This is a genomic window from Leisingera sp. M527 (assembly GCF_025141525.1).
GTDB lineage: Bacteria > Pseudomonadota > Alphaproteobacteria > Rhodobacterales > Rhodobacteraceae > Leisingera.
The window spans coordinates 740376-797106 of record NZ_CP081037.1; the positions used below are offsets into that span (position 1 = coordinate 740376).

Below are 56731 nucleotides of genomic sequence, written 5' to 3' on the forward strand. Positions count from 1 at the left end.
AGGAACGACCTGAGCGAGCGGTTCTATTCTGGCAAGACCCGCGCCTTGCATGGCACCCATATCACCACCGGCGAACGGATGTGGACCAGTTTCCCGCATCTGCGCCCCATGGCCACGATTACCGCAGATACCTTGGGCTGGTACGGGATCGACGATTTCGGCGGTTCGGTGCATGATGTGATCGGCACCCGCTGCGATCCTTACACCGGCAACCTTTTGGCCGGCAGCCAGTACCACCACTGCTGCCATTCCAATCTGACACGCGCATTGGCGGAACACCTCGGCCTTTCCCTGGCGGAGGCGGAACCGCATGTGCATGACGTGCTTAACGTTTTCATGTGCACCGGCTTTACCCGGGATACCGGCCAGTATTTCATGAAGGCCAGCCCGGTGCGGCCCGGTGACTATCTGGAATTCTTTGCCGAAATTGATCTTCTCGGCGCCCTCAGCGCCTGTCCCGGCGGCGATTGCTCGGCTGAGCATTCCAGCGATACCGCCGCCTGCCATCCGCTGCTGATCGAGATCTTTGCACCCGCGGCAGGCGCGCTGAAGGGCTGGCAAAGCCCGCCCCGCAATGGCTATGACCGCAGCCATGGCCGGTAGCGGTCAGAAAAGGAAAGCTGCAGTTTCACCGGAAGCGCCAATATTGGCGTGAATTCTGGAGGGATAGAGATTTTCTGGAATGCAGCGGCGTCACATGCGTTCAGCCTTAAGGGCACCATGAGGCAATGCAGGCAGAGAATGCATTCAAGGTGCCTCTTGGCCGCATTGGTCAAAAGTTCAGGCTGGCAATAAAAAGGGCAGTGGAAAACCGCTGCCCTTACCTTTTAATGAATTAACGCGATATCAGGAAAATGCGGCTTCCAACGCTATTTCCACCATGTCGCCAAAGCTGCGTTCCCGCTGATCGGACGGCAAGGCTTCGCCGGTGCCCAGATGGTCAGACACCGTCAGCACTGCCAGAGCCCGGCAGCCATGCCGGGCCGCAAGCGTGTAAAGCTCTGCGGCTTCCATCTCCACGCCGAGAATGCCATGACGCACCATCTGCTCATTCAGGTCGGGGCGTTCGTCATAAAACACATCTGACGAGTAGATGCCGCCGATATGTGTTGCGGCATCACGTTTCGCCGCAGCTTGCGCCGCCGCCTGCAGCAGGCGCCAATCAGCGCATGGGGCAAAGTTCAGCTCCCGGAAGATACCGCTGGAGGGGCTGTTCAGAGTGCTGGCAGTCATCGCCAGAATCACGTCGCGGACCTTGACCCTGTCCTGCATCCCGCCGCAGGAGCCGATGCGGATCAGCGTCTTGGCACCGAAATCGCGGATCAGCTCATTGGCATAGATCGACAGCGAGGGCATCCCCATGCCGCTGCCTTGAATGGTCACCGGATGCCCGCTCCAGCTGCCGGTGAATCCCAGCATCCCGCGCACCTCGTTGACCAGCTTGGCGTCTTTCAAAAATGTCTCTGCAGCCCATTTCGCCCGATAGGGGTCGCCGGGCATCAAAACAGTTTCCGCAATATCGTCTTTTGCGGCACCAATATGAATGGTCATGGTTTTGCTCCGCCGTCAGGTTCAGATTTCCAGGTCGGAAATATCCATGCCTGCGGTCAGCGCAGCATGCACCCAATGCGGTTTGCGGCCGCGGCCGGTCCAGGTTTCGTCATGGTTGCTGGGGTTGCGGTATTTTGGGGCCGCTTTGTTTTTCTTTACGCCTTGACGCGAGGCACCGGCGATTTCTTCCAAGGAGAAGCCGTATTTCGCAGCCGCTTCTTCAGCCGCTTTCAAAGCTTCCTGGCGTTCGCGCAGTTCTGCTGTGCGCAGCGCTTCTTCCACATCGCTTTGCAGCTGAAGAAGTTCTTTTCTGGTCATTGCCGAAAGATCGAAGGTCATTCTGCACTCCACATTAAATGACATACCGGAAGCCCCGGTATGTCACTCTTTATGGCGCAAATGCCAGACGCGTTTCAGCATCTTTTTGGAAATTCGCGGAAAATTGCCCAAGAACGGTCAATTCACTGCAATTTCCGGTGGCTTTGCCAAGTTCACAATGTCGCTCATAATTGAATTGAGCTCAAAATCTTTGGGGGTGTAAACGCGCGCCACGCCCATGGATTTCAGCCGTTCCGCATCGTCATCGGGGATAATCCCGCCGACAATCACCGGGATATGGCCAAGACCGGCCTCCTGCATCCGGCTCATCATTTCCTCGACCAGCGGCAGGTGGCTGCCCGACAGGATCGACAGGCCAACCACATGGGCGTCGTCTTTTTGCGCGGCTTCGACCAGCTCTGCCGGGGTCATGCGGATGCCGTCATAGGTGATGTCCATACCGCAATCGCGGGCGCGGAAGGCGATTTGCTCGGCGCCGTTGGAATGGCCGTCCAGCCCCGGCTTGCCGACCACGAATTTGATGCGGCGGCCCAGGACGTCGCTGACTGCATTCACCGCATCGCGCAGGTCATCCAGTCCTTCGGTCTTGTTGGAAACGGACGCCGACACGCCGGTCGGGCCGCGGTAGGTGCCGTGGACCTTGCGCATCTCCTCGGCCCATTCGCCGGTGGTGACGCCAGCCTTGGCGGCGGCGATGGACGGCTTCATAATATTGGCGCCGCTTTGCGCCGCAGCCCGCAGGGCGGCTAGTGCAGCTTCGACCGCCGCAGTGTCGCGTTCAGCGCGCCAGGCGTTCAGGCGGTTGATCTGTTCCTGCTCCACCGCCGGGTCCACAACCATGATGCCGCCGTCCTCGGTCTGCAGCGGCGAGGGTTCGCCCTCGGTCCATTTGTTGACGCCGACCACAACGGTCTCGTTCTTCTCAATCCGGTTCAGACGCTCGGCGTTGGAATCGACCAGGCGGCCCTTCATGTACTCAATGGAGGCCACGGCGCCGCCCATCGATTCCAGGTTGGCCAGCTCGGCCCGGGCGCCGTCCTTCAGCTCTTCGACCTTGGCATCCACCGCCGGGTTGCCATCGAACAGGTCGCCGTATTCCAGCAGGTCGGTCTCATAGGCCAGAATCTGCTGCATCCGCATCGACCACTGCTGGTCCCAGGGGCGGGGCAGGCCAAGCGCCTCGTTCCAGGCGGGCAGCTGCACCGCGCGGGCGCGGGCCTTTTTCGACAGGGTCACCGCCAGCATCTCGATCAGGATACGGTAGACGTTGTTTTCCGGCTGCTGTTCGGTCAGACCCAGCGAGTTGACCTGCACGCCGTAACGGAAGCGGCGGAATTTCGGATCGCCCACGCCGTAGCGGTCGCGGCAAATCTCATCCCACAGATCGACAAAGGCGCGCATCTTGCACATCTCGGTGACAAAGCGGATGCCCGCATTCACAAAGAAGGAAATCCGCCCGACCATCGCCGGGAAGTCCTCCGGCGCGATGCGCGGTTTCAGTTCGTCCAGCACCGCCTGGGCGGTCGCCAGCGCAAAGGCCAGCTCCTGCTCCGGCGTCGCACCGGCCTCCTGCAGGTGATAGGAACACACGTTCATCGGGTTCCACTTGGGCACGTTGGTATAGCAGTATTCGGCCACATCGGCGATCATTTTCAGGCTTGGCTTGGGCGGGCAGACATAGGTGCCGCGGCTCAGGTATTCCTTGATCAGATCGTTCTGCACCGTGCCTTGCAGTTTGGCGACATCCGCGCCCTGTTCCTCGGCCACCGCGATGTAAAGCGACAGCAGCCAGGGCGCCGTCGCATTGATGGTCATTGAGGTATTCATCTGCTCCAGCGGGATCTGATCGAACAGCGCCCGCATGTCGCCCAGATGACCGACCGGCACCCCGACCTTGCCCACTTCGCCGCGCGCCAGCACGTGGTCGCTGTCATACCCGGTCTGTGTCGGCAGGTCGAAGGCCACCGACAGGCCGGTCTGTCCCTTGGCCAGGTTGGCGCGGTACAGCGCGTTGGACGCCGATGCCGTGGAGTGGCCGGCATAGGTGCGGATCAGCCAGGGGCGGTCTTTTTGCATCTGCGGCATGTCGGGCCTCGCGAGTCAGTGTGATGGTAATTTTATTTCGTCACGTAGATGTAAACTGCAATTTTCGACCCGTGTCAATTCGCTGCGTTGCGGCATTGCCCTTAGCGGTACCACTTTTCCCAATTTCCCCAAAAGGTAGATTGCGGCAAAGCCGCCTCCCGCATAGGGTCCGCGGTATTTATATTTAATTTTCATTGAGGGTGTTATGGCTGAAACCAGCAGGCTGAGCGAATTTGACGGGTTGCGCGCCATTGCCTTGCTGTCTGTCGTTCTGTTCCACTACTTTCAGCGGTTTCCAGAATTCTACCCCTACGGAGACAGTCTTCTGCCCGTGGCGGGATACGGCTACCTTGGTGTTCACCTGTTCTTTGTCATTTCCGGTTTTGTCATTTCGGTCTCGCTCAGGTCCGGAAGCGGCTTGCACGTGTTTCTGCTCAAGCGCCTGCTGCGGCTGTGGCCGCCTCTGGCGGTCTGCGCGGTCATCACGTTTATGGCCATGCACCTCATCGACAGCGCATACAGCAACTTTGTGCAGACCGGATTCAGCGGCTTTGCGGCATCGCTAAGCTTTGTCCCCCCGGCCTTTTGGCGGTTCAATTTCGGCTTCGACGGCTACATTGACGGGGTGTACTGGACATTGACCTGTGAAGTGCTGTTTTACCTCTGGGCGGCGGTTTTGTTTGCAGTCTTCGGGCCCCGCCGGTTTGCCGAACGTGCAGCCCTGGTGCTTTTGGCCGGGCAATCTGCCTTGTTAGCGGCAGAAGTCGTTCTTCCGGACCTTGTGCCTTCACAGCTGAACATGCTGCTGCTCGTGGGCTACGCGCATTTATTTGCGGCCGGCGTCCTTTTTGCCCGGGTATACAGCCATGGCGCCTGCACCCGTACGCTTGCGCTGCTGGGGGCAAGTTTTGCGGTGGCGCTGGGCATGGCGCAGAACGCAGGAGAGGCCGCAATTCTGACGCTGATCTACCTGATCGTTGCCGCCTGCGCCTGGCGCCTGCCTGCGGCGCGGCTGCTGGGATGGCGCCCCTTGTCCTGGATCGGGCTGGTCAGTTATTCGGTTTATCTGCTGCACAACAATATCGGTATCACGCTGTTGTCCCTGTTACCCCCGGGCCTGCCCGGCGCGGTGTATTTTGCCAGCGCTGCGGGGGTGCTGGGCGGGATAGTGCTGCTTTCCTGGGGTGTCTTCACCTGGGTCGAGAAGCCCTCGCAATCTCTTGCCAGGCGATTGGGCGCGTGGTTCCGGGAGCCCAGACCGGCAGATCTGCCGGACGGCCTGCAACAGGAGTAATGCGCGATAGCATTGCGCCAGGTCCGGCGCGCGCCCTCAATTTCCCTTGTAACGCCCTGCGGCCTGCGCAACTGTCCTGATATGACGCAAACCGTGGAAATTCCGCTGTGGTTATTCATGCTGATCGTGGGCTTCGCCGCGGTGACTTTTGCCTCGCATTTTCTGTTTCCCTCGGTGCGCTGGTTTTTCCGGCGGCGTCTGGAGCGTGCCGTGGCGCGGCTGAACCAGCGGCTTGAACGCCCGATTGAGCCGTTCAAGCTGGCCCGGCGCCACGACATGATCCAGCGGCTGATCCATGATCCGCAGGTGGCCCAGGCGGCGGCGGATCACGCGGCCGCAGAAGGCATCCCCGAAAACGTGGCGTTTGAACAGGTGCGCCGCTATGCCCGCGAGATCGTGCCCGGATTTTCCGCTTTTGCCTATTTCGGCCTCGCCATCCGCGCGGCGCGGCTGTTGTCCAATGCGGTCTACAGGGTGCGGCTGGGCCATCAGGACGAGGCGGCGCTGCGCGCCATCGACCCGAATGCAACGGTGGTCTTTGTGATGAACCACCGTTCGAACATGGACTATGTGCTGGTCACTTATCTGGCGGCGGATCGCACGGCGCTGTCTTATGCGGTGGGGGAATGGGCGCGGGTCTGGCCGCTGTCACGCCTGATCCGGGCTATGGGCGCCTATTTCATCCGCCGCCGTTCGCGCAATGATCTCTACCGCAAGGTGCTGGCCTCCTATGTGCGGCTGGCAACCCGCGGCGGATCCACCCAGGCGATGTTCCCCGAAGGGGGCCTTAGCCTGGATGGTGCCATTGCTGCGCCCAAGCTGGGCCTGCTGAAGTATATTGCCGAAGGCTATGACCCGGAGGGGCGCGATGTGGTCTTTGTGCCGGTGGCGTTGAATTACGACCGGGTGCTGGAAGACAGGATCCTGACCTCTGCTGCCAAGGATGGCGACCGCAGGTTCCGGGCCCGGATCGGCCTGGTGGCGCTGCGGCTGCTGCGGCTGTTGTGGCTGTGGATGACCGGGCGTTACCACCGTTCGGGCTATGCCGGAGTGAACTTTGGCCGCCCCCTCAGCCTGGCCGCGTTTGGTGCCGGGCGGCAAGGGGACATGACCAAGCCGCTGGGTCGTGAGCTGATGGCACGGATCAGCGCCATTGTTCCGGTTCTGCCGGTGCCGCTGATTGCCGCCATTCTGCAGCAGCACGGCCCCCTCAGCCGTGCCGCCGTTGAGCATCAGCTGGCGGATCTGATTGCGGCGATGCCGCTGGCCCATATCCACATGCCGCGGGAAAACCTGGGCTATGCCGCGGACGCAGGGCTGCGGCAGCTGGTGCGGCGCGGTCTTGTCACAGAGGACAACGGGCGGTTCAGCCCGGTTGCGGCGCGGCGAGATCTGCTGGCCTTCTATGCCAATTCCATCCGCCACCTGTTGCCTCGAAACGGCTCGAACGCGGATGACGGCGATGGTTTTTCTGCACCCGCTAAGGACAATGCTGCATCTGCAGGGTCATAAAATTACCCATACTTGCCAAAAGAGGTTGCAATATTACCTTCTCAATCCTATCCCTCAGGTAACCGCTGCGATTCTGCACCGCGGCAATTGACAGGATGCAAAGGAGGCCATCATGGCATTGGATACCCAGACTGACGTCATGTCGTACGAGGCGCCCGAGAAAGATCTCTATGAGATGGGCGAAATGCCCCCGATGGGATATGTGCCCAAAAAGATGTACGCATGGGCGATCCGCAAGGAGCGCCACGGCGAGCCGAACACTGCGATGGAGCAGGAAGTGGTCGACGTGCCCGAGCTGGACAGCAACGAAGTGCTGGTTCTGGTGATGGCGGCGGGCGTCAACTACAATGGCGTCTGGGCCTCCCTCGGCACGCCGATCTCGCCCTTTGACGGCCACAAGGCGCCTTATCACATTGCCGGCTCCGATGCTGCCGGCATCGTTTGGGCCGTTGGTTCCAAAGTCACCCGCTGGAAAGTCGGCGACGAGGTGGTGATCCACTGCAACCAGGACGACGGCGACGACGAGGAATGCAACGGCGGCGATCCGATGTTCTCGACCAGCCAGCGGATCTGGGGCTATGAGACCCCGGATGGTTCGTTCGCTCAGTTCACCAACGTGCAGGCCCAGCAGCTGATGCCGCGCCCCAAGCATCTGACCTGGGAAGAAAGCGCCTGCTACACGCTGACGCTGGCCACCGCCTACCGGATGCTGTTCGGCCACGAGCCGCATGACCTGAAGCCGGGCCAGAACGTTCTGGTCTGGGGCGCTTCGGGCGGCCTGGGGTCCTATGCGATCCAGCTGATCAACACTGCCGGCGCCAACGCCATCGGTGTAATCTCGGATGAAAGCAAGCGCGACTTTGTCATGGGCCTGGGCGCCAAAGGCGTTCTGAACCGCAAGGACTTCAACTGCTGGGGGCAAATGCCCACCGTGAATACCCCTGAATACGCTGCCTGGTTCAAGGAAGCGCGTAAATTCGGCAAAGCGATCTGGGACATCACCGGCAAAGGCGTAAACGTCGACATGGTGTTCGAACATCCCGGCGAGAGCACTTTTCCAGTCTCTACTTTCGTCTGCAAAAAGGGCGGCATGGTTGTGATCTGCGCGGGCACCACCGGCTATAACCTGACCTTTGACGTGCGCTACATGTGGATGCATCAGAAACGTTTGCAGGGCTCGCATTTTGCCCATCTCAAGCAGGCCGCGTCTGCAAACAAACTGATGGTCGAGCGCCGCCTGGATCCCTGCATGTCCGAAGTCTTTACCTGGAACGATCTGCCGGAGGCGCATATGAAGATGCGGCGGAACGAGCATCTGCCCGGCAACATGTCGGTACTGGTTCAGGCGCCAAAGACCGGCCTGCGCACCCTTCAGGATGTGCTCGACGCCAAAGGCTGATTTGCCGGCGCGTCCAAGATGGACTGAAATCTCCCCGCGAATCACATCTGTGCTTCGCGGGTTTTTTTGTAATTTTATCTTTTTCAGGAAGTTAACCGCTGCGCTCTCCCTATTTCTGGGGAGGCGCGGTTCGGAGGCCGCGTAATTAAGTTGTTGGTGTTGCGCTCCCGGCGCAATTCCCGCGCAATCGGATGCCTGGCAGCAGTAAACTGCCCAAACCCTTGAGGTTGTCATTGACCGCACAAAGCCCCGCACTGCAAAAGAACAACAGTTGTCTGCAACGAACCCCGAGACAGCCTTGCTGGTTGTGAATAGCCGGATCGGGCAGGCTCTGGACTGAACTGGTATACGGCAATGGCACATAAGGCAGAGTTGGACCGCATTCTGGAGGCGCTTGACGCCACCAAGACCCTTGACGGGCTGCAATCGATAATTGACCAGGTGCGCGGCGTGTTCGGGGTTGATCATGCCATGTATCATTGGGTCGACAGCGCCGGTGACCACTACCATTTCGGCACCTATCCGCAGGCTTGGGTCGAGCGCTACCAGGAAATGGCTTATGTGCGGGTCGATCCGGTGGTGGCCGGCTGCTATCAGCGGTTCCACCCGGTTGACTGGAAGCGGCTGGACTGGTCGCCGAAACCGGCTCGCGAATTCCTGAAAGACGCGCTGGAGCATGGGGTCGGCAATCAGGGCTACTCCATTCCGATCCGCGGGCCGAACGGGCAATTTGCGGTGTTTACCGTCAGCCATAATTGCGACGACGAGACCTGGGAAAAGCTCACGGAACGCTGCAGCCGCGATATGATCCTGATGGCACATTATTTCAACCGGAAGGCGCTTGAGTTCGAGCCGAGCCGCAGCCCGGAGCAGGCTCAGCCGCTGTCGCCGCGTGAAGTGGACGCACTGACATTGCTGGCCATCGGTTACAGCCGTGCACAGGTGGCAAAAACCCTGTCAATCTCTGAGCACACGCTGCGTGTCTATATTGAAAGTGCCCGGTTCAAGCTTGGCGCAATCAATACGACGCACGCCATTGCCCGGGCCATGACACTCGGTTTTATTGTAGTTTAACGTCAGAGTGTGACGGCCATTGTAAATACACTCTGAAATTGCATTATGCAGGCGTAATCTGTCCCTACTGATCTACCAGAAGGGGACTAATCAATGCTTCGCTATATCTACGGCCATGATCTTCACAACCATGCAGACCTTGCACACTCTATGTTCCGCGACCGTGCGGATCAATTCCAGGCCCGGCTGGGCTGGGAGGTGCAGGTGGACTGCAAGGGTGAGGAGCGCGACCGCTACGACCAGCTGGATCCGCTCTATGTGATCTGGGAAATGCCGGATGGCAGCCATGGCGGCTCGATGCGGTTTCTTCCGACCACTGGCCCGGTGATGGTCAATGACGTCTTTCTTGACCTGGCCGGCGGGGTGCCGATCTGCAGCCCGCTGATCTGGGAATGCACCCGTTTCTGCCTGTCCCGCGACGCGGGCGGCAATGTGGCGGGGGCGCTGACCCTGGGCGGGGTTGAGATCATGCGCAATTTTTCCGTCGCGCATTTCGCCGGGGTCTTTGACCGGCGCATGGTGCGGATCTACCGCAGCCTCGGCTTCAGCCCGGACATCATCGGCACCCAGGGCGAAGGCCGTGAACGGATCTGCCTCGGCTTGTGGGAATACACGCCTGAGGTCTATCTGAACGTTGCCTCCAAGGCCGGGATTGCCCCCGATCTGTCGCAGCTCTGGTTCGATCGGTCCTTTGGCAGTGCCGGTGCGGCAGTGCCCATGGCTCTCACCGGCTGATTGAGTCGAAATCCGGGGCCGGATCCTCTGGCGGACCCGGTCCCGCGGCTGTAGGGTCGCGCAATGACAGCTCTGCCCGTACAGTTCTCCGACGACCAGGCCACCGCTTTTGACAGCGTGACCGAGCTCCTGCGCAAGGCAGGGGTGGATCTTGATGACGGGTTGCTGCACCCGCCCCGCGGCGACGCCGGGGTGATGGCAGTGATCGGCAAGGCAGGATCGGGCAAGACGCTGCTGCTGGCCGAATTGTACAAGGCGCTGGAGCAGGCCGGGGTCGAGGTTGTCTCGGGCGACTATGAAAGCCGCAAGAAGAGCGACGACCGCCGCACCCTGGCGATTCTGGCGCCAACCAACAAGGCTGCCAGCGTGCTGCGCCTGCGCGGCGTGCCGGCCACCACAATTCACCGCATTCTTTACACACCGGTCTATGACCCGGAATACGAACGCATCGCCGAATGGCTGGCGGGGCAGGGGGACAAGCCCGAGATTGAAGGGCTGACCGAGGAAGCCCTGGCCCGCGCGGCTGCGTTCTTTGAGAAAAATAAATCAATCCCCGGCGCCCTGGCCGCCGCGGGCCTGCGCGGTTCGGACTTCATCACCGGCTGGAAACGGCGTGAGGAGCCGCTGGACATCGGCTTTGTTGACGAAGCCTCGATGCTGGACGACCGCCAGTTCGAGGACCTGAAGGAGATTTTCCCCAATCTGGTGCTGTTTGGCGACCCGGCGCAGCTGGCCCCGGTCAATCAGTCAGGCTCAATGGTGTTTGATACCCTGCCGGAGCCGCAGCGCCTGATCCTGAACCGCATCCACCGGCAAGAGGCTGGCAATCCGATCCTGGATCTTGCCCACGCATTGGCCGACCCGGAGCTGCGGTTCGAGGATTTTGAGCGGATGATCGAAGACACCGCCCAGCGCGACGACCGTGTGGTTTGGGGCCAGCGGGTTGAGGTTGACCTGATGGCGCGCTCACCGGTGCTGGTTTGGCGCAACAATACAAGAATCCGGCTGATCAATGCCTTCCGGAATGTCCACGGCGCTCCGGAGGATGCGCTGATCGCCGGAGAGCCATTGATCTGCGACGGTATCGAACTGCCGATGAAACACCGCAAGAAACGCTTGGACCTGGAGGCACGCGGGCTGATCAAGGGCGCCCAGGTGATCTTTCTCGGCGCCGGCCGTAAACCCGGATTCTCCCGCTTGCATGTGATGGGGGCCGAGGATCCGCAGGTCTCTGCGGCCTCTATCGTGAAAATCGAAATGCCGGATGAGGAAGAGCCGTTCATTCCCTACGCCGCCCGCATGGGCGCCACTTTCCTGCATGGGGCGGCGGTGACCATACACAAGGCGCAAGGCTCGCAATGGGACACCACTCAGGTGTTTGCTCCGGATATCTATGCCGCCGCCCGCATGGGCCGGGTCGAAGCAGGCCAGCCGCTGTGGAAGCGCCTCGCCTATGTGGCGATCACCCGGGCGCAGGAGCGGCTGATCTGGGTGGTGCGCAACCGATTGGCCAAACCGTCGGGCCCATTGCAGGTGGATGACCTGAAGGCGGTGCCAGCCGCCGCGCTGACGCTGGAAACGCAGGAGAATACCCCGGCATGAGCAAATCCATCCTGATCACCGGCGCCAGCTCAGGCATCGGCCGCGCCGTGGCAGAATTGTTCCTCGCCGAAGGCTGGCAGGCTGGTCTGATTGCACGGCGGGCGGACAAGCTGCAGGAGGTGGCGCAGGGCCACTCAGGCGCCCATGTGCTGCCTGCCGATGTCACTGACCCGGCGGCTGTGGATCAGGCGGTGAACAGCTTTGCCATGGCGGCGGGGCGGCTGGATGTTCTGTTCAACAACGCAGGCATTTTCACCCCGTCCGGCACCATTGATGAAATCCCGTTGGAAGATTGGTTTGCCTCCGTCAATGTGAACCTCACCGGCATGTACCTGACGGCCCGTGCGGCCTTCCGCCAGATGCGGCAGCAATCGCCGCAGGGCGGCCGGATCATCAACAACGGCTCAATCGCCGCCCATGTGCCGCGGCCCCATTCGGCCCCTTATGCGGCCACCAAGGCAGCGATCACCGGCCTCACCAAAAGCCTGTCGCTGGATGGGCGCCCTTTTGATATTGCCTGCGGACAGATCGACATCGGCAACACCCGGACCCCGATGGTCGAAGACCTGAGCCAGCGTCATGCCGACGCCAACCCTGGTGCAGAACCGATGCATACATTTGCGGTGAAGGATGCCGCAAAGTCAGTGCTGCATATGGCGAATCTGCCGCTGGAGGCAAATGTTCAGTTCATGACGGTGATGGCGACCAAGATGCCCTATATCGGCCGCGGCTGAACTCTCCCGCCCGTCACCGGCGCATTAGATATGCACCGCTCCCGTTGGGCGTGGCGCTGCGCTGGCGCGCAGCGCGCCTCCGGCGGGAGTATTTTCGCAAAGGAGAAACAGGGGTTTCATCTTTCCCAAATACTCCGGGGTGAATTGGCCGCAAGGCCAAGAGGGGCAGCGCCCCTTTTACCGGTTCCGAAGCAGGCTGAAAGCGGCTGAGGCACCCCAGCCGGAGGCAATTGCAATGGCCAGTGCCATCAGGCCATAGAGAAACGGCTGCTCGCGGGACATCGAAAACAGGAACCGTTCCAGCCCCACTTTGCGCACATCGATTGTGGTCTCGTAACTGGAGACAACCTCGCCGCCGCGGGTCAGAAAGATGCGGGTCTGGTAGTCGCCCTCAGTCAGGTCCGCCGGCATCTCGATAGCGGTGCGGAACAGGGTCTGCTCATCCACTGCGACAGTGTTTTCCCGCAGCGAGTAGAGCCCGTTGTCCTCGCGGATACGCACCACCGCGTCAGCAAAGGATTGGGCGCCGCGGATGTGCATCGCCGCACCGACCGAACGGATAGCCCGTTCGATGGACACCCGGAAACGCAGATCTTCGGTATCCGTCAGAACCTGGTCAAACGGTGCGCTGGTGGCCACCGCATAAAACGCCGGGGCCGAGTCGACCAGCACGCTGTCCACATTGACCCAGATGCCCAGCTTCTTTTCCTTGCGGCGCACCATCACCGCCGGGGCAGGGCCGGACACTGTGACGATCACTTCCAGCGGATCCTCCGACGGGATCGGGGTTTCGCGTTTCACCGCGCCGAAGATCAGAATCTCCGAACCATCGAAAGTGGCGGTGATCGCCACCCGGTCCTGGCTGAGGCCCAGAACAACTTCTTCCTTGGCGGCCTGGGCCGCTGACTGCGGCAGCAGTGCCAGGGCGGCAGCTGTGAGGGCGGACATAAGCAGCTTGCGCATGATCAGTGGCCTCCCGCAGCGCCGAGCGAGTACAGCTCAGCCGGTTGCAGCAGCAGCTCAAGCCCCAGCTTGGCGCAGACGATGATCACCATCAGCGCCAGCAGGATCCGCAGCTGTTCGGCCTTGAGATAGACACCGATGCGGGTGCCGATCTGGGCGCCGATCACGCCGCCGACCAGCAGCAGCACTGCCAGAACGATGTCCACCGTATAGTTGGTGGTGGCATGCAGCATGGTAGTGAAAGCGGTGACCGTGATGATCTGGAACAGCGAGGTGCCGACAACCACTTTGGTCGGCATGCCAAGGATGTAGATCATCGCAGGCACCATGATGAAACCGCCGCCGACACCCATGATGGCGGCCAGAATACCGACGCAAATGCCGACCAGCACCGGCGGGATCACTGAAATGTACAGGCCCGAGGTGCGGAACCGCATCTTGAACGGCAGGGCATGCACCCAGCTGCGCTGGCGCCGTGCTGCAGGGGCCGCGCCGCCCGCTTTCTTGGATTTGCGGATGGCGTTCAGGCTTTCGATGAACATCAACCCGCCGACCACACCCAGGAAGACGACATAACAAAGCTTGACCAGCAGATCGACCTGGCCAAGCGCCTTGAGGTAGTTGAACACCACCACCCCAAGCGCCGCGCCCATCAGGCCGCCGGCCTGCAGCACAAGTCCCATCTTGATATCGACCGTGCGCCTTCGAAAATGCGCCAGCACGCCGGAAAAGGACGAGGCGACAATCTGGTTCGCTTCCGTAGCCACCGCCACGGCCGGCGGGATGCCGATGAAAAACAACAGCGGCGTCATCAGAAAGCCGCCGCCGACTCCGAACATGCCCGAGAGAACCCCGACCATTCCCCCGAGGCCCAGGAGAAGGAAGGCATTGACCGAGACCTCAGCTATGGGAAGGTATATCTGCATGGTCCTTGTTAAACCGCAGTTCGTTCAGAAATCAATGATCTATGCCGCTCTGCAGCGTGCAGGACTGATTTGACGCATCAAACTGGACTTATCGCTGGGTTTGCGGCACGTGGGCAGGCGGGACGCTCCCGCGCCCGCAGGGGATGGCTGCGCCAATCCCCTTGGTGGCCTTGGGCCGGGCACCGCACTGCGTGCGCTGCAACAGGGGGCTGCTGTGACGCCTCTGATGGGCAGAAAGGGAAACACCCGGCGCGGGGCCGGGTGTTTCAGCAGGGCAGACGCTGGGCTTAACGCTCTTTGACGTAAGGCTCGCCGCCAGCGCGGGGCGGGATTGCCTTGCCGACAAAACCTGCAAGAATCACCACCGTCAGCACGTAAGGCAGTGCGTCCATCGCCTGCACCGGAATGGTGATGCCGCCCAGTTCGATGTTCTGGAACCGCAGCGCGACAGCCTGCAAAAGGCCGAAGAGCAGGCAGGCGCCCATTGCGTGCCAGGGCCGCCACTTGGCAAAGATCAGCGCCGCCAGCGCGATGAACCCGCGGCCCGCTGTCATGTCCTTGACAAAGCCTGCCTGCAACGCGGTGGCCAGATAAGCACCGGCAATGCCGCACAACAGACCGCAGATCATCACTGCCGCGTAACGCAGGCCGACAACCGAGACGCCGGCAGTATCCACCGCCGCCGGGTTTTCCCCCACCGCACGCAAGCGCAGGCCAAAGCGGGTGCGGAACAGCACCCACCAAGTGGCAGGCACCGCCAGAAAGGCGATGTAGACCAGGATCGAATGGCCAGACAGCAGCTCGGAATAAACCGGCCCCAGTCCCGGCACGCCGGACAGGCTGTCGGCAAACGGCAAGGAGACCGGGCCAAACCGGCCGCCGCTGATCAGCGAAGGTGTGCGGCCGCCTTGCTGGAACCAGTCCTGCGCGATCAGCACGGTCATGCCTGCCGCGAGAAAGTTGATCGCCACGCCGGAAATCAGCTGATTGCCGCGGAAGGTGATCGACGCCACCCCATGCAGGCCCGCCAGCACCAGCGAAGATCCGATACCGGCGAGCAGCCCCAGCCAGACATTACCGGTGACGGCAGCGACAGCGGCGGAAAAGAAGGCTGCCATCAGCATCTTGCCTTCCAGGCCGATGTCAAAGATGCCCGCGCGTTCGGAAAAGAGGCCCGCGAGACAGGCCAGCAGCAGCGGCGTCGCCAGACGGACAGTGGAGTCCAGCAGTTGGATGATCGTCAGGAAATCCATCAGCTCCGCCCCTTCCGCACCGCCAGAAAGATCTTTTCAAGCGGCATCCGCACCATGTTGTCCAGCGCGCCGGTGAACAGGATCACCAAGGCCTGGATCACCACAATCAGCTCGCGCGGGATTGAGGTCCAGAGCGCCAGCTCGGCGCCGCCCTGGTACAGGAACCCGAACAGGATCGCCGCCAGGAATACGCCGAACGGATGGTTGCGGCCCATCAGTGCCACCGCAATGCCGATGAAACCGGCGCCTTCGGTGGCGTTCAGCACCAGCCGTTCTGCCTCGCCCATCACGTTGTTGACCGCCATCATGCCGGCCATCGCGCCGGAGATCAGCATCGCGATCATGACAGTCCGGACCGAGGAGATGCCGGCATAACGCGCACCGGGTTCCGATTTGCCAAGGGAGCGGATTTCATAGCCCAGCGGAGTGCGCCAGATCAGCAGCCAGATAAACAGGCAGGCGCCGACAGCAACCAGCAGGCTGACATTGGCCGGTGCCGATTTGGAAAAGCTGATGCCGACCGGGGCCAGCAGCTCATGTAATGAGGGCAGATGCACAGCTTCGGGAAACCGCGCGGTGGCCGGGTCCATCGAGCCTTGGGGGCGCAGCACGTTGACCAGCACATAGTTCAGCACCGCCGCGGCGATGAAGTTGAACATGATGGTGGTGATCACGATATGGCTGCCGCGTTTGGCCTGCAGGTAGGCAGGGATTGCGGCCCATGCGGCGCCGAAAATCCCGGCGCCCAAGGCGGCAAAAACCAGCGCCAGCGACCAATGCGGCCAGGGGATCAGCAGGCAGACCAGCGCCACGCCAAGCCCGCCCAGCATCGCCTGGCCCTCGCCGCCGATGTTGAACAGGCCCGCATGGGCAGCAACCGCCACGGCAAGGCCTGTGAACATGAAATTTGTGGCGTAATACAGTGTGTAGCCCCAGCCATAGGTCGAGCCTAGGGCGCCATCAACCATCAGCTTGACCGCGGCGACCGGGTCTTCGCCGATCCCGAGGATCACCAGGGCTGACAGGATCGCGGCCAGCAAAAGACTGATCAGCGGGATCAGGACCACATCGGCCCATTTCGGCATCTTTTCCATTTACGCGGCCTCCCCCGCGACACCGGCCATCAGCAGGCCCAGCTCTTTCTCGTCGGTCTGATCGGCGGGGCGTTCCCCCATGATCACGCCGTCGAACATCACCGCAACCCGGTCCGCCAGCGACAGGATTTCCTCCAGCTCAACCGAGACCAGCAGGATCGCCTTGCCTTGATCGCGCAGCTCGACGATCTGTTTGTGAATGAATTCGATGGCGCCGATATCGACGCCGCGGGTCGGCTGGCCGATCAGCAACAGCTCGGGGTTGCGCTCAATCTCACGCGCGACGACGATTTTCTGCTGGTTGCCGCCGGAAAAGCTTTTGGCGGCCAGCCAGGGATCCGGCGGGCGCACGTCGAACTTCTCCATCTTGGCTTCGGTATCCGCCCGCAGGGCGGCGTTATCCATCAGCAAACCGTTCCTGTAAGCCGGATCGCGGTGATAGCCAAAGGCCACGTTCTCCCAGGCGTGGAAGTCCATGATGAGGCCCTCGCGCTGGCGGTCCTCCGGCACATGACCGATATGGGCGTCCCGCCGCGCACGGGCATCCGCGCCCTGGCCTTGAAGAGGCAAGGGGCTGCCATGCAGTTTGATGCTGCCGTTGCCCGCGCGCATGCCGCCCAGAACCTCCAGCAGTTCCGACTGGCCATTGCCGGCCACGCCTGCAATGCCGACAATCTCGCCTGCGCGCACGGTCAGGTTAATCCCCTTGACGCGTTCAACGCCGGCCTCATCCACCACCCGCAGGTTTTCAATCTCCAGGATCGGGGCGCCAGGCCGGGCAGGCACCTTGTCCACCCTCAGCAGCACCTTGCGGCCGACCATCAGCTCCGCCAGATGTTCGGGGCTGGTCTCCGCCGTTTTGACGGTGGCGGTCATCTGGCCGCGCCGCATCACCGAAACGGTGTCGGTATACTCCATGATCTCGCGCAGCTTGTGAGTGATCAGGATGATGGTTTTGCCTTCGGCGCGCAGCCGGTCGAGGATTCGGAACAGCTGGTCGGCCTCGGAGGGCGTCAGCACGCCGGTCGGCTCGTCCAGGATCAGGATCTCGGCCTTGCGGTACAGTGCCTTGAGTATCTCAACCCGCTGCTGCATGCCGACGCCGATCTCGTCAATGCGGGCATCTGGGTCCACAAACAGCTCGTATTCCGCCTCCAGCGCCTTCAGCTCCTTGCGGGCGCGGCGCAGCGAGGGCATCAGCATGCCGCTGTCCTCGGCGCCCAGCACGATGTTTTCCAGCACGGTGAAGTTCTCCACCAGTTTGAAATGCTGGAACACCATGCCGATGCCGGCAGCAATCGCCGCCTGGCTGTCGGGGATCGCGGTGCGTTGCCCCTTGATCCAGACCTCGCCTTTGTCGGCCTTGTAGAATCCATAGAGGATCGACATCAGCGTTGATTTTCCCGCACCGTTTTCCCCGATGATCCCGTGAATGGTGCCGGGGGCGACGCTGATCGAGATGTCCTTGTTCGCCTGGACCGGGCCAAAAGCCTTGGAAATGCCTTTGAGTTCAATGGCGGGGGCGGTCAATCGGGCTCTCCCATGCCTGTAAATCCGATCAGCCGCACCACCTTGCCGTCTTCAAGATCAGCAAAATACTGGCCGCGCACCATGCGCTGGCCGTCCTTTTCGAAATCCACCGTGGCACGCACGTGGCCATGGTGTTCCGAGACGGCAACCACCTTGGCCGCGCCACCGGGCATCATCGCGCTGAACTGCGCGACATATTCCAGATAGGCATCACGGCCTTCGATTGGGGCAGGAGAGTTGGGATCGGAGTAGTAAAAACGAGGCCCGATGGCCGCGTCCGTTTTTGCAGCGCGGCCTTCAGGCGTTGGGTCGCCCCAGGCCGCAAACAGAGTGTGAAGTGAATCCGTCATGGCCTGGGGCTTTCTCTTTAGAAGCTCAGCGCGGGGCAGCTGTCATCCGACATGTAATCGTGCACCTTGATCTCGCCCGAGGCGATCTTGGCGGCAGCTTCATCCACGGCGGACTGCATCTCGGCAGAGACCAGGGAGGCGTTGTGCTCGTCCATGGCATAGCCGACACCGCCGTTGGCCAGGCCCATGACAGAGAAGCCGGTTTCCATGTCCGTGCCGTCGGTGAAGGCCTCAAACACGGCGTTGCCGACCTTTTTGGTCATCGAGGTCAGCACTTTGCCCGGATGCAGGTGGTTCTGGTTGCTGTCCACGCCGATCGACAGGATACCTTCGTCAGCTGCGGTCTGCAGCACGCCGACGCCAGTGCCGCCTGCCGCGGCATAGACCACGTCAGCACCCTGGCTGATCTGTGCCTTGGTCAGCTCGGATCCCTTCACCGGGTCGTTCCAGGCCGCCGGGGTGGTACCCGTCATGTTGGAGATCACGTTGGCGTCCGGATTGGCCGCCTTGACCCCTTCGGCATAGCCGCAGGCGAATTTGCGGATCAGCGGAATGTCCATGCCGCCGATAAAGCCGACAGTGTTCGATTTCGACGCCATCGCCGCCATCATGCCAACCAGATAGGAACCTTCGTGCTCGTTGAAAACAACCGAGCGCACGTTGTCGCCTTCGACCACCATGTCGATGATGGTGAATTTGGTGTCGGGATAATCCGCAGCCACCTGGCCCAGGGCATCGGCAAAGGCAAAGCCGACCATCACAATCGGGTTGGCGCCGGCCTCGGCAAAGCGGCGCAGCGCCTGCTCGCGCTGGGCTTCGGACTGCAGCTCGATCTCGCGGTAGTTTCCGCCGGTCTCATCGGCCCAGCGCTGGGCGCCGCCATGGGCCGCCTCGTTAAAGCTTTTGTCGAACTTTCCGCCCAGGTCGAAGATCAGCGCAGGCTCGGCCAGCGCGGCGCCTGCGGTCAGGGCCAGCGACGCGGCTGCGCCCATCAGCGATTTCATCAGGGTCATCAGGTTAACTCCCACTGTCATTATTGTTGGATGCAGCGGGGGTTTTCCGCTGCCCGGCCCCGTTCAGGCCTTAAAGGGTGCGGCAATTTAGCCTGCAGGTCGGGGAGGGGGTCAACCGCTTTTTGACCAAATGGTGCGGAATCCGCGCAACTGGCCTAAGGTAACGCTTTCCGCATCAGGATCGCGTCCGCTGCGGCGGCACCCTGGCGGGGGTAGTAGCCCTTCCGGCGGCCGCACTCCGCGAATCCGCCGGCCCGGTAAAGTGCCTGCGCTGGGGCATTGTCCTCGGCCACCTCAAGGAAGGCTTCGGCGGCACCGCGATCCCGGACGGCTGTTTCCCACTCGGCCATGCAGCGTCGCGCCAATCCCTGGCGCTGATGCGCAGGATCGGTGGCAATTGTCAGCAGTTCCGCCTCATCGGCAATTACCCGCACCAGGGCAAAACAGCGGGCATCGCCGGCGGCGAAAACCAGCGGGCTGTCCAGCAGGGAGGCGAACTCAGCAGCGCGCCACGGGCGGGACCGGGTAAAGGCCGCGGCATGGGTCGCGGCCATCTTCTTTGGTGTCAGCGGTTCACTCATCAATCAGCGCAGGCGGAACATCACTGGAAGGCGCCGCATCTGCAGCGCGCAGGTACAGCGGTGCAGGCGGCTCAGTCACGGTGCGGAACCGTGCAGTGGCAATGCGTGCAACAGCTTCGGCAATCCCCGCCGGGCTTGCCTCGGGCGCAAAGGTCAGCCCGGCACCGCGGGCGGCTTCCTCGGCCTCATGGCGCGGCATCAGACGCGGTGCCTCGCCGGGCAAGGCGGCATAGACCTGATCGCGCGGGGCGGGCACGGCGGGCAGGGTGCCCTCGGCGGCGCGGCCCTCAAACCCGTCGACGCCCACCGCCGGCACCTCCAGCCCCAGCGCAAGGCCGCGGGCGGCGGAAACGGCAATGCGGATGCCGGTGAAATTGCCGGGGCCGACACCAACACCAATCGCATCCAGATCCTGCCAGGTGGCGCCGCCTTCGGCCAGCACCTCCTCCAGCAGCAGCATCAGCCGCTCAGCCTGGCCGCGGGTCATTTCCTCAAGCCGGGAGGCCAGCACCTCGTCGCCGCGCAGCAAAGCGGCCGCACAATGCGCGGCCGATGTGTCAAATCCCAGAACCAGCGGTTCGGACGTCATGGTTTGTCCTTTCGCAGCCAGTCAGACAGCAACTGGGCGCACTTCGGTGACTTCCGGGATGTAATGGCGCAGCAGGTTCTCGATACCCATCTTCAGGGTCAGGGTCGAAGACGGGCAGCCGGCGCAGGCGCCCTGCATATGCAGATAGACCACACCGCGGTCAAAGCCGTGGAAGGTGATGTCGCCGCCGTCCTGAGCCACCGCCGGGCGCACGCGGCTGTCCAGCAGCTCCTTGATCTGGTTGACGATCTCTGCGTCTTCGCCGGAGTGTTCGGCATGGCCCGAGGCCGGATCGGCAGAGCCGTCCGCCATCACCGGCTGGCCGGATTGGAAATGCTCCATCACCGCGCCCAGGATGGCGGGCTTGATGTGGTCCCACTCAACGCTGTCCGCCTTGGTCACGGTCACAAAGTCATTGCCGAAAAACACACCGGTCACGCCGTCTACCGCAAAGATACGCGAGGCCAGCGGCGATTTGCCTGCGGCATCAGCACTGGGGAAATCAGCGGTGCCTGCTTCCAGAACGGTCTGGCCCGGCAGGAATTTCAGCGTCGCCGGGTTGGGCGTGGATTCAGTCTGAATGAACATGTCGGGTCTCCGTTAAGCGTGCCCCCGATATGCGCCCTGCGGCCCGTCAAGTCAAGATTTGGAACCATTCTAAATCGTTCGGGCTGCGGCGTGATCCAAAGCCTGTTCCAGCCGGTCGTCGCCCCAGAACAGTTCTGTGCCGCTGGTGAAGCTGGGCGCGCCGAAAATGCCTGCGGAGCTGGCCGTCTCGGTCTGTGCGCGCAGTGCCGATTTGATTTCAGGCGATTGCGCGCGGTCCAGCAGGTCCGCATCCAATCCAGCTTTATGCAAACAGTCCAGCAGAACGGGTTCAGCGGAGATATCGGCCCCATCGCCGAACTGGGCCAGATACACGGCCTGTGCAAAAGCTTCGGTCCGGTTCTGTTCCGATGCGGCCAGCGCCAGCCGTGCGGCCATCAGCCCGTTTTGCGGAAATGGATCGGGGCGGCAAAAAGGCAGACCGCGGGCTGCGCAGATCCGCTGCATGTCGCGCCACATATAGCGCCCTTTGGCCGGGTAGAGGTTGAACGGCGACGTGTCCCAGCCCTGGGCGGCAAAGATAGGACCCAGCAGAAACGGCTTCCAGATAACAGCAATGCCGCGCGCTTTGGCGGCGCTGCTGATCCTCATCGCGCTGAGATAGGAGTAGGTGGAGGCAAATTCGAACCAGAAAGTGACACTGCGTTCCATTGGCTTTACCCCCCCCCAAAAAAAACTGTCAGGTAATGGCTTCCAGCTTTTCTTTCGACAGATCGCCGGGCACGATGGTGATCGGCACCGGCAGGGCGCCGGATGTTTTGGTCAGCTGAGTGACCAGCGGTCCCGGTCCTTTACGCCCGGTGCCGGCACCCAGTACCAGCACGCCGATTTCCGCGTCGTCCTCAATGTACTTCAGAATTTCGGGCACCGGTTCGCCTTCGCGGATCACCAGATCGGGGTCGACGCCTTGGCGGTCGCGCATCCATTTGGCAAAGACCTCGAAATGGGCGTGGATCCGCTCGCGCGCCTCTTCCCGCATCACTTCGCCGACTCCGATCCAATGGTTGAACTCATCCGGCGGGATGACTGACAGGATGGTCACGCCCGCACCGGTATGCGCCGCCCGCATTGCGGCAAAGCGCATGGCGTTCAGGCATTCGCGGCTGTCATCCAGGACCACTAGGAATTTGCGCATCTTCGCTCTCTCGTTGTTCCGCAGCGGATCATGAACCAAGCGGGCGCATCAGGCAATAGAGCCACAACTGCCTGGCCGTTGCGTTCATCTGGCTCTAGGCATACCGCCAGTCAGGCTTGAGGGGGCGCTCCCGCTCCCGCAGGAGTTTCCGGCTGTGCCGGAACCCCCTTGGCGGCATTGGGCCGGGCGCCGCGCAGATGCGCGGCGCGGCACCGTGCGCAGGCACGGTGCAATACCCAAACGCATCGCGGGTTTTTGCAAAAAAGGCCGCAGGCGGGCGGGAGCCTTGGCCGGCAGCGCTGTGCGCGCAGAACGTTACTGCTGGCCGGACGCCCAGTCCCAGTACATATCGCGCACCCGTTTGGCCACAGGACCGGCCTGATACTGGCACGCGTCAAAGGCGGTGACTGGGGTGATCTTGCTCATATTGCCGGAGAGAAAGACCTCGTCGGCCTCTTCGAAGTCCTGATAGCCTAGCACGCACTCATGTACCTTGATACCGTCAGCGCGCATGTGGCCGATGTGGCGGGCGCGGGTGATGCCGGCCAGAAACGTGCCGTTTGGGATCGGAGTGAACACCTCGCCATCGCGCACCATGAAGACATTGCTGGTCGCGGTTTCCGCCACATTGCCCATCGCATCCAGCGCCAGCGCATTGGAGAACCCTTTGCTGCGTGCCTCCCGCAGCATCCGGGCGTTGTTGGGATACAGGCAGCCGGCCTTGGCATTCACCACCGCGTTTTCCAGGACGGGACGGCGGAAGCGGGTGCGTGTGAGCGTTGCCGCAGCAGCTTCCGGCGCCATCGGGATTTCCTCCAGACTGACCGCAAAGCAGGTGCTGTCCGCCTTGGGCGCGATCAGGGTTCCATCCCCGTCGGCCGCCCAGTACATGGGCCGGATATAGACCGCAGCACCAGCCGCAAACCCCTCCAACCCTTCGCGGACTACCTCCACCATCTGCTCTGCCGAAAGCGTAGGCGTCATCATCAGCGCCTGGGCCGAAGCATTGGTGCGGGCGCAGTGCAGGTCCAGATCCGGGGTCACCCCGTCAAAGAACCGGGCGCCGTCAAACACCGAAGACCCCAGCCACATCGCATGATCCGCGGCCCGCATCACCGCCAGGTTGCCGTCATGCCATTTGCCGTCAAAATAGGTCCGGATAGTGCTGCCCGCTGCCATTTCATTGCCCTCGCTTTACGTCGCGAAACCTAGGCAGAGTTGGTGCGGCCGTCCAGACGGGCTTGTGGTCCAGAGGGGTGGAAAAGCGGCCTTGAGATGCGCAAGTATCATGTTTTTCAGTGCTTTATGCGGCGGGCGTCGCGGATCTGACGTGACGTCTTGTAGGTCAGTATTGCTGCCCATTTGTTTCGCGCGCGAAACATTCGGACAGTAATGCTGACCTGATCAACTCTTGCGTGTGCTGCCGGCGGGCTCCTGCGCGCCGCAAGGCGCGCCCGGCCCAACCGGGCAAGCGCATCTTGATGCGCGCAGGCCCGGACGGGAGTGCCTGGCTCCGGTTTGCTACGCAGCCGGTTTCAGCCCTGTCTTGCCAAGAATGGCCCCAGCGTCCTGCTGCCATCGGGCTTTCAGCCCGGCATTCGGGGTGCGGCGCAAACCCATGGCCTTGAGCCCTTCGAACTTCTCCGATGCTTCCTGGCCAAAGCTTGCGGCGACCCGCGGCCACCAGTAATCTGCCAGCTCCTGCAGGGCATCAGTACCTTGCGCCTCCACCAGCACCATCAGGCCCTCTTCGGCCAGTTCAGCATGGTGTGCTTCGACGGGCAGAATAGCGCGGAAGGCTTCGGCCAGCGGCTGGTAGGAGACATGGGACAGCTCCTCCAGCTGCAGTGCCACCGCACGGCCCATCAAGAGGTTCATCATCACCGCATCCGCCCAGCCTTCCAGCGGGTAGTTGAAAACCGCCAGCCGCATGTCGTGCTTGGTCCGGCTCTGGCCGATATCCGCGCCGCGTTCCAGCCGGGCAGTCCAGGGGTGGTGGTCGGCATAACGCTCAATATCCGCGCCGAAGTCACCCATAATGCGCAGGACTTTTTCGGCGCTGTCGCTTTTCTCCAGCACGATCTTGGCGGCGGCGATGCGGGCCTTGATGCCCGGACCTTCGTTGATGATGTCGGCAAAGCCGGCAGCGCCCGCCAATTCGCTGTCAACAAAGGTTGCCATCATCTTCATCAGTTCGGCGCGGTAGCGCGGCGGCACGTTGGAAGGGTTGCTGAGCACGCCGCCCTGAGCCAAGTAGTTCTCAATACTCATGTCATCAGTCATGATCCGTTCTCCCTTGGGCAGGCGTTACTGGTCGTAATCGACCACGACGTTGTCAGTGACCGGATAGGCCTGGCAGGACAGCACATAGCCCTTCTCTACCTCGTAGTCCTCCAACGCATGGTTGGCGACCATCTCGACTTCACCCTCCAGCACCTTGCAGCGGCAGGTGGAGCAAACGCCGGCCTTGCAGGCATAGGGCGCATCCATTGCGTTCTCCAACGCTGCATCCAGCAGAGTCATGTCCTTGCCCATCTCGATGGTCTGGGTGGCGCCGTCCAAGGTGATCGCAGCCTTGGTCTGATTGGCGCTGCTGGCAGCATCACTTGCGGCGGCCTTGCGTTTGGCGCGGCCCGGCTGGGCAGAGGCGAACAGCTCAAACTTGATCTGGCTGTCGTCCAGACCGGCAGTGCGCAGCGCGGCGGCGATGCCCAGCATCATCGGTTCCGGGCCGCAGATGAAGGCGGTGCCGACCGATTTGATATCTATCCAACGCTCAAACAGCTGGGCGCATTTCTCCTCGGTCACCTGACCTGTGAACAGGTCGATTTCCTGCGCGTCCGATTCCAGCACATGGATCACGTTGAAGCGGCCCATGTAGAGGTTCTTGAGATCCTCCAGCTCCTCGCGGAACATGATCGTGTTCACGCCCTTGTTGGCGTAGACCAGTGTGAAGGAGGCGTTCGGCTCTGCCGCCAGCGTGGTCTTGAGGATCGACAGTACCGGGGTAATGCCGGAACCGCCGGCAAAGCCCAGGTAGTGCTTCTCGGCCGCCTCATTAAGCGGGGTGAAGAAACTGCCCATCGGCGCCATCGCCTGCAGGGTGTCGCCGGCCTTCAGGTCGGTGTTGGCCCAGGTCGAGAACGCCCCGCCGTCGACGCGCTTGATGCCGACCTGCAGGATGCCCTCATCGCGCCCGGCACAGATCGAGTAGCTGCGGCGCAACTCCTCTCCATCAAAGTTGCGACGGAAGGTCAGGTACTGGCCCTGGGTGAAATCGAATTCCCCAGCCGCGCCGCCCGCGGGCTTCAGGGTGACAACCACCGCATCGCGGATGGTTTTGCGGACGTCGGTGACTTCAAGGTCGTGAAAGCGCGCCATCAGGGTCTCCTCAGATGCACTTGAAATAATCAAAGGGTTCGAGGCAGTCCTGGCAGCGCCAGTGGGCCTTGCAGGGGGTCGAGCCGAACTGGCTGACCTTGGTGACTTCTGTACTGCCGCAGTTGGGGCATTTTTCCGGGCCGCCTGCGGCCTGGGGCGGGGCGATGCCGTAATCCTCCAGCTTGGCGCGGCCTTTCTCGGACAGCCAATCGGTGGTCCAGGCGGGGGAGATCTGGGTCTTCAGTCTCAGATCGGTAACACCGTGGCCGCGCAGGGCGGTTTCGATATCCAGGGCAATCACTGCAGTTGCCGGGCAGCCGGAGTAGGTCGGGGTGACGCTGATCACGAGGGTTTCCCCTTCCCAGGTCACACCGCGGATGATGCCCAGATCCACCAGCGAGATCACCGGGATTTCCGGATCCGGCACGGAGTCGAGCCACTCCCAGATCTGGTTGATGCTTGGCTGAGTTGTCACTTGGCTCATGCGGTTTATCCTTGCTATGCACCGCCCGGACGATAGGCCGGGCAGCCCCCGACCTCCCCCGCGGGAGGGGGCTTTACCCCCACCCGAGGCCGGGGGCCGCCCTCAGTTCTTTGGCCGTGGCCTTACCACTTGGCGCCGGGATAGGCGCGCTGCAGCCATTGCATTTGGGTCAGCAGATGGCCCAGGTGCTCGGTATGCATCGCACCGGTGCGGCCGCCCTTATGGGCAAAACGGCTTTCCGGAATGGTCAGTGTTGCGTCACCCAGGATGCGGGAGACCAGCGTGTCGTATTCCTCACGCAGGGAGGCCGGGTCGGGTGCGATGCCCGCTTTGACCATTTCCGCGTCCACGTCGTCGGACTGGAACATCTCACCCGCGTAGGGCCAGAGATAGTCCAGTGCTTCCTGCATGCGGCGGTGGCTTTCCTCAGTACCGTCGCCCAGGCCCACCACGGTATCGGCGGAACGTTCCAGGTGATAAGCCACTTCTTTCGAGGCCTTCTCGGCAATCGCGGCGACGCGTTCGTCCGAGGATTTCATCAGCCGGCCCAGCTGGATCGAATGCCAGGCATCGAACAGGAACTGGCGCATCAGCGTGCGGCCAAAGTCGCCGTTCGGCACTTCCACCAGCAGCACGTTGCGGAAATCCCAAGCATCGCGCAGGAAAGCCAGATCGTCGGCGGATTTGCCGTCTCCCTGTACCTCAGCCGCGAGGCCGAGCCACATCTGGGTCTGGCCGATCATGTCCAGCGCGGTGTTGGCCAGCGCGATGTCCTCTTCCAGCACCGGCGCATGGCCGCACCATTCGCTGACCCGGTGGCCGAGGATCAGGGTGTTGTCACCCATCCGCAGCAGAAACTGGGTGAATGCCTCATCTTTGTTAAGCGGGCGGGTCATTACATTGCCCCCACTTCTTCGGGGATGTCGAAGAAGGTCGGGTGGCGGTAGACCTTGCTCTCCGACGGCTCATAAAGCGGGCCCTTGTCGCTGGGAGACGACGCGGCGATGTGGTTGGCCTCAACCACCCAGATCGACACGCCTTCGTTGCGGCGGGTGTAAACATCGCGGGCGTTCTTGATCGCCATCTCGGCGTCCGGCGCGTGCAGGGAGCCGACGTGGCGGTGGCTCATCCCGTGCTGGCCGCGGATGAAGACTTCCCAGAGGGGCCATTCGTTTTTCATGTCTTAAATCCTCCTGGCTGAGGGGGCGCCGCCGCAGTGTTCGAAAACGGGCAGAGCGCCGGAATGCTTGGGGTTACTCGGCAGCGTGCTTTTGCGCGGCCTTCTTTTTGGCATGCGCCAACAGCCCGTCGCGGACCCATTCGCCGTCGTCCCAGGCCTTGTTGCGGGCGGCAAGGCGGTCCACGTTGCAGGGGCCGTTGCCTTTGATCACGTCAAAGAACTCGTTCCAGTCCGGGTCGGTGTAGTCATAATGGCCGCGTTCCTCGTTCCACTTCAGATCCGGGTCGGGAACGGTGAGGCCAAGGTATTCGGCCTGCGGCACGGTCTGGTCGACAAACTTCTGGCGCAGCTCGTCGTTGGTGTTCATCTTGATCTTCCAGGCCATCGACTGGGCGGAATGGACCGAGTCCTTGTCGGACGGGCCGAACATCATCAGCGACGGATACCACAGGCGGTTCAGCGCATCCTGGGCCATCTTCTTCTGCTCGGGCGTGCCCTCGGCCATCTTGCGGATGGCGTCATAGCCCTGGCGCTGGTGGAAGCTTTCTTCCTTGCACACCCGGATCATCGCACGCGAATAGGGGCCGAAGGAAGTCCGCTGCAGCGGCACCTGGTTCATGATAGCCGCACCGTCAACCAGCCAGCCCACCGCGCCGATGTCGGCCCAGTTCAACGTCGGATAGTTGAAGATCGACGAATACTTCATGCGCCCGTCGAGCAGCATCTCGGTCATCTCGTCGCGGGAGACTCCCAAGGTTTCCGCCGCGCAGTAAAGGTACAGACCGTGACCGGCCTCATCCTGCACCTTGGCAAGCAGGATCGCCTTGCGCTCCAGCGTCGGCGCGCGGGTGATCCAGTTGCCCTCTGGCAGCTGGCCGACGATTTCGGAATGGGCGTGCTGGCCGATCTGGCGGATCAGCGTCTTGCGGTAGCCTTCGGGCATCCAGTCTTTGGGCTCGATCTTCTCGCCCGCGTCGATGCGCGCCTGAAAGGCCGCCAGCTGTTCCGGATCGTCCTGGGTCGCTTCGGATTTGACCATCTGAGCATACATGTCTGGGACCTCCCTTGGGTTTGTTACACGCGTTCGAGGATCAGGGCGGTGCCCTGTCCGACGCCGACGCACATGGTGCAAAGCGCATAACGCCCGCCGGTGCGTTGCAATTGATAGGCGGCAGTCAGCACCAGCCGCGCGCCGGACATGCCAAGCGGGTGGCCCAGTGCAATTGCACCGCCGTTGGGATTAACATGGGGCGCGTCGTCCTGAAGGCCAAGTTCGCGCAGCGTGGCGAGGCCCTGGGAGGCAAACGCCTCGTTCAGTTCGATCACGTCCATCTGGTCGATGGTCAGGCCGGTGCGGGCCAGCACCTTGCGGGTCGCAGGCACCGGGCCGATGCCCATGATACGCGGCTCAACCCCGGCGGCGGCCATGCCGACGATGCGCGCCATCGGTTTCAACCCGTTTTTCGCGGCCGCGGCTTCATTTGCCATCAGGATCGCCGCAGCACCGTCATTGACGCCGGAGGCGTTGCCTGCGGTGACGGTCTTGTCCGGTCCGTTGACGCCCTTGAGGCCCGAGAGCTTTTCAGCCGAGGTGCCGGGGCGCGGGTGTTCGTCGGTGTCCACCACCAGGGCTTCACCCTTGCGCTGGGGGATCGTCACCGGGGTGATTTCGTCGTTGAAAAGGCCCGCCTCATGCGCTGCGGCCCAGCGGGCCTGGCTGCGGGCAGCAAAGGCGTCCTGATCGTCGCGGGAAATGCCATAGTCTGCGGCGACATTGTCGGCAGTCTGTGGCATGGAATCGGTGCCGTACATCTCGTGCATTTTCTTGTTCACGAAACGCCAGCCGATGGTGGTGTCATAAACCTCATTGGCGCGGGTGAAGGCGGAGGTTGCCTTGGGCATCACAAAGGGTGCGCGCGACATGCTCTCAACACCGCCGGCGATGGCCATGTCATAATCACCCGCCTTGATACCGCGCGATGCCATGCCGACCGCATCCATGCCGGAGGCGCAGAGGCGGTTGATGGTGGTGCCGGGCACGGTGGCAGGCAGGCCTGCCAGCAGGGCGGCCATACGGGCGACATTGCGGTTGCTTTCGCCGGCCTGGTTGGCGTCGCCCAGGATCACGTCATCCAAGGCGCCCCAGTCCGCATCCGGGTTGCGCGCCGCCAGGGCAGCAATCGGCAGGGCGGCAAGGTCATCGGTCCGCACCTGGCTCAGCGCGCCGCCGTAGCGGCCGATCGGGGTGCGGGTGGCATCGCAGATGAAAGCATCCATGGGTGTTCGCGTCTCCTGTGGCGGCGGCAGGGATAAGCCGACCGTTGGGTCGGTGATACGCCGGAAGATGATTCGCGGCAAGTTAAATGTAACGGAAAAATTCCAAGAGAAGAAATTGTGTAACGATTCTTGCTGATTTCAATCCTTCGCCGGGACATGCGCTGTGATCCGGTTTTAAAAATCAATGCAGAGCAGGACGTCGTTGGGTAGCGTCTGTCCTGAACCTGAAAATGGGTGAGGCCCGATTTCTCAAAGCCGTGGCTGAGATAAAAGGCGATGGCGCCTTTGTTTTCTGAGTTGGTGGCCAGCCACGGGGCGTCCCAGCCGTTGGTGCGGCACGCCTCTATCCCCGCAGCAAGCAGGGATTGTCCCAGGCCCTTACCCTGGTGCCGGGGCTGCACGTAGAGAGTGGAGATCTCAGTTTCTGAGCTGCTGCCGCCTGGGCAGGGGTTGCCGTGTGACACCCGGATATAGCCGTCTATTCCTTCCCTGTTTTCTGAAACCAGCAGCGTTTCTGCAGGTTGGTTCACAAGATCAAGAAAGTGTTCGCGGGTGAATTGGCCAAGCGCATAGTCCGCAAAGAAGTTGCTGATGCCTTGGCGTAGATATGTGCCAATCCACACTTCGATGGACAGGGCCGCAAGACAGGAGGCGTCTTCGCTCCGGGCGGTGCGGATGGTTCCGGGATCGGGTGTATCGGTCATGTTGTGTCTTGCCTTTGGAAAAACTGCGGGCGGAGAGTGCGCCGCGGGGGGCTTGGCTGTTGAGGTAATTCATCCTCGCCATTTTGCTTCACGTGTTCAATAATCCCGGAACTTAACGGGAGGTGCCGATGAACATTCTTTACATCATGTTCGACCAGTTGCGGTTCGATTATCTAAGCTGCGCTGGCCATCCGCATCTGCACACGCCCCACATTGATGGGCTGGCGGCCAGGGGCGTGCGCTTTACCCGCGCCTATGTGCAATCGCCCACCTGCGGCTCGTCCCGGATGTCGAGCTATACCGGGCGCTACCCTTCCAGCCATGGGGTGCAGTTCAACAGCTACCCCCTGCGGGTGGGGGAATGGACCATGGGCGACCATCTGCGCAAGGCGGGCATGGGCTGCCACCTGATCGGCAAGACGCATATGGTGGCGGACGCCGAAGGGATGCAGCGGCTGGGGCTGGCGCCGGACAGCGTGATCGGCGTGCGCCAGTCGGAATGCGGGTTTGACCCGTGGGTGCGGGATGACGGGCTGTGGGCAGAAGGGCCGGACGGGTTCTATGACCAAAAACGCAGCCCCTATAATGAGTACCTGAAGCAACAGGGCTACCCGGGTGATAACCCCTGGAACGACTTTGCCAACGCCGGGGTGGAAGGCAATGATGTCGCCTCCGGCTGGTTCATGATCAATGCGGACAAGCCCGCGAATATCGCCGAAGAAGACAGCGAAACGCCTTGGCTGACAACTCAGGCGATGGCGTTTATTGATCAGGCCAACGGCCCCTGGTGCGCTCACTTAAGCTATATCAAACCGCATTGGCCCTATATCGTGCCTGCGCCGTATCACAATATGTTCGGGCCAGAGCATGTGCTGCCGGTGGTGCGCTCGGACAGTGAACGCGCGGATGCCCACCCGGTGTTTGACGGCATGATGAACAACCGGATTGGTAAGACCTTCAGCCGGGACGAGGTGCGAAACAAGGTGATCCCCGCCTACATGGGGCTGATCAAACAGGCCGACGACCAGATGGGCCGCTTGTTTGCCTGGCTGCAAGATACCGGGCGGATGCAGGACACGATGATCGTGGTGACCTCGGACCATGGCGATTATCTGGGCGATCATTGGCTGGGCGAGAAGAACCTGTTCCATGACCCCTCCATCAAGGTGCCGCTGATCATCTATGACCCGCGCGCAAATGCGGATGCTGCACGTGGAACAACCTGCGATGAACTGGTGGAGGCGATCGACCTGTTGCCGACCTTCCTGGAGGCGGCGGGCGGCGATCCGGCGCCGCATATCCTGGAGGGGCGCTCGCTGATGCCGTTCCTGCGCGGTGAAACCCCGGCCTGGCGGGAGTATGCAATTGCCGAATTCGACTATTCCACCATGCCGCTGTGCGAAAAACTGGGGCTGGAGCCCAAGGACGCGCGGCTGTTCATGGTGACGGACAAGCGCTGGAAGTTTATGCATGCCGAAGGCGGGCTGCGGCCGATGCTGTTCGACTTGGAAAGCGACCCGGAGGAATTGGTGGACCTGGCCAAGGGAGATGCGCATCAGGAGATCATTGATCTGATGTATGACCGGCTGCTGGAATGGGGTCTCAGGATGTCGCAGCGGATCACCCTGTCGGATGGGCAGATCAAGGCGCGCCGTGGGAAATCAGGGCGCAAGGGCATTCTGCTGGGCGTCTATAAGGCGGATGAGGCGGCGCCGGAGCTGACAGAGAAATACCGCGGGCCGGTGCCGCAATAACTGCCCCGGACTTTTCTTCTTTGCACAAATACTCCGGGGGAGCCCGCAGGGCGGGGGCAGAGCCCCCATTGCGCGTTGCCATGCAAGGAGCGCAGGCATAAATTGGCCGCAAACGCATCAAAGGCGGCGCAATGGCAGGTCAGACAGAGCAGGTTCTGAACGCAATCCTTCAGGACATCGAGGCGGGCCGGCTGGTGCCCGGCGCGCCGCTGGAGGAGAGCGAGCTGGTGGAGCGTCACGGTGTCTCCCGCACGCCGGTGCGAGAAGCCTTTATCCAGCTGGAAGCCATTGGCTTGATCAAACGGCTGCCGCGCAAGGGCGCGGTGCTGTTCAAGCCGACGCTGGAGGAGTTTCTGGCAATTCTGGAAGTCCATGCCCGGCTGGAGGGCCAGGCGGCGGCGCTGGCAGCACGGCGGCTGTCTCCGGTCCAGGCCAGGGAGCTGGAGGCGGCGGTTGCGGCATGTGAAAAGCATGCAGCGGAAAAGGGCGACGGTGATCCGGCAGGCTATTACCAGCTGAACCTGCGGTTTCATGCCTGTGTGGCCGAAGGATCGGGCAACCCCTTTCTGGTCGAGATGATCAAAACCAATGCACGCAAGCTGATGGCGTATTACCGGGCGCGCTACCGTTACCCCGGCGCCATTGCCCAATCCGCCAAGGAACACCGGGAGATTTCTGTGCTGATCACTGCCCATGACCGTGAGGGAGCGGAGGCGGCGATGATATCCCATGTGCAGTTCGATCAGATCACGGTGATGGACCTGCTCGCCGCATTGGGCTGACATTTGAGTTGAACGGGACCTGGCGGTCCCGTGCCTCCGGCGGGGGTATTTTTAACCAGAAAGAAGCCGGCGGGTCAGGGTTGCCGGGCTTGCTCGAAGAGGCGGGCGAGGCTCGCTGCGAAGGCTTGCTGATCAGCCTGTCCGGCAAGGCTTTCCAGCGCACGGGCATGTGCCTCGGGGCCGAGGGTCTGCTGCATTTCTTCGGTCAGCGCTGTCATGAAGCTGCGGGACATTTCGGGGTGGTGCTGGGTGGTGAAGATGTGGCGTCCAAGGGTGAAGCCAGTGTTCATGCCATTCCATTCACTGAGCGGGGTTGCGTCTTGCGGCAGTGTGCTGACGCATTCGCAGTGGGAGCCGTAAAGCTTCACCACATCCGGTAACGGTGCGGCCCAGTCCGGGCGGTTCAGCAATTTGTTGCGGGTCAGCCCGTGCACCCAGCCGTCTGGGTTGAGATCCAGGCCGCCGCCAAGGGCCAGCGCGATGGCCTGATGGCCGAAGCAGGCGCCGAACAGCGGGAATTTCCGGGCATGGGCGTCGCGGATCAAGTCCTGCAGCTGTGCCACCCAGGGGGCACCGGAGCGGACCGAGGCCGGGCTGCCGGTGATCATTGCGCCGCCAAAAGCAAACAGGTCCTGCGGGAAATCTCCATCTTTCACGGCAAACACCGAAGTACGCCAGTCTGGACGGGCTATCCGGATCAGATCGGTGAATTTTTCCCCGTCCTTTGGGTGCCTTTGGGCAAATTCGCTTTCGTCGGTGTTGGTCACCAGAATGGCCAAATGCATGAGAGCGCTCGCAAGATTATCATTTACATATTTAAGGTCACTATTAATATACATTCGTAAGCAAGTTAGGGAAGCCCGCAATGACAGTTTGGACCCCCACCGATGACGGCTTTGCGGATCTGAGCAGCCATGACGTCTTTGCCGATGGTGCGCCGCACAACACCTTTGCGCGGCTGCGGCGCGAGGACCCGCTGCATTGGACCGAATATGCGGGCGGTGCAAACTTTTGGTCGGTCACCCGCTATGAAGACATCACGGTGATGAACAAGAACACCGAGGTGTTCTCCTCGGCCCGCGGGATCCGGATGGAGGATCAATCCTACGAGGAATACCTGGCGCGGCGCACCTTTCAGGAAACCGATCCGCCGGATCATTCCAAGGTGCGGATGAAATTGCTGAAGGCGTTCTCAAAAACCACCATGGCGCAGTATGAGCAGGATATCCGCGACCTTTGTGCGGAGATTCTGGATCAGGCGCTGGCCAAAGGGGAATTTGACGCAACCAAGGAAATCGCCCGTCAATTGCCGATGCGGATGCTGGGCCGGGTGGTGGGCCTGCCGGAAGAAGACCTGCCCTGGCTGGTCGAAAAGGGCGACGCGCTGATTGCCAATACCGATCCGGATTTCACCTCGCATGTGCTGGACAAGATGCAGACGGATGAGTTCCGGATGATGCCCTTCAACTCTCCCGCCGGGGCGGAGCTGTACGTCTATGCCAAAGAGCTGATGGAGGCAAAAGCGCGCAAGGGGGATACATCCGGTGTGCTGGATCTGATCCTGGAACCGGCCAAGGATGGTTCGGTCATTACTGAGACCGAGTTCCGCAATTTCTTCTGCCTGCTGGTTGCGGCGGGCAATGACACCACGCGGTATTCGATTGCCGCCGGGATCCAGGCGATGTGCCATCAGCCGGAGCTGCTGGCGCAGATGCAAGCGGGCGGCGCGGTATGGGAGACGGCGGCAGATGAGATCATCCGCTGGGCCACGCCCGCGCTGTACTTCCGCCGCACCGCGACGCGGGATGTGGAGATGCATGGCAAAACCATCCGCGAAGGCGACAAGGTGCTGTATTGGTTTGCTTCGGCGAACCGGGATGACGGGTATTTCGAAGATCCATTTCACGTGAATCTTCACCGCAGCCCGAACCGGCATCTGTCGTTCGGCCAGTTCGGTCCGCATGTCTGCCTCGGCATGTGGCTGGCGCGGCTGGAGGTGACGGTGCTGTTTCAGGAATTGGCCAAACGGATCACCCATATCGAGGCGGCGGGGCCGCACAAATTCCTGCGCTCGAACTTCGTTGGCGGCATCAAGGAGTTGCCGGTGCGGGTGGAGGCTGCCTGACAAATGGGCTGTCTCACAGGAAAGACTCTGCGAAAACCGTTAAATATGTTAAGTAATAAGATGCGGTGCTCGATGCCGACGACTGTTCAACTGGGAAGGGCTTGAGCCATGAAAACCCGCCTGCGCGCGATGTTCTGCGACCACCTCAGCATCATGCGGGGGAAATACCTGCCGAATTCCAAGATCGGCGATGACTCGACCCGGTTCTGCCGGTCGGTCTTTGGCACCCATTATGACAGGGACTTGCTGGATGCGCCGGGGGCGATGGTCAAACAGGGTCTGCCGGATATGGAGCTGAAGTGGCTGCATGACGACATCCGGGACAGTTGGCATGCCTCGACCAAAGTGGTGCTGGGGGATTTGTATGATGATGAGGGTCAGCCGCTGCCGCTGTGTCCGCGCTGGGCGCTGAAGCGGGCGGTTGCAGATTGGCAGAAGCGCGGGTTGAAACCGAAAGTCGGGATTGAGCTGGAGGCCTTTGCCTTGCAGGCGGATGACCGCGGGCGGCTGATGCCCTATGATGCGCCGGGCGGGGTGGTCTATGGCACCGGGCCGTTTGCCGATCCGCTGCGGTTCAACGACCGGATCTGGGCGATGGCTGATGATATGGGTTTTTCGCTCGACATGATCACTGCCGAATTCGACAGCCCGCAGTTTGAATACACACTGACATTTGATGATGCGGTGAAGGCGGTGGATGACATCGTGCTGTTCCGCCTGATGGCGCGGGAGGTGGCGCTGGAATACGGCATTATCCTGACCTTCATGCCGAAACCGGTGGCCGAGGCTGGCGGTTCGGGGATGCATATCAACTTCTCCTTTGCCGATGAGGCGGGCGGCAATGCGCTGTCTTCAGGGCCGCGGGGCGGGCCGGAGCATATGAATGATCTGGCGCGCGGCTGCCTGGCGGGGCTGTTGCATCACCACAAGGGGCTTGCGGGACTGATTGCGCCAACCGCCAACAGCTATATGCGGCTGCAGCCGGGATCGCTGTCGGGGTATTGGCAGAACTGGGGCGGCGATCATCGCAATGTGACCACGCGGATCAGTTCCGAAGGCGGCGCCAAGGCGCGGCTGGAGCACCGGATGGCGGATGCTTCGGCCAATCCCTATACTGCGGTGGCGGCGGTGCTTCATGCTGCACGGTTAGGGGTGGAGAACAGCCATCAGCTGCCGCCGATGGAAACTGGTGACGGATTTGACCGGACTGACGCACGCGACGGCACGGCGGCTGATCTGAAAGGGGCAGTGAGTGATCTGGAGAAGGACACCGTTCTGGCAGAAGCTGTCGGGCCGGAGCTGGTCGCCAACCACGTCTTCATGAAACGCAAAGAAGTGCGCAAGACCCGTGATCTGGAAGGCGACGGCATGCGTGATTTCTACGTGCATTTTATCTGATATTCGCAGCGGGATCCCTGCAAGGGACATGGAAACGGGCGCGGCTGCGGCAGCTGCGCCCGTTGCCGTATCCCGCAACCGCGCCGCGTCAGCGGCGCCGCCGAAGGCGCGGGCCCGAAGCATATGCTTCGAGCCCGCCATGGTATTTGGTGGCGCCCGGACCTGGCGGTCCGGGCGCGGAAGCGTCTGGCGCGGGTGTCAGCTCACCGCCGCCAGGCCTGCGTCCAGGGCGGAGAGGATGGTTGCGGCCTCAGCCTCGCTCAGCACCAGCGGCGGTGACAGGATGATGTTGGGGCCGGAGACCCGTACCATCGCGCCGGCCTCATAGGCCGCTTCCTGCAGCGTGCCGGTGGTTTTCTTGTCAGCCGGCGCCTTGGTGCTGCGGTCTGCCACCAGCTCAAGTGCGCTCATCAGCCCGTGGCCGCCGCGCACGTCGCCGATCAGCTCGTATTTCTGCTGCAGGTCCAGCAGCCCCTGATGGATCTGGGTGCCGCGGGCGGCGGCGTTTTCGGGCACGTTCAGGCGCAGGGTTTCTTCCAGGCAAGCCAGAGCGGCAGCCGCCCCGACGGGATGGCCGGAGTAGGTGTAGCCGTGGCCGATGGCGGCCTTGCCGGTGGTGTCCTTTTCGAAGGCTTCCGTCATGTGATCCGCGATCATCACGGCACCAAAGGGGAAGTAACCATTGGTGATCGCCTTGGCCGTTGCCATCATATCCGGTTGCACACCCCAGTGCCGCGAACCGGTCCAGGAACCAGTGCGGCCGAAGGCGGTGATCACCTCATCTGCGATCAGCAGAATACCGTTTTTGGAGCAGATCTCGCGCACGCCCGGCATAAAGCTGGCATGCGGAGGGATCACCCCGCCGGCGCCCAGGACCGGTTCCATTATGAAGGCTGCGATGGTGCCGGCGCCTTGGAAGGCAATCTCATCCTCCAGCGCCTGCAGGCAGAGCTGGGCGAGCCGTTCGGGGTCGGTCTCATTGAACGGATTGCGGTATGTATAGGGCGCGGGGATCTGGAAGCAGCCGGGCAGCAACGGCTCGTACTGGGTGCGGAAGTTGGCGTTTCCGTTCACCGAGGCGCCGCCCATGTGGGTGCCGTGGTACCCTTTTTTCAGGCTCAGGAACTTGGTGCGGCCCTCCTCGCCGCGGATCTTGTGGTATTGGCGCGCGAGCCGCAGGGCGGTTTCCACCGAGTCCGATCCGCCTGAGGTGAAGAAGGCGCGGGTGAGGCCATCGGGCGCGAAGAACTTGCGCAGCTCCTCGGCCAGCTGGATTACCTGGTCGTTGGTGGTGCCGCGGAAGGTGGAGTAATAGGGCAGCACATCCAGCTGCGCGGCAATCGCGTCCTTTACCGGCTGGCAGGAAAAGCCGAGGTTCACGTTCCACAGGCCCCCGACCGCGTCCACCACCTCATGCCCGTCGATATCGGTGATTTTCACCCCTTGGGCCGAGGTGATGATGGCAGGCGGGTTGGCCAGGCTGTCGCCGGGATGCGCCATCGGATGCCAGAGGGATTTGGCGTTGTGCTCTTTCAGGAAGTTGGAGTCTTTCATGGGGTCAGCTCCTGGATGCGGCCCGCGCCGGGGCCGGAGAGGGGGAAGTCAGGCGGCACCGTTTTGCGGATATTCCGCAGGCGGTGAGCCGCCGATGCGATGGGTAAGGGTGGCGCCAGCGCGGCGCAGGGCGGCGGGGATCAGGTCTTTCTGTTCAGTGGTCATGCGGGACACCGGCGCGGCCACGGCGAGCGCGCCGATCACCTGGCGGTCGGGGCCAAAGACCGGCACCGCGTGGGAATGCACATCCGCTTCGAACCCGCCAATGGACTGGGCCATTCCAGTGCTGCGGACATCTGCCAGCTGGGCGCGGATGTCCTGCGGATCGGTGATCGTCTCAGGTGTGTGGGCCTGCAACGGCTGTGCCAGTGCCGCGTCAGCAAAGCAGGGGTCGGCATAGGCCAGCACCGCCATGCCGGAACTGGTGCCATGAAAGGTCAGCACTTCGGCGTCCTCCATCATCACCTTGGTTGCGTGGCGCGGGGAATAGGCATGCGACAGCGAATTCAGCTGGCTTCCCTGCAACAGCGACAGGTGGGTGGTTTCGCCGGTCTCGTCGCTCAGATCGCGCAGCACACGGCGCGAGACCGAAAGTATCGGAACCGCCGCCTCGCGCAGGGCGGCCAGGCGCAGAACCTGGGGGCCAAGCCGGTACATACGGTCGCCGTCGGTCTGTTCGACAAAACCTGATTCCTGCAGCTCGCTCATCAGCCGAAAGACGGTGGCCTTGTTCATACCGGACAGGCGAGTGAGGTCGCTGAGCCCGATCCCGGTCCGGCCGTGATTGAAATATGTCAGTAATGACAAGGCTTTGGATACCGTTCCCATGGGCCTGTCCGTTCTCCCTGTTTGGTCTTGGCGGGTGGTGCCTTTGGAAAAAGACGCACCTTTGATGCAATTTTGTTGACAGATAAGCGGGCTGCCTGTCAATCTAAATTCAAACCAACGGTTCAAATAACGAACCATCGGCGAAAGCCGGGAAGGAAACTGGGAGGAAAACGATGAAACTCAAGACCCTCATGAAAGGTGCAGTCGCAGCGGCGGCACTGGGGCTGGGCGCAGTTGCCGCGCAGGCCGAATATCCGGAGAAGCCGGTGAACTTTATCGTGCCGTGGCCGCCGGGTGATCTGGAGGATGTGCTGACGCGGATGATCGCCGAGGATTTCCAGAACGAATACGGCGTTGCGGCTGCTGTGGTGAACAAACCGGGCGGCGGCGGCGGGCCGTTCCCCGGTGCCATTGAAGTCGCCAATGCACCGAGCGATGGTTATACTGTCGGCTCCTTCGTGATCGGCGTACCGGTGATGGGCCATCAGATCGACATCCCGCCGCTGACGCCTGAGAAATTCGACCCATTGGGGATCTTCCTGACTTATCCCTTTGTGATCGCCACATCTGGCGATGCGCCCTACAGCACGATGGAAGAGCTGGCCGCCTATGCCAAGGAAAACGATGTGGCGCTGGGCCATTTCGGCGATGTGCTGACCCCGACCCAAGTGACCAAGGCTTACGCCAAGAACGCCGGGTTTGAGTGGGGATCGGATGCGGCTTTCGATGCGCTGGACTGCAACACGCTGGCCTCGGGCGATGCGGATGTGATCAACACCACGCTGCAGCTGGTGCTGCCCTGCCTGGATCAGGTCAAGGTGCTGGTCTCGATCACGGATCAGCGCATCCCGCTGGCCCCCGACGCGCCCACCATCGGCGAGCTGGACGAGAGCCTGAACATCGCGCTGTGGAACGGTCTGTTCGTGACCAAAGACACTCCGCAGGATGTGCGCGACAAGATCATCGCGGTTGCGGAAAAGGCGGTGATGAGCGAACGCGCCCAGAATGTCGCCAAGGAAACCGGCGCGCTGGTTTATTGGCAAGGCGCCGACGACAGCGCGGCACGGGTTGCTAATGATATCGGCACCATGGCCCGCATCAGCGGCCTGCTGTCGGAGTAATCCTCCCCCCTGCATCGGGGCCCTGATGGGTCCCGGTGCCCTTTCAATCGCGCGGACAATGAACATCTCACATGCCTTCGGAACGTGAACACCGCTTTGCCGGACCACGGCGCGGACAGCTGGTTTTTGCCTTGTTTCTGGTGGCGGCTGCGCTGCTGCTGCTGGTCCTGATCACAGAGCAGACCGCCTGGGTCAACAAAACCAAGCTGTTTGCCCAGCCCCGGTTCTGGCCCGCTGTCGCCATTGGCGGCATGGTGCTGATGGGCGGACTGCACCTGTACAAACTGCCCTGGCGGCGGGTCAGCCGCTATGACCTGCGGGAGGTCAAACGCTGGGCGCAGGTATTGGAGTTTGCCGGCTGGTTCATGGGGTATGTGCTGCTGGTGCCCATCATAGGCTATCTGCCCGTGACGCTGGCCTTCATGCCGCTTCTCAGCTGGCGGATGGGCTATCGCAGCCGCTTCATGCTGTGGATCAGTGCCGTCTTTGCTGTGGTCGTGGTTGTGCTGTTCAAAGCTGTTCTGTCGGTCAAGATTCCGGGGGCAGTGCTGTATGAGTATCTGCCGGGGCCGGTCCGCAGTTTCTTCATTCTCTATCTCTGAGTACCCGTCATGGACCTTATCCTTTCTGCCATTGAGATCCTGATGCGCTGGGACGTGGCGCTGGCGCTGCTGGCGGGTTCTGTCGGAGGCGTGCTGATCGGCGCCATCCCCGGTGTCGGCCCGGCGGTGGCGATTGCCATCCTGCTGCCTGCGACGTTCTCGATGGATCCGATTGTGGGCCTGACGGTGCTGTTGGGGATTTACGGCTCGTCTATGTATGGCGGCGCCATTCCGGCGATCCTGATCAATACCCCCGGCACTGCGGTCAACGCGCTGACCACCTATGACGGCTATCCGATGACGGCGCGGGGCGAGCCGCAGCGGGCATTGAGCCTGGCCTATTCCGCCAGCTTCTTTGGCGGTATCTTCTCGGTCGTCTGCCTGATCCTGTTTGCGCCGGTGCTGGCAAAGATCGCACCCATGTTCGGCTCGCGCGAGATTTTCATGGCCGCCCTTCTGGGCCTCATCCTGGTGGTGGTCGCCCATCGCGGCCAGGCGCTGATTGCCGGCGCCCTGGCCTGTTTCGGGATCTTTCTGCAGACCATCGGGCTGGAGCCGGTGAAATACACCCAGCGCTATACCTTCGGGCAGGATTTCCTGGGCGGCGGCATCAACCTGATCGTGGTGGTGCTGGGGCTGTTTGCCATCTCGCAGGCCTTTGTGTTGCTGACGGACGAAGACGAAAAGGTCCGCATGACCCGCCTGCGCGGCGGCATGTTCCAGGGCCTGCGCGAGCTGACGCGCCACCCTCGGGTTGCAGGGGTTTCGGCAACTTTCGGCGTGCTGATGGGCATGGTGCCCGGCGTCGGCGAATTCACTGCCCAGTTCATGTCCTACACCTATGCGCAGAAAACTTCGAAACGGCCTCAGGATTTCGGCAACGGCTCCTCCGAGGGGCTGATAGCGGCAGAAACCGCCAACAATGCGGTGCCGGCCGCCGCCATGGTGCCATTGCTGGCGCTGGGCATTCCGGGTGAGGCGCTGACGGCGATGATGCTGTCGGTCTTTTATGTGCACAACGTGGTGCCGGGGCCGGGGCTGTTTCAGAACGACATGGATTTTGTGGTGGCACTGTACCTCGCATTGCTGCTGCTGAATGTCCTGGTTCTTGTCTTCCTGCTCTTTGCTACCAAGTCGCTGATCCAGGTGGTGCGCATCCCCAACCGGTTCCTGGGCGTCTGCATCCTGACGCTCAGCTTTGTCGGCGTCTACAGCTTGCGCAACTCCGCCACCGACTGCGTGATGGCGGCGGCGTTTGGTATCCTTGGCTATGTGCTGAAACGCCTGTCGCTGCCTGCGGTGCCGATCATCCTGGGTATGGTCCTGGGCGGCATCATGGAAGTGAAACTGCGCGCAGCCATGGCGCGGGTAAAAGAACCCTTTGATTTCATTGACCGCCCGGTGGCGTTCATCCTGTTTCTACTCATCATCATCGTTCTGGCGGTCCACATCCTGCGGGTGCTGAAAGACCATAAGGAACTGAAGGAGGCCGAATGGCAGACCAACAGCGCATCGACAAGCTTCGGCAGCTTGATGTGGCGCCGCAAAAACTCTTTCTTGAAGGATCATGGAAAGAAGGTTCGGGCCAGACACTCGAAGTTGCTTCGCCGGTTGACGGATCTGTTCTGACCACACTGGCAGGCGCCTCTGCAACGGATGTCGAAAACGCTGTCGCCTCGGCGCGGCGGGCATATGAGGACCGCCGCTGGGCAGGACAGAGCCCCGCCGCACGGAAAAAAGTGCTGCACAGGATAGCTGACCGGATAGACGCCGAGGCGGTGGAACTGGCGGTGCTGGGCGTGCGCGACAACGGCACCGAGTACAACATGGCCCTGAAGGCCGAGCCGGGATCGGCGGCGGGCACCTTCCGTTATTATGCCGAGGCGCTGGACAAAGTGCCGGGCGAGATCGCGCCGACTGCGCCGGATGTGCTGGGGCTGGTGCAGCGGATGCCGGTTGGCGTGGTGGGCGCCATCGTGCCCTGGAACTTCCCGCTGATGATTGGTGCATGGAAGCTGGCGCCCGCGCTGGCAATGGGCAATTCGGTGGTGTTGAAACCGGCTGAAACCGCCTCGCTGACGCTGCTGCGGCTGGCAGAAATCTGCTCGGATTGCGGCCTGCCGGATGGTGTGCTGAACGTAGTAACCGGCGCGGGCGCCGAAACCGGCGCGGCGCTGGCCGCCTCGATGGATGTTGATGTGCTGGCCTTCACCGGTTCGGGCGCCACCGGGCGCAAACTGCTGGAGGCCTCGGCGCGTTCCAACCTCAAACGCTGCTATCTGGAACTGGGCGGCAAGTCCCCGAATATCGTCTTTGCGGATGCGCCGGATCTGGCCAAGGCCGCCAAAGTCTCTGCCGCGGGCATCTTTCGCAACTCCGGGCAGGTTTGTATCGCGGGGTCCCGCCTGCTGGTCGAGGCCTCGGTTCATGACGCGTTTGTCGAAATGCTGCAGGCCGAGGCCGAAGCGCTGCGGGTGGGCGACCCGCTGGACCTCAGCAGCCAGATCGGGGCGGTGAATTCGGAAGACCAGCTGCGCCGCAACCTGTCTTTCATGGACATGGCGCGGTCCGAGGGCGGACAGGTGGTGACCGGCGGAAAGCGCATTTTGGAAGAAACCGGTGGTACATACATGTCGCCGGCGATTGTCACCCAAGTGGCGCAGGACCACGCGCTGTTTCAGCGCGAGGTGTTCGGGCCGGTGCTGGCAGTGACAAGGTTCGAGAGTGAGGACGAGGCGCTGAGCCTTGCCAACGCCACCGACTTTGGCCTGGCGGCGGGTGTCTGGACCGCAAACCTGTCCCGCGCGCACAGGATGGTGGCGGGCATCCGGGCCGGTGTGGTGCATGTGAACACTTATGGAGGTTCTGACAACACCGTGCCCTTGGGCGGTGTTGGGCAGTCCGGCAATGGCCATGATAAGTCGTTGCATGCGCTGGACAAATACATCGATTTGAAAACCGCTTGGATTCAGTTGTGAAGCGGGTTTTGCGCCGCAAATCCCGCGGCCTCCGGCGGGAGTATTTGGGGAAAGATGAAAAGCTGAGGTTAGGCCGATAACCACCGCGAAGCTGAACTGACGGGAGAAAAAGCCTGTGGCAGACAAGACCATACTAGTCGCCGGAACGTACGACACCAAAGACGATGAACTGAGCTATCTGGCGGAAGTGATCCGCGGGCAGGGCGGCAAGGTGCTGACGATGGATGTGAGCGTTCTGGGCGATCCCAGCCAGCCCGCGGATGTCAGCAAGCAGGAGGTGGCCGCGGCCGGCGGCAGCTCGATCGAGGCGGCGATTGGCTCGGGGGATGAAAACACCGCCATGCAGATCATGGGTGCAGGTGCCGCGGCTATGGCGCTGGATCTGTACCGGCAGGGGCGCATTGACGGGGTGATTGTGCTGGGCGGTACCATGGGCACTGATCTGGCGCTGGATATGTGTGTGGCGCTGCCCGTGGGGGTGCCCAAATACATCGTCTCAACTGTCGCATTTTCCCCGTTGATGCCGCCTGAGCGGATCCCGGCGGATGTGCAGATGATCCTCTGGGCGGGCGGGCTCTATGGGCTGAACTCGATTTGCAAGGCGTCGCTCAGCCAGGCCGCCGGTGCGGTGCTGGGCGCGGCGCGGGCGGTGGAGCCGCCAAAACGGGACAGGCCGCTGATCGGCATGACGTCGTTTGGTAAGACTGTGCTGCGCTATATGGTGACACTGAAACCTGCGCTGGAAGCGCGCGGGTTTGAGGTTGCGGTGTTTCACGCCACCGGAATGGGCGGGCGGGCGTTTGAAAGCCTGGCCGCTGAGGGCGCCTTTGCCGCGGTGATGGATTTTGCGCCGCAGGAAGTGTCGAACCACTTGTTCGGCGGGTTGTCGGCGGGAGCGGACCGGATGACCAATGCCGGGCGTTCAGGCACGCCGCAGCTGGTGGCGCCGGGCTGTTATGATCTGGTGGATTTTGTCGGCTGGCAGGAGACGCCAACGCAGTTGAAGGGGCGGGAAACACATGCTCACAACCGGCTGCTCACCTCCGCGATGCTGGATGCTGCCGAGCGGCGGCAAGTGGCGCAGGCGATGTGCGGCAAACTGGCAACGGCAGAGGCGCCGGTGGCGGTTCTGCTGCCTGTGGGCGGTTGCAACGAGTGGGACCGCCCTGGCGCCCCTTTACACGATGGGGAAGGGCTGGCGGCGTTCTGTGATGAACTGCGCGCCTCCTGCCCAGGGAATGCGGTGCTGCATGAACTGGACTGCCATATCAATGATGCTGCGTTTGCCGGCAAAGCTTTGGAAATTCTGGACGGCTGGATTTCCAGCGGTGTGGTGAAGACTGGCTGAACAGCGAATCCCCTAAAGCCCTTGGTTGTACCTCTTGGTGAGATGTTTCAAGAAGTTTCCATTTTGCCAATCTTCTGTTACGTAATGGGCGGCATGTCCGGCTTTGGCAGCGCCCGGGCGTTTCAGACGCGGGGTTTGCAGGCCATTGGCGGCATTCGGGCTTGGCGCCGGTTTGGCTGCCGTGCCTAATCGGATAAGAGCCGGGCGCAGCTGCTGCCGCACCGGGAAAGAGAGGATGACCGGATGAGTGAAACCATAGCGTATGAGCGTGTAGGCGATGTTGCTGTTCTGAAGGCGCAGAATCCGCCAGTGAACGCGCTGGGTGCTGAGGTGCGCAAAGGGTTGCTGGCCGGGATCGAACGCGCGGAACAGGACGGTGCCAAGGCGGTACTGATCTATGGCGAGGGCCGGACCTATTTTGCCGGTGCTGATATCCGCGAGTTCGGCAAGCCGCCGCAAGAGCCGCAGCTGCCCGGCCTGTGCAGCCGGATCGAGGCCTCGCCGCTGATCGTGGTGTCCGCAATGCATGGCACGGCATTGGGCGGCGGGCTGGAGGTGGCCTTGTCCTCGCATTACCGGATTGCGGTGCCGTCCGCCAGGATGGGCCTGCCTGAGGTCAACCTGGGCATTCTGCCCGGTGCGGGCGGCACCCAGCGGCTGCCGCGTTTGGCCGGAACCGAAGCGGCGCTGGAGATGATCACCAGCGGCCGTCATTTCGGCGCCGCGGAGGCGCTGGAAAAGGGCATTATCGACAAAATCGAAGAGGGGGATCCGCGCGGGATCGGCCTGGCTTATGTACAAGAGCTGCTGGAGCAGGGCGCCCCGCGCCGGGCCGTTGGCGAAATGCCCGCGCCGGAAGCGGTGGACTTTGATGCGGCCTATGCAGCCACGCTGAAAAAGGGGCGCGGCCAGCTGTCGCCGGCCACGGCTGTGCGCGCGGTGCAGGCAGCGGCTGAGGCGGAGAGCTTTGAGGCGGGCCTCAAGCGTGAGCGTGCGCTGTTCATGGAGCTGATGGGCTCTGATCAGCGGCAGGGGCTGATCCATGCTTTCTTCTCGGAGCGCGCGGTCAGCAAACTGCCGGAGCTGGAGAGCGTTGCGCCGCGCGAGGTGGCCTTGATGGGGGTGATCGGCGGCGGCACCATGGGGGCGGGAATCGCCACCGCAGCGCTGCTGGCGGATTTGCCGGTGGTGCTGATAGAGATGACCGATGACGCCACGGCTGCGGCACGGGGCCGGATTGAAGGCAACCTGAAGGGGGCCTTGAGGCGTGGCAAGATCACTGAGGCGCAATATGATCGGCTGACCGGCGAGGCGCTGACTGTGGCGACGGATTATGCTGCGCTGGCGCAAGCGGATCTGGTGGTAGAAGCGGTGTTTGAGGACATGGGTGTCAAGCGCGAGGTCTTTGGCAAGCTGGATGCCCAATGCAAACCCGGCGCAGTGCTGGCGACAAACACCTCCTATCTGGATGTGGACGAGATTGCCGCCTCGACCTTCCGGCCGCAGGATGTGATCGGGCTGCATTTCTTCTCGCCCGCGCATGTGATGAAGCTGCTGGAAGTTGTGGTGGCAAAGGATACCGCGCCAGAGGTGCTGGCGACTGGTTTTGCCCTTGGCAAGCGGCTGAAGAAGGTCGCGGTGCGATCGGGCATTTGTGACGGGTTCATTGGCAACCGGATCATGAATGCCTACCGCAAAGCAGCGGAATATCTGGTGCTGGATGGCGCCTCGCCCTATCAGGTGGACGCGGTTGTAACCGGGTTTGGTTTCCCGATGGGGCCTTTTGCAATGGGCGATCTGGCCGGGCTGGACATCAACTGGGCCGCCCGCAAGCGCCGCGCCCCGAGCCGCGATCCGCGCGAACGGGTGCCGCGATTCTACGAAATGCTCTGCGAGGGCGGCGATTTCGGCCAGAAGACCGGTAAAGGCTTCTATATCTACAAGGAAGGCACGCGCGGCGGCGTTCCGAACCCGGAAGTGGCCGGGCTGATTGCCCGGGATCAGGAAGAGCAGGGTATCACCCCGCGGGACTTCCCGGACGCCGAGGTTTTGCAGCGCTATATGTGCGCCATGATCAACGAGGCCGCCAAGGTGGTGGGCGAGGGCATTGCCCGCCGTCCGCTGGATGTGGATATGGTGATGCTGTTCGGCTACGGCTTCCCGCGCTTCTGGGGCGGGCCGCTGAAATGGGCGGATCTGCAGGGTCTGGACGGCATTCTGGCCGATATCAGGGCCTACGCGGCAGAGGATGATTTTTTCTGGCAGCCCGCGCCGCTGCTGGAGCAGCTGGTGGCGGACGGGAAAACCTTCGATGATCTGAATAAGGGCGGCTAAGCGGGGGCGGGCGCCCTTCCGGCCCGTCGAGGGCCATCAGGGCGCGGCCCGGCTGTGCCGGGCTGGACGCGCAAACGCTGGCCGTATCACGAAATAGCGCCGCGCGGAACGCGCGGCGCTTGGCCCAACAAGAGCGGTGCATCTTTGATGCGCCTGGTGATTGACGGGAGAACCTCAGTGCGTTTTAGGTCCAGGTACCTTCGGTCGCGGTGCGGATCTTGCGGATGTTCTCGCCGTAAACCGTGGGATCGTTGACCGAACCGCCTTTGAATACGGCGGAGCCGGCAACCAGCACGTCGGCCCCTGCCTCAGTGACCAGCGGCGCGGTGGCGGGATCTACACCGCCGTCGATTTCGATATGCACCGGGCGGTCGCCGATCATCGAACGCAGGCTGCGGATCTTGGCGGTCATGTCGATGAACTTCTGGCCGCCAAAGCCGGGGTTTACGGTCATAACACAGATCAGGTCGGTCAGGTCCAGAAGATGCGCAACCGCTTCCGCCGGGGTGCCGGGGTTCAATGCGACGCCTGCCTTCATTCCGGCCCCGCGGATCGCCTGCAGGGTGCGGTGGATATGCGGGCCGGCCTCGATATGGGCGGTCAGCACATCGGCGCCGGCGTCGGCATAGGCGTCAATATAGGGATCAACCGGCGCGATCATCAGATGCACGTCCATCACTGTTTTCACATGCGGACGGAACGCCTTTACCGCCTGCGGGCCAAAGGTGAGGTTCGGCACGAAATGCCCGTCCATCACATCCACATGCACCCAATCGGCGCCCTGGGCTTCAATCGCCCGGATCTCCTGGCCGAAGTTGGCGAAATCGGCGGAGAGGATAGAGGGCGCGATCTTGATCTTGCGGTCAAAGGACATCTGGCAGCTTCCTTTTGCAAAGGGAATTGAGGAGTCGATGGCCGTATAGACCGTCCCGGCCCCTGTGGACAGGGGCAGAATGCGCAGCAGGCCCGTTACCCAGTGCCGCACGCCTGCGGGTTGCATGGGGCGGCGTTACAAAACTTTCACGGCGGTGACACATGAGGTTTGAGCAATCGCATTAGGCAGGTCCCGAACGAAGAGGGAGCGCCCCGGTGCTGCGCATAGACAAACTGACAAAACGGTTCGGTGGCAAGTTAGCGGTGGATACCGCCACGCTGGACATCGACAAGCCCTGCATGATCGGCATTATCGGTCGATCGGGTGCGGGCAAATCCACCCTGCTGCGGATGCTCAATCGGCTGGAAGATGCCAGCGAAGGCCGTATTCTGTATGAGGGCCGTGAAATCACTGGCCTGAAGGGCAAAGAGAAACGGGCCTGGCAGTCCGACTGCGCGATGATCTTTCAGCAGTTCAACCTGGTGCCGCGGATGGATGTGGTGTCCAACGTGCTGCACGGAACGCTGAACCGCCGCAACGCGATGGCGACGCTGTTCAACCTGTATCCGATGGCGGATATTCACGCGGCAATTGAAATTCTCGGCCGGCTTGGCATTGCTGAACATGCCGCCAAGCGCGCCGAGGCGCTGTCAGGCGGCCAGCAGCAGCGGGTGGCGATTGCCCGGGCGCTGATGCAGGATCCGAAGATCATCCTGGCGGATGAGCCGATTGCCTCGCTTGACCCGATGAACGCCCAAACCGTTATGGAAGCGCTGCGCCGCATTCACGAGGAAGACGGCCGAACGGTGGTTGCCAATCTGCACACGCTGGACACCGCGCGCCGTTACTGCGACCGGGTTGTCGGCATGCGCGACGGGCGCATTGTGTTCGACGGGCTGCCTGAGCAGCTGACCACCGGCGTTGCCCGCGAGATTTACGGCGCCGGGGATGAGTTCTCCGAGGCTGCAACCTCAACCGAGATCGAGACTTTGGAACGGGCGGATGCAATGCGCGCCGCCATTCCCGCTGAGTAACCCCGAACTTCTTTTACCGACCCCGCGGGCTGCTCGTTGGGGATTGACCAACCGGAGAGACATGAGATGAAGAAACTGCTTGCTGCCGTTCTGGCAACCACCGCGCTGACGACCCCCGTTGCGGCAGAGGAAATCAAGGAATTCCGCATCGGCATTCTGGGCGGTGAGAACGCACAGGACCGTCTGAGCAAGCAGGAATGCCTGCGTGAACAGACCGAAGAGCTGCTGGGCGTTGAAACCAAATTGTTTGCCCCCGCCGACTATAACGGTGTGATCCAGGGCCTGCTGGGCGGCACCATCGACATGGCCTGGCTGGGCGCGTCGGGCTATGCCAAGACCTATCTGTCCAACCCCGAAGCGGTTGAGCCGGTTCTGGTCAAGGTTAATGCGGACGGCGGTTTTGGCTACTACTCGGTTGGCTTTGCCCGCAAGGACAGCGGCGTTGCTTCGCTGGAAGACCTGAAGGGCAAAACTTTTGGCTTTGGCGATCCGAACTCCACCTCGGGCTATCTGATCCCGTCGATCGAAATCCCGCAAGTGACGGGCGCCACCATGGACTCTGGCGATTACTTTGGCGAAGTGAAATTCACTGGCGGGCATGAACAGACCATTGTTGCCGTGGCCAATGGCGACGTTGCTGGCGGTGTCAGCTGGGCCGATGGTCTGGGCGAATGGGAAGACGGCTACAACTCCGGCGCTCTGCGCCGTGCGGTGGATGCAGGTCTGGTAGACATGAATGATCTGGTCGAGATCTGGAAATCCGCGCCGATCCCCGAAGGCCCGTTTGTGCTGCGCACCGAATTGCCTGCGGATGTTAAGGTCAAGATGACCGGCCTGCTGGCTTCGATGAACTCGATCGATCCGGATTGCATGTACAATGTGCTGGGCGGTGAATCAAAAGGCCTGATGCCGATCACCCATGACGCCTATGAGGTGATCATCGAAGCTCGTAAATTGAAATCCCAGTAATTTCAGTACCGTACCTTTGATACTGTGCTCTGCGGGGTTCGGGCCTGGCTCGGAACCCCGCAATTTCCTTGATGGCATTTGCTCCGGCCATCCCTTCTGGACCAGGACCCCTACATGGCAGATCTGACAGCCGCCCGGCCGGGCATCGAGGATATCCGGCAGCAATACACCGCCCACACCCAGCGCAAGCGGCTGTACGGCGGCATTCTTCTGGCCATTTTTGTGGCGCTGATGGTTGCAGGTTTCCGCACCGCGGATGCGCGCAATGCGGGCTCTTTCGCGGATGGGTTCACCCGGATCTTCGATTACCCCGCTGAAGTGCTGGCAGAAGCCGCGGACAAGGCAGCCCAGCTGCCCGGCCATGCGGTGCATTTCTTTCCGGCACTGGTGGAGACGCTGAATATCGCCGCGGCCTCGACCCTGGCGGGCGCAGTGTTCGGCACCCTGCTGTCGCTTTTGTCGACCCGCGGCATGGCGCCCTGGCCTGCGCTGATCCCGCTGTTCCGCCGCATCAGCGACATTTGCCGCGCTGTCCCGGAAATCGTCATTGCGCTGGTGCTGATCTTTGTCCTTGGCGGCGGCCCGGTGCCTGCGATGATCGCCATTGCCATCCACACCGCTGGTGCGCTGGGCAAACTGTTTTCCGAGGTGAACGAAAACGCCTCATTGAAACCTGTGGAAGGTCTGTCATCGGTCGGCGCCACCTGGGCGCAGCGGATGACGCTGGGGGTGATCCCGCAGGTCGGGCCGAACTACGTCAGCTACGCGCTGTTGCGGTTTGAGATCAATATCAGGGCCTCGGCCATCCTTGGCTTCGTTGGCGCGGGCGGCATCGGCTATGAGCTGAAGAACGCCATGTCCTGGGGGCAGGGGCGGTACGACGAGGCCGCCGCCATCTTCCTGCTGCTGTTCATCACCATCGTGGCCGTCGACCAGTTGTCCGGCATCCTGCGTGACCGTCTGACCCATGGAGCGAAAGCATGACCACATTCGATACCACTCTCACCCCGGCAGAGCTGAAGCTGGATATCTCAAGGCAGTTCCTGAAGAAGCGGCTAATGGGTTTTGCACTGCCCGCCGCGGTGCTGGTCTATCTGGCCTATGTCTTTGTGGCTTTTGATGTCCTGGGGCTGTGGGAGAAAGCGAGCCTTGAGAACGCGAGAACCCTGGTCAGCGACAGCTATAGCTACAAGACCCATGTGACCCGCGACAACCGAAACGGTGCGGTTTCGGTGTCCATCGAAGGGGAGCGCAAAGGCGCCTATCCCGATGGAACAGCACCGGATTGGGTTGCCCTGGGGGAGACCACGGTGATTGACCTGGAGGACGGCCATACCGTCAGTTTTGGCCCGGAAACCATCGAATACGCGATCCCAGGCTATGGCACCGTGCGCGCCACCCCCAGCCGCAGCGCAGGTGTTCAGGCCGAACTGCCGGCAGGCGATGTGCCGGAGTGGATCAGCGTCTCCAAAAACCGGCTGGCGGTTAAAACCGGGGCCGGGCGCCTGACCGTCACCCGCAACCGGGCCGAAGTGTTCCGCTATTTCGCTGGCTGGGAGCTGTTCTTTTTCACCCTCGACAGCCCTTATTACGGCATGGGGGCAGGGGAACTGCTGCAGCGTGCAGCCACCGGTGAAGCAGGCGCGATTTTCCAGGAGTTCTGGACCAACAAGATGTGGCGCCATCAGGATGTGGCCTGGGCGATCGCCGAAACCCTGCTGATGGCATTTCTGGGCACCATTGGCGCCGGTATCATCGCACTGCCGCTGGCCTTTGCCGCGACCCGGAACTTCATGCCGTTCCGGGCCTTGCGCTTTGCCATGCGCCGGCTGTTCGATTTCTTCCGCGGCGTGGATTCGCTGATCTGGACCGTGGTTCTGGCCCGCGCCTTTGGCCCCGGCCCCCTGACCGGAGCGCTGGCGATCCTGGTCACGGACACCGGCACCTTCGGCAAGATCTTCTCAGAAGCGCTGGAAAACGTCGACCGGAAACAGATTGAGGGCGTCGCCTCCACCGGCGCAAAGCCTCTGCAGCGCTACCGGTTCGGAGTGATACCGCAGATTACTCCGGTATTGCTGAGCCAGCTGCTGTATTTCCTGGAATCCAACACCCGCTCGGCCACCATTATCGGTGCAATCACCGGCGGCGGCATCGGCCTGCTGCTGACCCAGGCGATCATCACCCAAAAGGACTGGGAGGAGGTGGCCTATTACATCACCCTGATCATCCTGATGGTGATGCTGATGGACTGGTTCTCGGGCTGGCTGCGGCGGAAGCTGATCACAGGCGGCAGCGGCCCGGTCAAGCGCAAGGCGGCCAAGGCGCAAGAGGGCAGCGCTTTCCTGCTGCCTTGATCCCAGACGTTTCAGAGGAAAGACCATGGCCCGTTTACAGGCAGAAGCCCCGTTCCTTCACCCGGAATGCCAAATCACAGACAGCCGGTTCGGGCGCTATGTGGAGATCGGCGCCGGCAGCCGGGTCGCGAATTCAGCGGTTGGCGACTACAGCTATTGCGACCGTATCTGTGATATCGCCAATGCAGAGATCGGCAAGTTTGCCAATATCGCCAGCTTTGTCCGGATCGGCGCGACCGATCATCCGATGGAAAAAGCCTCGCTGCATCACTTCCATTACCGGTCCGGCGACTATTGGAACGATGCGGATCATGATGGAGAGTGGTTCTCCCGCCGCGCCGGGCGCACGGCTTTTATCGGCCATGACACTTGGATCGGCCATGCGGCAATTATCAAACCGGAGGTGACCATCGGCCATGGTGCGGTTGTGGCCTCGGGCGCTGTTGTGACCAAGGATGTGGCGCCCTATACAATTGTCGGCGGCAACACCGCGAAAGTGATCCGCCGCCGCTATACCGAGGCTGTCGCCGGGCAGATGATGGATTTGGCCTGGTGGGACTGGGACCACGAAGCCCTGCGCGTTGCACTGCCGGATTTTCGAACATTGCGGGCGGAGGCGTTTCTGGAGAAATATGCCTGATCCAGCGAGCGGGAGGCTCCCGCCTGTTCCAGCACATTCATAGAATGCCCCTCACAGTTGGGCGTGGCGCCGCTGCGCGGCGAAAGGCCTGCCGAGACGCGCCTGATGGGCAAGCCTGCCCTTCAAACGCCTTGTTCATTGTGCTGTCTGCCATCCCTGCCTCAAGGGTGAACGGAGCAGCGCGCCGCCGCTTTGCGGCCCTTGACCCACGGGCGGCAGGTTTATGCGGCGCCTGCGTCCACCAGCTGGGTGGCGATATCAAGGAACACTTTGGCCTGGGCGCTGCCGGGCTGCGCTGCCACAATCGGCGTGCCGTTGTCGCCGGCCAGGCGCACGTCCAAGTGCAGCGGCACCTCGCCCAGCAGCGGCACGCCCAGCTTCTTTGCCTCCTGCGCCACGCCGCCATGGCCGAAGACATGTTCTTCGTGGCCGCAATTCGAGCAGATGTGGGTCGACATGTTCTCAATCATTCCCAGCACCGGCACGTTCATCTTGCGGAACATGTCGATCCCCTTGCGGGCGTCGATCAATGCAACGTCCTGCGGGGTGGAGACCACAATGGAGCCGTCTACATGGGTCTTTTGTGCCAGCGTCATCTGCACATCGCCGGTGCCGGGCGGCAGATCGACGATCAGCACGTCCAGCTCGCCCCATTGCACTTGCAGCAGCATCTGCTGCAGCGCGCCCATCAGCATCGGGCCGCGCCAGATCACCGCCTGGTCTTCGCCAGTCATCAGACCCATCGACATCATGGTGACGCCATGGTTGCGTAAGGGAAGGATGGTCTTGCCGTCAGGGCTGGCAGGCCGGCCGCTGACACCCAGCATCTTGGGTTGCGACGGGCCGTAAACATCGGCGTCCAGCAGCCCCACCTTGCGCCCCTGCATTGCCAGGGCGCAGGCAATATTGGCCGAGACTGTGGATTTTCCGACCCCGCCCTTGCCGGAGGCAACCGCAAGAATCCGCGCTACACCCGGAACCTTCTGCGGCGCTGCCTGCTGTTGCGCCTGGGCGGGCTGCTTGGGCTTCAGATCCGGCGGCGGCTTTTGCGAATGGGCGGTCAGCATGGCCGAGACCTTTGCTACCCCCGGCAGTTCGGCCACCACTGCATCAGCTTTGTCGCGGACCGGGCCGTAAGCCTCGGACTTGCCTGGGTCGATTTCCAGCACAAAGCGGACGGTGCTGCCCTCGACGGTCACTGCGCGGGCGATGCCTGCGCTGACGATATCACTGCCGCTGACGGGGTCGGCGACGGATTTGAGCGCCTCAAGGACGGTTTCACGGGAGATGGTCACGCCGGTCTTGCTCCTGTAGCTGGTCATGCCTTGCGCCTGTTCTGGCGCAATTCAGCGCGGTATGCCAGCGGTTCGCTGCCCGGAGTTTGATTTGGTGCATCCTGGAGTCAGCTTATGTGCCAGCTGGCCTTGTCCATCGGGCGGCACGCAGGGCTAGCGGCAGAACGCAACAGCGCCGCGCGTCAGCGCGGCGCCAGGCCCAACGGGAGGAAGGCACCGGCAGGTGCCGGACGACGGGCGGGAGGCTCCCGTCAACAGGCGCCCGCCGATTGACCCTGTCAGCTGGCCAGTGCGACCTCGGCGGACCTCATCACTTCGCCAATGCGGCGGCCGGTGTCCACCATACGGTTGGAGAACCCCCATTCGTTGTCATACCAGCTGACCACCCGCACCAGACCCTCGGCGGTGACAGCTGTCTGCGCCGCGGCAAAGCAGCTGGAATGCGGATCGTGGTTGAAATCGACAGAGACCAACGGGTCTTCTTCATACGATAGAATGCCCGCCAGCCCGCTCTCTGCTGCCGTCTTTACTGCAGCATTGACGGCTTCCGCGGTGACGGTGCGTTCCGGCACAAAGCTGAGGTCCACCACCGACACATTCGCGGTCGGCACCCGGATTGCCGAGCCTTCCAGCCGCCCCTTCAGATGCGGCAGCACCTCGGAGATCGCCCGGGCCGCTCCGGTGGAGGTGGGGATCATCGACAGCGAGGCCGCGCGGGCGCGGTACAGGTCTGAGTGGCTGGTGTCATGGGTCGGCTGGTCGCCGGTATAGGCGTGGATCGTGGTCATGTAGCCGGTTTTGATGCCAAAGGCGCCGTCCAGCACTTGCGCCAGCGGTGCCAGGCAATTGGTGGTGCAGGAGGCGTTGGAGACGATCACGTCGTCCGCCGTCAGATCCATGTGGTTGACGCCGTAGACCACGGTGCGGTCGGCATCCTTGCCGGGGGCGGAGATCAGCACCCGCTTGGAGCCGTTTTTCAGATGGCTCGCGGCGTCATCGCGGGCGGTGAACAGCCCGGTGCACTCATAGGCGATATCGACATCCTGCCAGGGCAGCTCCTCCGGGTTGCGGATCGCGCTCAGCCGGATGCTGTGACGGCCCACCCGGATCAGGTCATCGGCCAGAAACACCGGCGTCTTCAGGCGGCCGTGCACGCTGTCGTATTTCAGCAGATGCACCAGGGTCTCGGGTGGCGACAGGTCGTTGATGGCAACAACTTCGATGTCTTGTTGGCCGCTTTCCAGAAGCGCGCGCAGCACCCCGCGGCCAATCCGTCCAAATCCGTTGATTGCGATTTTCAGTGTCATGCCTCACCTCTGGCTGTTGGACCGGCATGATGCCGGTAGCGATAACGGTTGCGATACCGATACCGATAACGGTTCTGGAAATCAACCCCCCCTGCCGGCAGAGCAGCCCTTGCGGCTGCGGGCAAAGTGCTTGACCATGGGCAGATGACCAAGAAACTGCTGCTGAAAGACGTGGCCCATCTGGCCGGCGTCAGCGAGATGACCGCCTCCCGTGCCCTGCGCGGTGCCCCGGATGTGTCCGCCAAGACCAAGGCCAAGGTTGAAGAAATCGCCCGCAGCCACGGGTATGTGCCCAATCGGATTGCCGGCTCGCTGTCCTCGCAATCGGTCAATCTGGTGGCGGTGGTTGTGCCGTCGCTGAACAGCTTTGTGTTCCCCGAGGTGCTCTCGGGCATTTCCGCTGTTCTGAAGGACAGCCAGCTGAAGCCGGTGGTCGGGGTGTCAGGGTATGACCTTGAGGAAGAAGAAGGCGTTATTCGCGAAATGCTCAGCTGGCGCCCGTCCGGCTTGATTGTTGCGGGGCTGGAGCATACTGAAACGACACGGCGGATGCTGCAGCAGGCCGACTGTCCGGTGGTCGAGGTGATGGATGTGGACGGCGACCCGGTCCGCCATTGTGTCGGCATTTCGCATCTGCAGGCAGGCCGCGACATGGCAGAGCAAATTCTGGCCTGCGGTTACCGCAAGGTCGGCTTTATCGGTACCAAAATGCCGCAGGACTTCCGCGCCAGGAAACGGTTTGACGGCTTCACCGACGGTCTGGCCGCACAGGGTGTCGCCCTAGGTGATATTGAGCATTATGCCGGCGAAAGTGCGATCCAGACCGGCCGCCAGCTGACCGCGCAGATGCTGGCGCGCAACCCGGATCTTGATTGCATCTATTATTCCAGTGACGTGATGAGTGTTGGCGGCTTGATGCATTGCCTGGCCGCAGGCCTGTCGGTGCCGGGCGATATCGCGCTGGCCGGCTTCAACAATCTGCAGATCCTGCAGGGCATGCCGCAACAGCTGGCCACAACGGACGCCTGCCGCCGTGAGATTGG

General features: G+C 62.1%; 54 protein-coding genes (2 of these 54 only partly in view). 24 read left to right on the forward strand and 30 right to left on the reverse strand.

The features are described from left to right. A protein-coding gene (locus tag K3555_RS03790; RefSeq protein WP_260007441.1) for a DUF1989 domain-containing protein crosses the window boundary here: on the forward strand, positions 1-603 show its 3' portion. 252 nt of this gene lie to the left of the window's left edge; only the last 603 of its 855 coding nucleotides appear in the window; the start codon falls outside the window, past its left edge; the stop codon is at positions 601-603. Positions 604-846: 243 nt separating this feature from the next. Here K3555_RS03790 and deoD read toward each other — a convergent pair whose 3' ends face one another. From deoD to K3555_RS03805, 3 genes are all read right to left on the reverse strand, one after another. After that, positions 847-1551 carry a purine-nucleoside phosphorylase gene (deoD, locus tag K3555_RS03795; RefSeq protein ID WP_260007442.1) on the reverse strand — a complete coding sequence of 235 codons (705 nt, stop codon included), beginning with the start codon at positions 1549-1551 and terminating at the stop codon, positions 847-849. 21 nt (positions 1552-1572) lie between these two features. After that, positions 1573-1890 carry an H-NS histone family protein gene (locus K3555_RS03800; RefSeq protein ID WP_260007443.1) on the reverse strand — a complete coding sequence of 106 codons (318 nt, stop codon included), beginning with the start codon at positions 1888-1890 and terminating at the stop codon, positions 1573-1575. Between the two features lie 117 nt (positions 1891-2007). Next, complete coding sequence (locus tag K3555_RS03805) at positions 2008-3975, reverse strand: protein meaA (RefSeq protein WP_260007444.1); 1968 nt, start codon at positions 3973-3975, stop codon at positions 2008-2010. Between the two features lie 205 nt (positions 3976-4180). On the opposite strand from K3555_RS03805, the gene K3555_RS03810 reads away from it, so the two are divergent. From K3555_RS03810 to K3555_RS03840, 7 genes are all read left to right on the forward strand, one after another. After that, positions 4181-5269, forward strand: a complete 1089-nt coding sequence (locus K3555_RS03810; RefSeq protein WP_260007445.1) for an acyltransferase — start codon at positions 4181-4183, stop codon at positions 5267-5269. A gap of 81 nt (positions 5270-5350) precedes the next feature. Next, positions 5351-6781 carry a 1-acyl-sn-glycerol-3-phosphate acyltransferase gene (locus tag K3555_RS03815; protein WP_260007446.1) on the forward strand — a complete coding sequence of 477 codons (1431 nt, stop codon included), beginning with the start codon at positions 5351-5353 and terminating at the stop codon, positions 6779-6781. Positions 6782-6893: 112 nt separating this feature from the next. Further along, positions 6894-8180 carry a crotonyl-CoA carboxylase/reductase gene (ccrA, locus tag K3555_RS03820; protein WP_027256384.1) on the forward strand — a complete coding sequence of 429 codons (1287 nt, stop codon included), beginning with the start codon at positions 6894-6896 and terminating at the stop codon, positions 8178-8180. Positions 8181-8534: 354 nt separating this feature from the next. After that, positions 8535-9254, forward strand: coding sequence for a LuxR family transcriptional regulator (locus tag K3555_RS03825; RefSeq protein ID WP_259990241.1), 720 nt, complete (start codon positions 8535-8537; stop codon positions 9252-9254). 93 nt (positions 9255-9347) lie between these two features. Then, positions 9348-9989: an acyl-homoserine-lactone synthase gene (locus K3555_RS03830; protein WP_259994650.1), complete on the forward strand. Its 642-nt coding sequence runs from the start codon at positions 9348-9350 to the stop codon at positions 9987-9989. Between the two features lie 63 nt (positions 9990-10052). Then, positions 10053-11591 (forward strand): ATP-dependent RecD-like DNA helicase, encoded by a 1539-nt coding sequence (locus K3555_RS03835; protein WP_259994649.1) that lies wholly within the window; start codon positions 10053-10055, stop codon positions 11589-11591. Next, on the forward strand, positions 11588-12325 hold the full coding sequence (locus K3555_RS03840; protein ID WP_260007447.1) for an SDR family oxidoreductase: 738 nt from the start codon (positions 11588-11590) through the stop codon (positions 12323-12325). The genes K3555_RS03835 and K3555_RS03840 overlap by 4 nt, the downstream gene beginning before the upstream one ends. Positions 12326-12502: 177 nt before the next feature. On the opposite strand, the gene K3555_RS03845 is transcribed toward K3555_RS03840, so the two are convergent. The 21 genes from K3555_RS03845 to K3555_RS03945 all read right to left on the reverse strand — a co-directional run bounded on the left by K3555_RS03845 (position 12503) and on the right by K3555_RS03945 (position 30391). Further along, positions 12503-13288, reverse strand: coding sequence for a TIGR02186 family protein (locus tag K3555_RS03845; protein WP_259990248.1), 786 nt, complete (start codon positions 13286-13288; stop codon positions 12503-12505). A 2-nt stretch (positions 13289-13290) separates the two neighbouring features. Beyond that, the gene (locus K3555_RS03850; RefSeq protein WP_259994646.1) at positions 13291-14214 is read right to left on the reverse strand and encodes a sulfite exporter TauE/SafE family protein; all 924 of its coding nucleotides are present in this window, start codon (positions 14212-14214) and stop codon (positions 13291-13293) included. Between the two features lie 287 nt (positions 14215-14501). Further along, entirely contained in the window at positions 14502-15467 is a 966-nt protein-coding gene (locus K3555_RS03855) for an ABC transporter permease (protein ID WP_129369911.1), read from the reverse strand. Further along, a complete protein-coding gene (locus K3555_RS03860) occupies positions 15467-16561 on the reverse strand; it encodes an ABC transporter permease (RefSeq protein WP_259990252.1) in 1095 nt (364 codons plus the stop codon). The genes K3555_RS03855 and K3555_RS03860 overlap by 1 nt, the downstream gene beginning before the upstream one ends. Beyond that, the gene (locus tag K3555_RS03865; RefSeq protein ID WP_260007448.1) at positions 16562-18091 is read right to left on the reverse strand and encodes an ABC transporter ATP-binding protein; all 1530 of its coding nucleotides are present in this window, start codon (positions 18089-18091) and stop codon (positions 16562-16564) included. Then, the gene (locus K3555_RS03870; RefSeq protein ID WP_259990256.1) at positions 18088-18441 is read right to left on the reverse strand and encodes a nuclear transport factor 2 family protein; all 354 of its coding nucleotides are present in this window, start codon (positions 18439-18441) and stop codon (positions 18088-18090) included. The genes K3555_RS03865 and K3555_RS03870 overlap by 4 nt, the downstream gene beginning before the upstream one ends. 17 nt (positions 18442-18458) lie before the next feature. Further along, on the reverse strand, positions 18459-19454 hold the full coding sequence (locus K3555_RS03875; RefSeq protein ID WP_259990258.1) for a BMP family protein: 996 nt from the start codon (positions 19452-19454) through the stop codon (positions 18459-18461). 155 nt (positions 19455-19609) lie between these two features. Continuing rightward, on the reverse strand, positions 19610-20035 hold the full coding sequence (locus tag K3555_RS03880; RefSeq protein WP_260007449.1) for a GNAT family N-acetyltransferase: 426 nt from the start codon (positions 20033-20035) through the stop codon (positions 19610-19612). Continuing rightward, entirely contained in the window at positions 20028-20624 is a 597-nt protein-coding gene (gene tsaB, locus K3555_RS03885) for a tRNA (adenosine(37)-N6)-threonylcarbamoyltransferase complex dimerization subunit type 1 TsaB (RefSeq protein ID WP_260007450.1), read from the reverse strand. Before tsaB ends, K3555_RS03880 begins: the two co-directional genes overlap by 8 nt. 21 nt (positions 20625-20645) lie before the next feature. After that, complete coding sequence (locus K3555_RS03890) at positions 20646-21212, reverse strand: NifU family protein (protein WP_259990264.1); 567 nt, start codon at positions 21210-21212, stop codon at positions 20646-20648. A gap of 69 nt (positions 21213-21281) precedes the next feature. Continuing rightward, complete coding sequence (locus tag K3555_RS03895; protein WP_260007451.1) at positions 21282-21881, reverse strand: 2-hydroxychromene-2-carboxylate isomerase; 600 nt, start codon at positions 21879-21881, stop codon at positions 21282-21284. 28 nt (positions 21882-21909) lie between these two features. Beyond that, positions 21910-22365 carry a universal stress protein gene (locus K3555_RS03900; RefSeq protein ID WP_259990268.1) on the reverse strand — a complete coding sequence of 152 codons (456 nt, stop codon included), beginning with the start codon at positions 22363-22365 and terminating at the stop codon, positions 21910-21912. A gap of 315 nt (positions 22366-22680) precedes the next feature. Next, entirely contained in the window at positions 22681-23544 is an 864-nt protein-coding gene (locus K3555_RS03905; RefSeq protein WP_260007452.1) for a branched-chain amino acid aminotransferase, read from the reverse strand. A 342-nt stretch (positions 23545-23886) separates the two neighbouring features. Beyond that, positions 23887-24648 (reverse strand): Phenylacetic acid catabolic protein, encoded by a 762-nt coding sequence (locus K3555_RS03910; protein ID WP_259990271.1) that lies wholly within the window; start codon positions 24646-24648, stop codon positions 23887-23889. 24 nt (positions 24649-24672) lie between these two features. After that, positions 24673-25746 (reverse strand): 1,2-phenylacetyl-CoA epoxidase subunit PaaE, encoded by a 1074-nt coding sequence (gene paaE, locus K3555_RS03915; RefSeq protein WP_260007453.1) that lies wholly within the window; start codon positions 25744-25746, stop codon positions 24673-24675. 10 nt (positions 25747-25756) lie between these two features. Further along, positions 25757-26230 (reverse strand): 1,2-phenylacetyl-CoA epoxidase subunit PaaD, encoded by a 474-nt coding sequence (gene paaD, locus K3555_RS03920; protein WP_260007455.1) that lies wholly within the window; start codon positions 26228-26230, stop codon positions 25757-25759. Between the two features lie 122 nt (positions 26231-26352). Then, complete coding sequence (gene paaC / locus K3555_RS03925) at positions 26353-27126, reverse strand: 1,2-phenylacetyl-CoA epoxidase subunit PaaC (protein WP_260007456.1); 774 nt, start codon at positions 27124-27126, stop codon at positions 26353-26355. After that, the gene (gene paaB / locus K3555_RS03930; protein ID WP_014879084.1) at positions 27126-27410 is read right to left on the reverse strand and encodes a 1,2-phenylacetyl-CoA epoxidase subunit PaaB; all 285 of its coding nucleotides are present in this window, start codon (positions 27408-27410) and stop codon (positions 27126-27128) included. The genes paaC and paaB overlap by 1 nt, the downstream gene beginning before the upstream one ends. A gap of 73 nt (positions 27411-27483) precedes the next feature. After that, the gene (gene paaA / locus K3555_RS03935) at positions 27484-28461 is read right to left on the reverse strand and encodes a 1,2-phenylacetyl-CoA epoxidase subunit PaaA (RefSeq protein ID WP_027248067.1); all 978 of its coding nucleotides are present in this window, start codon (positions 28459-28461) and stop codon (positions 27484-27486) included. 23 nt (positions 28462-28484) lie between these two features. Then, complete coding sequence (gene pcaF / locus K3555_RS03940) at positions 28485-29687, reverse strand: 3-oxoadipyl-CoA thiolase (RefSeq protein WP_260007457.1); 1203 nt, start codon at positions 29685-29687, stop codon at positions 28485-28487. Next, positions 29627-30391: a GNAT family N-acetyltransferase gene (locus K3555_RS03945; RefSeq protein WP_311200015.1), complete on the reverse strand. Its 765-nt coding sequence runs from the start codon at positions 30389-30391 to the stop codon at positions 29627-29629. Before K3555_RS03945 ends, pcaF begins: the two co-directional genes overlap by 61 nt. Before the next feature lie 128 nt (positions 30392-30519). Here K3555_RS03945 and K3555_RS03950 point away from each other — a divergent pair, with 128 nt between their 5' ends. After that, a complete protein-coding gene (locus tag K3555_RS03950) occupies positions 30520-32145 on the forward strand; it encodes a sulfatase-like hydrolase/transferase (RefSeq protein WP_260007458.1) in 1626 nt (541 codons plus the stop codon). A 131-nt stretch (positions 32146-32276) separates the two neighbouring features. Then, positions 32277-32927 carry a GntR family transcriptional regulator gene (locus K3555_RS03955; RefSeq protein WP_260007459.1) on the forward strand — a complete coding sequence of 217 codons (651 nt, stop codon included), beginning with the start codon at positions 32277-32279 and terminating at the stop codon, positions 32925-32927. A gap of 74 nt (positions 32928-33001) precedes the next feature. Here the strand turns inward: K3555_RS03955 and K3555_RS03960 are convergent, their stop codons facing one another. Continuing rightward, positions 33002-33712, reverse strand: coding sequence for a type 1 glutamine amidotransferase (locus tag K3555_RS03960; protein ID WP_260007460.1), 711 nt, complete (start codon positions 33710-33712; stop codon positions 33002-33004). A gap of 80 nt (positions 33713-33792) precedes the next feature. On the opposite strand from K3555_RS03960, the gene K3555_RS03965 reads away from it, so the two are divergent. Continuing rightward, complete coding sequence (locus tag K3555_RS03965; protein WP_260007461.1) at positions 33793-35052, forward strand: cytochrome P450; 1260 nt, start codon at positions 33793-33795, stop codon at positions 35050-35052. Positions 35053-35160: 108 nt separating this feature from the next. Next, complete coding sequence (locus K3555_RS03970) at positions 35161-36450, forward strand: glutamine synthetase family protein (protein ID WP_260007462.1); 1290 nt, start codon at positions 35161-35163, stop codon at positions 36448-36450. A 198-nt stretch (positions 36451-36648) separates the two neighbouring features. Here K3555_RS03970 and K3555_RS03975 read toward each other — a convergent pair whose 3' ends face one another. Together K3555_RS03975 and K3555_RS03980 are read right to left on the reverse strand one after the other, a co-directional pair. Next, positions 36649-38004 carry an aspartate aminotransferase family protein gene (locus tag K3555_RS03975; RefSeq protein WP_260007463.1) on the reverse strand — a complete coding sequence of 452 codons (1356 nt, stop codon included), beginning with the start codon at positions 38002-38004 and terminating at the stop codon, positions 36649-36651. 48 nt (positions 38005-38052) lie between these two features. Further along, positions 38053-38832 carry an IclR family transcriptional regulator gene (locus tag K3555_RS03980; RefSeq protein ID WP_260007464.1) on the reverse strand — a complete coding sequence of 260 codons (780 nt, stop codon included), beginning with the start codon at positions 38830-38832 and terminating at the stop codon, positions 38053-38055. 173 nt (positions 38833-39005) lie between these two features. On the opposite strand from K3555_RS03980, the gene K3555_RS03985 reads away from it, so the two are divergent. The 6 genes from K3555_RS03985 (at position 39006) to K3555_RS04010 (ending at position 47215) form a co-directional block, all read left to right on the forward strand. Further along, complete coding sequence (locus tag K3555_RS03985; RefSeq protein ID WP_260007465.1) at positions 39006-39953, forward strand: tripartite tricarboxylate transporter substrate binding protein; 948 nt, start codon at positions 39006-39008, stop codon at positions 39951-39953. A 71-nt stretch (positions 39954-40024) separates the two neighbouring features. Next, complete coding sequence (locus K3555_RS03990; protein ID WP_259990320.1) at positions 40025-40555, forward strand: tripartite tricarboxylate transporter TctB family protein; 531 nt, start codon at positions 40025-40027, stop codon at positions 40553-40555. Positions 40556-40564: 9 nt separating this feature from the next. Beyond that, positions 40565-42184, forward strand: coding sequence for a tripartite tricarboxylate transporter permease (locus tag K3555_RS03995; protein ID WP_260007466.1), 1620 nt, complete (start codon positions 40565-40567; stop codon positions 42182-42184). Next, positions 42091-43533 (forward strand): aldehyde dehydrogenase, encoded by a 1443-nt coding sequence (locus K3555_RS04000; protein WP_260008480.1) that lies wholly within the window; start codon positions 42091-42093, stop codon positions 43531-43533. The genes K3555_RS03995 and K3555_RS04000 overlap by 94 nt, the downstream gene beginning before the upstream one ends. 115 nt (positions 43534-43648) lie before the next feature. Then, the gene (locus K3555_RS04005) at positions 43649-44881 is read left to right on the forward strand and encodes a Tm-1-like ATP-binding domain-containing protein (RefSeq protein ID WP_260007467.1); all 1233 of its coding nucleotides are present in this window, start codon (positions 43649-43651) and stop codon (positions 44879-44881) included. 243 nt (positions 44882-45124) lie between these two features. After that, positions 45125-47215 (forward strand): 3-hydroxyacyl-CoA dehydrogenase NAD-binding domain-containing protein, encoded by a 2091-nt coding sequence (locus tag K3555_RS04010; RefSeq protein WP_260007468.1) that lies wholly within the window; start codon positions 45125-45127, stop codon positions 47213-47215. Positions 47216-47399: 184 nt separating this feature from the next. Here the strand turns inward: K3555_RS04010 and rpe are convergent, their stop codons facing one another. Then, positions 47400-48089, reverse strand: coding sequence for a ribulose-phosphate 3-epimerase (rpe, locus tag K3555_RS04015; RefSeq protein WP_259990327.1), 690 nt, complete (start codon positions 48087-48089; stop codon positions 47400-47402). A 215-nt stretch (positions 48090-48304) separates the two neighbouring features. Here rpe and phnC point away from each other — a divergent pair, with 215 nt between their 5' ends. The 5 genes from phnC (at position 48305) to K3555_RS04040 (ending at position 53086) form a co-directional block, all read left to right on the forward strand. Next, complete coding sequence (gene phnC, locus K3555_RS04020) at positions 48305-49123, forward strand: phosphonate ABC transporter ATP-binding protein (protein ID WP_260007469.1); 819 nt, start codon at positions 48305-48307, stop codon at positions 49121-49123. A gap of 66 nt (positions 49124-49189) precedes the next feature. Then, on the forward strand, positions 49190-50092 hold the full coding sequence (phnD, locus tag K3555_RS04025; protein WP_259990331.1) for a phosphonate ABC transporter substrate-binding protein: 903 nt from the start codon (positions 49190-49192) through the stop codon (positions 50090-50092). Between the two features lie 114 nt (positions 50093-50206). Continuing rightward, entirely contained in the window at positions 50207-51076 is an 870-nt protein-coding gene (gene phnE / locus K3555_RS04030) for a phosphonate ABC transporter, permease protein PhnE (RefSeq protein WP_260007470.1), read from the forward strand. Further along, positions 51073-52446 (forward strand): phosphonate ABC transporter, permease protein PhnE, encoded by a 1374-nt coding sequence (phnE, locus tag K3555_RS04035; RefSeq protein ID WP_260007472.1) that lies wholly within the window; start codon positions 51073-51075, stop codon positions 52444-52446. Before phnE (K3555_RS04030) ends, phnE (K3555_RS04035) begins: the two co-directional genes overlap by 4 nt. 25 nt (positions 52447-52471) lie before the next feature. Beyond that, the gene (locus tag K3555_RS04040) at positions 52472-53086 is read left to right on the forward strand and encodes a chloramphenicol acetyltransferase (protein ID WP_260007473.1); all 615 of its coding nucleotides are present in this window, start codon (positions 52472-52474) and stop codon (positions 53084-53086) included. Between the two features lie 221 nt (positions 53087-53307). On the opposite strand, the gene K3555_RS04045 is transcribed toward K3555_RS04040, so the two are convergent. Both K3555_RS04045 and gap read right to left on the reverse strand, forming a co-directional pair. Further along, entirely contained in the window at positions 53308-54381 is a 1074-nt protein-coding gene (locus tag K3555_RS04045) for an Mrp/NBP35 family ATP-binding protein (RefSeq protein WP_260008481.1), read from the reverse strand. A gap of 278 nt (positions 54382-54659) precedes the next feature. Next, positions 54660-55688, reverse strand: coding sequence for a type I glyceraldehyde-3-phosphate dehydrogenase (gene gap / locus K3555_RS04050; RefSeq protein ID WP_260007474.1), 1029 nt, complete (start codon positions 55686-55688; stop codon positions 54660-54662). A gap of 144 nt (positions 55689-55832) precedes the next feature. On the opposite strand from gap, the gene K3555_RS04055 reads away from it, so the two are divergent. Continuing rightward, positions 55833-56731: the 5' portion of a LacI family DNA-binding transcriptional regulator gene (locus tag K3555_RS04055; protein WP_260007475.1), read on the forward strand. Its footprint extends 106 nt past the window's final position; only the first 899 of its 1005 coding nucleotides appear in the window; it begins with the start codon at positions 55833-55835; its stop codon lies beyond the right edge, outside the window.

What these genes read in the sequence shown, in the direction of transcription:
- K3555_RS03955 (WP_260007459.1), top strand. Translation starts at nt 32,277, where the DNA reads ATGGCAGGTCAGACAGAGCAGGTTCTGAACGCAATCCTTCAGGACATC.
- K3555_RS03860 (WP_259990252.1), bottom strand. Translation starts at nt 16,561, where the DNA reads ATGGAAAAGATGCCGAAATGGGCCGATGTGGTCCTGATCCCGCTGATC.
- pcaF (WP_260007457.1), bottom strand. Translation starts at nt 29,687, where the DNA reads ATGGATGCTTTCATCTGCGATGCCACCCGCACCCCGATCGGCCGCTAC.
- K3555_RS03960 (WP_260007460.1), bottom strand. Translation starts at nt 33,712, where the DNA reads ATGCATTTGGCCATTCTGGTGACCAACACCGACGAAAGCGAATTTGCC.
- K3555_RS03995 (WP_260007466.1), top strand. Translation starts at nt 40,565, where the DNA reads ATGGACCTTATCCTTTCTGCCATTGAGATCCTGATGCGCTGGGACGTG.
- K3555_RS03810 (WP_260007445.1), top strand. Translation starts at nt 4,181, where the DNA reads ATGGCTGAAACCAGCAGGCTGAGCGAATTTGACGGGTTGCGCGCCATT.
- K3555_RS03815 (WP_260007446.1), top strand. Translation starts at nt 5,351, where the DNA reads ATGACGCAAACCGTGGAAATTCCGCTGTGGTTATTCATGCTGATCGTG.
- phnE (WP_260007470.1), top strand. Translation starts at nt 50,207, where the DNA reads ATGGCAGATCTGACAGCCGCCCGGCCGGGCATCGAGGATATCCGGCAG.
- K3555_RS03890 (WP_259990264.1), bottom strand. Translation starts at nt 21,212, where the DNA reads ATGTTCATTCAGACTGAATCCACGCCCAACCCGGCGACGCTGAAATTC.
- K3555_RS04040 (WP_260007473.1), top strand. Translation starts at nt 52,472, where the DNA reads ATGGCCCGTTTACAGGCAGAAGCCCCGTTCCTTCACCCGGAATGCCAA.
- paaD (WP_260007455.1), bottom strand. Translation starts at nt 26,230, where the DNA reads ATGAGCCAAGTGACAACTCAGCCAAGCATCAACCAGATCTGGGAGTGG.
- K3555_RS03880 (WP_260007449.1), bottom strand. Translation starts at nt 20,035, where the DNA reads ATGAGTGAACCGCTGACACCAAAGAAGATGGCCGCGACCCATGCCGCG.
- K3555_RS03905 (WP_260007452.1), bottom strand. Translation starts at nt 23,544, where the DNA reads ATGGCAGCGGGCAGCACTATCCGGACCTATTTTGACGGCAAATGGCAT.
- paaE (WP_260007453.1), bottom strand. Translation starts at nt 25,746, where the DNA reads ATGGCGCGCTTTCACGACCTTGAAGTCACCGACGTCCGCAAAACCATC.
- phnD (WP_259990331.1), top strand. Translation starts at nt 49,190, where the DNA reads ATGAAGAAACTGCTTGCTGCCGTTCTGGCAACCACCGCGCTGACGACC.
- K3555_RS03870 (WP_259990256.1), bottom strand. Translation starts at nt 18,441, where the DNA reads ATGACGGATTCACTTCACACTCTGTTTGCGGCCTGGGGCGACCCAACG.
- tsaB (WP_260007450.1), bottom strand. Translation starts at nt 20,624, where the DNA reads ATGACGTCCGAACCGCTGGTTCTGGGATTTGACACATCGGCCGCGCAT.
- K3555_RS03980 (WP_260007464.1), bottom strand. Translation starts at nt 38,832, where the DNA reads ATGGGAACGGTATCCAAAGCCTTGTCATTACTGACATATTTCAATCAC.
- K3555_RS03965 (WP_260007461.1), top strand. Translation starts at nt 33,793, where the DNA reads ATGACAGTTTGGACCCCCACCGATGACGGCTTTGCGGATCTGAGCAGC.
- K3555_RS03975 (WP_260007463.1), bottom strand. Translation starts at nt 38,004, where the DNA reads ATGAAAGACTCCAACTTCCTGAAAGAGCACAACGCCAAATCCCTCTGG.
- K3555_RS03830 (WP_259994650.1), top strand. Translation starts at nt 9,348, where the DNA reads ATGCTTCGCTATATCTACGGCCATGATCTTCACAACCATGCAGACCTT.
- K3555_RS03970 (WP_260007462.1), top strand. Translation starts at nt 35,161, where the DNA reads ATGAAAACCCGCCTGCGCGCGATGTTCTGCGACCACCTCAGCATCATG.
- K3555_RS03985 (WP_260007465.1), top strand. Translation starts at nt 39,006, where the DNA reads ATGAAACTCAAGACCCTCATGAAAGGTGCAGTCGCAGCGGCGGCACTG.
- K3555_RS03840 (WP_260007447.1), top strand. Translation starts at nt 11,588, where the DNA reads ATGAGCAAATCCATCCTGATCACCGGCGCCAGCTCAGGCATCGGCCGC.
- K3555_RS03990 (WP_259990320.1), top strand. Translation starts at nt 40,025, where the DNA reads ATGCCTTCGGAACGTGAACACCGCTTTGCCGGACCACGGCGCGGACAG.
- deoD (WP_260007442.1), bottom strand. Translation starts at nt 1,551, where the DNA reads ATGACCATTCATATTGGTGCCGCAAAAGACGATATTGCGGAAACTGTT.
- paaA (WP_027248067.1), bottom strand. Translation starts at nt 28,461, where the DNA reads ATGTATGCTCAGATGGTCAAATCCGAAGCGACCCAGGACGATCCGGAA.
- K3555_RS04010 (WP_260007468.1), top strand. Translation starts at nt 45,125, where the DNA reads ATGAGTGAAACCATAGCGTATGAGCGTGTAGGCGATGTTGCTGTTCTG.
- K3555_RS03910 (WP_259990271.1), bottom strand. Translation starts at nt 24,648, where the DNA reads ATGACTGATGACATGAGTATTGAGAACTACTTGGCTCAGGGCGGCGTG.
- phnE (WP_260007472.1), top strand. Translation starts at nt 51,073, where the DNA reads ATGACCACATTCGATACCACTCTCACCCCGGCAGAGCTGAAGCTGGAT.
- paaC (WP_260007456.1), bottom strand. Translation starts at nt 27,126, where the DNA reads ATGACCCGCCCGCTTAACAAAGATGAGGCATTCACCCAGTTTCTGCTG.
- K3555_RS03875 (WP_259990258.1), bottom strand. Translation starts at nt 19,454, where the DNA reads ATGACCCTGATGAAATCGCTGATGGGCGCAGCCGCGTCGCTGGCCCTG.
- K3555_RS03895 (WP_260007451.1), bottom strand. Translation starts at nt 21,881, where the DNA reads ATGGAACGCAGTGTCACTTTCTGGTTCGAATTTGCCTCCACCTACTCC.
- ccrA (WP_027256384.1), top strand. Translation starts at nt 6,894, where the DNA reads ATGGCATTGGATACCCAGACTGACGTCATGTCGTACGAGGCGCCCGAG.
- K3555_RS03825 (WP_259990241.1), top strand. Translation starts at nt 8,535, where the DNA reads ATGGCACATAAGGCAGAGTTGGACCGCATTCTGGAGGCGCTTGACGCC.
- K3555_RS03855 (WP_129369911.1), bottom strand. Translation starts at nt 15,467, where the DNA reads ATGGATTTCCTGACGATCATCCAACTGCTGGACTCCACTGTCCGTCTG.
- K3555_RS03945 (WP_311200015.1), bottom strand. Translation starts at nt 30,391, where the DNA reads ATGACCGATACACCCGATCCCGGAACCATCCGCACCGCCCGGAGCGAA.
- paaB (WP_014879084.1), bottom strand. Translation starts at nt 27,410, where the DNA reads ATGAAAAACGAATGGCCCCTCTGGGAAGTCTTCATCCGCGGCCAGCAC.
- K3555_RS03900 (WP_259990268.1), bottom strand. Translation starts at nt 22,365, where the DNA reads ATGCGCAAATTCCTAGTGGTCCTGGATGACAGCCGCGAATGCCTGAAC.
- K3555_RS03850 (WP_259994646.1), bottom strand. Translation starts at nt 14,214, where the DNA reads ATGCAGATATACCTTCCCATAGCTGAGGTCTCGGTCAATGCCTTCCTT.
- rpe (WP_259990327.1), bottom strand. Translation starts at nt 48,089, where the DNA reads ATGTCCTTTGACCGCAAGATCAAGATCGCGCCCTCTATCCTCTCCGCC.
- gap (WP_260007474.1), bottom strand. Translation starts at nt 55,688, where the DNA reads ATGACACTGAAAATCGCAATCAACGGATTTGGACGGATTGGCCGCGGG.
- K3555_RS03800 (WP_260007443.1), bottom strand. Translation starts at nt 1,890, where the DNA reads ATGACCTTCGATCTTTCGGCAATGACCAGAAAAGAACTTCTTCAGCTG.
- K3555_RS03805 (WP_260007444.1), bottom strand. Translation starts at nt 3,975, where the DNA reads ATGCCGCAGATGCAAAAAGACCGCCCCTGGCTGATCCGCACCTATGCC.
- K3555_RS03835 (WP_259994649.1), top strand. Translation starts at nt 10,053, where the DNA reads ATGACAGCTCTGCCCGTACAGTTCTCCGACGACCAGGCCACCGCTTTT.
- K3555_RS03845 (WP_259990248.1), bottom strand. Translation starts at nt 13,288, where the DNA reads ATGCGCAAGCTGCTTATGTCCGCCCTCACAGCTGCCGCCCTGGCACTG.
- K3555_RS03950 (WP_260007458.1), top strand. Translation starts at nt 30,520, where the DNA reads ATGAACATTCTTTACATCATGTTCGACCAGTTGCGGTTCGATTATCTA.